Annotated in this window: 50 protein-coding genes and 1 tRNA gene (2 of these 51 cut by a window edge); 22 read left to right on the top strand and 29 right to left on the bottom strand. The window is 71.9% G+C overall.

Going from position 1 to position 56,905, the window contains the following annotated elements; translation table 11 throughout:
* Window positions 1-18, top strand: partial view of a type II toxin-antitoxin system VapC family toxin gene (locus tag AB0F56_RS24535; protein WP_362013297.1) — the final stretch only. Its footprint begins 351 nt before the window's first position; 18 of the gene's 369 nt are visible here — the last part of the coding sequence; its start codon lies beyond the left edge, outside the window; its stop codon occupies window positions 16-18.
* Between the two features lie 84 nt (window positions 19-102).
* On the opposite strand, the gene AB0F56_RS24530 is transcribed toward AB0F56_RS24535, so the two are convergent.
* Together AB0F56_RS24530 and AB0F56_RS24525 are read right to left on the bottom strand one after the other, a co-directional pair.
* Window positions 103-2,676: an FtsX-like permease family protein gene (locus AB0F56_RS24530; protein ID WP_362013296.1), complete on the bottom strand. Its 2,574-nt coding sequence runs from the start codon at window positions 2,674-2,676 to the stop codon at window positions 103-105.
* Window positions 2,673-3,461: an ABC transporter ATP-binding protein gene (locus tag AB0F56_RS24525; RefSeq protein ID WP_362013294.1), complete on the bottom strand. Its 789-nt coding sequence runs from the start codon at window positions 3,459-3,461 to the stop codon at window positions 2,673-2,675. The genes AB0F56_RS24530 and AB0F56_RS24525 overlap by 4 nt, the downstream gene beginning before the upstream one ends.
* 357 nt (window positions 3,462-3,818) lie before the next feature.
* Here AB0F56_RS24525 and AB0F56_RS24520 point away from each other — a divergent pair, with 357 nt between their 5' ends.
* Both AB0F56_RS24520 and AB0F56_RS24515 read left to right on the top strand, forming a co-directional pair.
* The gene (locus tag AB0F56_RS24520) at window positions 3,819-5,363 is read left to right on the top strand and encodes an MFS transporter (RefSeq protein ID WP_362013292.1); all 1,545 of its coding nucleotides are present in this window, start codon (window positions 3,819-3,821) and stop codon (window positions 5,361-5,363) included.
* Window positions 5,364-5,455: 92 nt separating this feature from the next.
* Window positions 5,456-5,791 (top strand): hypothetical protein, encoded by a 336-nt coding sequence (locus AB0F56_RS24515; RefSeq protein WP_362013291.1) that lies wholly within the window; start codon window positions 5,456-5,458, stop codon window positions 5,789-5,791.
* Window positions 5,792-5,865: 74 nt separating this feature from the next.
* On the opposite strand, the gene AB0F56_RS24510 is transcribed toward AB0F56_RS24515, so the two are convergent.
* The 4 genes from AB0F56_RS24510 to AB0F56_RS24495 form a co-directional block, all read right to left on the bottom strand.
* Window positions 5,866-7,230, bottom strand: a complete 1,365-nt coding sequence (locus tag AB0F56_RS24510) for a VCBS repeat-containing protein (protein ID WP_362013290.1) — start codon at window positions 7,228-7,230, stop codon at window positions 5,866-5,868.
* A gap of 117 nt (window positions 7,231-7,347) precedes the next feature.
* Complete coding sequence (locus AB0F56_RS24505) at window positions 7,348-8,304, bottom strand: cellulose-binding protein (protein WP_362013288.1); 957 nt, start codon at window positions 8,302-8,304, stop codon at window positions 7,348-7,350.
* Between the two features lie 136 nt (window positions 8,305-8,440).
* Entirely contained in the window at window positions 8,441-11,116 is a 2,676-nt protein-coding gene (locus tag AB0F56_RS24500) for an SUKH-4 family immunity protein (RefSeq protein WP_362013286.1), read from the bottom strand.
* Window positions 11,117-11,123: 7 nt separating this feature from the next.
* Window positions 11,124-12,152 carry an SMI1/KNR4 family protein gene (locus AB0F56_RS24495; RefSeq protein ID WP_362013284.1) on the bottom strand — a complete coding sequence of 343 codons (1,029 nt, stop codon included), beginning with the start codon at window positions 12,150-12,152 and terminating at the stop codon, window positions 11,124-11,126.
* 287 nt (window positions 12,153-12,439) lie between these two features.
* Between AB0F56_RS24495 and AB0F56_RS24490 the strand changes: the two genes are divergently transcribed.
* Both AB0F56_RS24490 and AB0F56_RS24485 read left to right on the top strand, forming a co-directional pair.
* Window positions 12,440-12,949, top strand: a complete 510-nt coding sequence (locus AB0F56_RS24490; protein WP_362013282.1) for a YwqJ-related putative deaminase — start codon at window positions 12,440-12,442, stop codon at window positions 12,947-12,949.
* Between the two features lie 10 nt (window positions 12,950-12,959).
* Window positions 12,960-13,451, top strand: coding sequence for an SUKH-3 domain-containing protein (locus tag AB0F56_RS24485; protein ID WP_362013280.1), 492 nt, complete (start codon window positions 12,960-12,962; stop codon window positions 13,449-13,451).
* Between the two features lie 32 nt (window positions 13,452-13,483).
* On the opposite strand, the gene AB0F56_RS24480 is transcribed toward AB0F56_RS24485, so the two are convergent.
* On the bottom strand, window positions 13,484-14,809 hold the full coding sequence (locus AB0F56_RS24480) for a histidine kinase (protein WP_362013278.1): 1,326 nt from the start codon (window positions 14,807-14,809) through the stop codon (window positions 13,484-13,486).
* Window positions 14,810-14,963: 154 nt separating this feature from the next.
* On the opposite strand from AB0F56_RS24480, the gene AB0F56_RS24475 reads away from it, so the two are divergent.
* The 8 genes from AB0F56_RS24475 to AB0F56_RS24440 all read left to right on the top strand — a co-directional run bounded on the left by AB0F56_RS24475 (window position 14,964) and on the right by AB0F56_RS24440 (window position 21,424).
* Window positions 14,964-15,836: a hypothetical protein gene (locus AB0F56_RS24475; protein ID WP_362013276.1), complete on the top strand. Its 873-nt coding sequence runs from the start codon at window positions 14,964-14,966 to the stop codon at window positions 15,834-15,836.
* 11 nt (window positions 15,837-15,847) lie between these two features.
* Window positions 15,848-15,921: transfer RNA gene (locus AB0F56_RS24470), tRNA-Gln, on the top strand.
* Window positions 15,922-16,039: 118 nt separating this feature from the next.
* Window positions 16,040-17,485, top strand: a complete 1,446-nt coding sequence (gene glmU / locus AB0F56_RS24465; RefSeq protein WP_362013275.1) for a bifunctional UDP-N-acetylglucosamine diphosphorylase/glucosamine-1-phosphate N-acetyltransferase GlmU — start codon at window positions 16,040-16,042, stop codon at window positions 17,483-17,485.
* Window positions 17,486-17,606: 121 nt separating this feature from the next.
* Window positions 17,607-18,581: a ribose-phosphate diphosphokinase gene (locus AB0F56_RS24460; protein WP_362013274.1), complete on the top strand. Its 975-nt coding sequence runs from the start codon at window positions 17,607-17,609 to the stop codon at window positions 18,579-18,581.
* A gap of 236 nt (window positions 18,582-18,817) precedes the next feature.
* The gene (locus AB0F56_RS24455) at window positions 18,818-19,423 is read left to right on the top strand and encodes a 50S ribosomal protein L25/general stress protein Ctc (RefSeq protein ID WP_362013273.1); all 606 of its coding nucleotides are present in this window, start codon (window positions 18,818-18,820) and stop codon (window positions 19,421-19,423) included.
* Between the two features lie 103 nt (window positions 19,424-19,526).
* Complete coding sequence (gene pth / locus AB0F56_RS24450; protein ID WP_362013272.1) at window positions 19,527-20,123, top strand: aminoacyl-tRNA hydrolase; 597 nt, start codon at window positions 19,527-19,529, stop codon at window positions 20,121-20,123.
* A gap of 39 nt (window positions 20,124-20,162) precedes the next feature.
* Window positions 20,163-20,606 carry a hypothetical protein gene (locus AB0F56_RS24445; RefSeq protein ID WP_362013270.1) on the top strand — a complete coding sequence of 148 codons (444 nt, stop codon included), beginning with the start codon at window positions 20,163-20,165 and terminating at the stop codon, window positions 20,604-20,606.
* A 98-nt stretch (window positions 20,607-20,704) separates the two neighbouring features.
* Window positions 20,705-21,424 (top strand): LPXTG cell wall anchor domain-containing protein, encoded by a 720-nt coding sequence (locus tag AB0F56_RS24440; RefSeq protein WP_362013268.1) that lies wholly within the window; start codon window positions 20,705-20,707, stop codon window positions 21,422-21,424.
* Between the two features lie 78 nt (window positions 21,425-21,502).
* Here AB0F56_RS24440 and ppc read toward each other — a convergent pair whose 3' ends face one another.
* Complete coding sequence (gene ppc / locus AB0F56_RS24435) at window positions 21,503-24,232, bottom strand: phosphoenolpyruvate carboxylase (protein WP_362013266.1); 2,730 nt, start codon at window positions 24,230-24,232, stop codon at window positions 21,503-21,505.
* 224 nt (window positions 24,233-24,456) lie between these two features.
* Here ppc and AB0F56_RS24430 point away from each other — a divergent pair, with 224 nt between their 5' ends.
* The 3 genes from AB0F56_RS24430 to AB0F56_RS24420 all read left to right on the top strand — a co-directional run bounded on the left by AB0F56_RS24430 (window position 24,457) and on the right by AB0F56_RS24420 (window position 28,124).
* Window positions 24,457-25,440 (top strand): fatty acid desaturase, encoded by a 984-nt coding sequence (locus AB0F56_RS24430; RefSeq protein ID WP_362013264.1) that lies wholly within the window; start codon window positions 24,457-24,459, stop codon window positions 25,438-25,440.
* Window positions 25,437-26,132 carry a TetR/AcrR family transcriptional regulator gene (locus AB0F56_RS24425; RefSeq protein WP_362013262.1) on the top strand — a complete coding sequence of 232 codons (696 nt, stop codon included), beginning with the start codon at window positions 25,437-25,439 and terminating at the stop codon, window positions 26,130-26,132. Before AB0F56_RS24430 ends, AB0F56_RS24425 begins: the two co-directional genes overlap by 4 nt.
* Window positions 26,133-26,399: 267 nt before the next feature.
* Entirely contained in the window at window positions 26,400-28,124 is a 1,725-nt protein-coding gene (locus AB0F56_RS24420) for a VCBS repeat-containing protein (RefSeq protein ID WP_362013260.1), read from the top strand.
* A gap of 87 nt (window positions 28,125-28,211) precedes the next feature.
* On the opposite strand, the gene AB0F56_RS24415 is transcribed toward AB0F56_RS24420, so the two are convergent.
* A complete protein-coding gene (locus AB0F56_RS24415) occupies window positions 28,212-29,054 on the bottom strand; it encodes a trans-aconitate 2-methyltransferase (RefSeq protein ID WP_362013259.1) in 843 nt (280 codons plus the stop codon).
* A gap of 131 nt (window positions 29,055-29,185) precedes the next feature.
* On the opposite strand from AB0F56_RS24415, the gene AB0F56_RS24410 reads away from it, so the two are divergent.
* Window positions 29,186-29,683 carry a MarR family transcriptional regulator gene (locus AB0F56_RS24410; RefSeq protein WP_362013257.1) on the top strand — a complete coding sequence of 166 codons (498 nt, stop codon included), beginning with the start codon at window positions 29,186-29,188 and terminating at the stop codon, window positions 29,681-29,683.
* Here AB0F56_RS24410 and AB0F56_RS24405 read toward each other — a convergent pair.
* The 18 genes from AB0F56_RS24405 to rsmI form a co-directional block, all read right to left on the bottom strand.
* Window positions 29,642-30,427, bottom strand: a complete 786-nt coding sequence (locus tag AB0F56_RS24405; RefSeq protein ID WP_362013256.1) for a response regulator transcription factor — start codon at window positions 30,425-30,427, stop codon at window positions 29,642-29,644. The genes AB0F56_RS24410 and AB0F56_RS24405 overlap by 42 nt on opposite strands.
* A gap of 382 nt (window positions 30,428-30,809) precedes the next feature.
* Window positions 30,810-31,955 carry a galactokinase gene (gene galK, locus AB0F56_RS24400; RefSeq protein ID WP_362013254.1) on the bottom strand — a complete coding sequence of 382 codons (1,146 nt, stop codon included), beginning with the start codon at window positions 31,953-31,955 and terminating at the stop codon, window positions 30,810-30,812.
* Window positions 31,952-32,932 (bottom strand): UDP-glucose 4-epimerase GalE, encoded by a 981-nt coding sequence (gene galE, locus AB0F56_RS24395; RefSeq protein WP_362013252.1) that lies wholly within the window; start codon window positions 32,930-32,932, stop codon window positions 31,952-31,954. Before galE ends, galK begins: the two co-directional genes overlap by 4 nt.
* Window positions 32,929-33,972, bottom strand: coding sequence for a galactose-1-phosphate uridylyltransferase (galT, locus tag AB0F56_RS24390; protein WP_362013250.1), 1,044 nt, complete (start codon window positions 33,970-33,972; stop codon window positions 32,929-32,931). Before galT ends, galE begins: the two co-directional genes overlap by 4 nt.
* Before the next feature lie 232 nt (window positions 33,973-34,204).
* On the bottom strand, window positions 34,205-34,894 hold the full coding sequence (locus AB0F56_RS24385; protein ID WP_362013248.1) for a LuxR C-terminal-related transcriptional regulator: 690 nt from the start codon (window positions 34,892-34,894) through the stop codon (window positions 34,205-34,207).
* 190 nt (window positions 34,895-35,084) lie between these two features.
* Window positions 35,085-36,926 (bottom strand): PQQ-binding-like beta-propeller repeat protein, encoded by a 1,842-nt coding sequence (locus AB0F56_RS24380; RefSeq protein WP_362013246.1) that lies wholly within the window; start codon window positions 36,924-36,926, stop codon window positions 35,085-35,087.
* Between the two features lie 150 nt (window positions 36,927-37,076).
* Entirely contained in the window at window positions 37,077-38,954 is a 1,878-nt protein-coding gene (locus tag AB0F56_RS24375) for a PQQ-binding-like beta-propeller repeat protein (RefSeq protein ID WP_362013244.1), read from the bottom strand.
* A gap of 145 nt (window positions 38,955-39,099) precedes the next feature.
* Window positions 39,100-40,911 carry an ABC-F family ATP-binding cassette domain-containing protein gene (locus AB0F56_RS24370; RefSeq protein WP_362013243.1) on the bottom strand — a complete coding sequence of 604 codons (1,812 nt, stop codon included), beginning with the start codon at window positions 40,909-40,911 and terminating at the stop codon, window positions 39,100-39,102.
* 103 nt (window positions 40,912-41,014) lie between these two features.
* On the bottom strand, window positions 41,015-42,757 hold the full coding sequence (locus AB0F56_RS24365; protein ID WP_362013241.1) for a serine/threonine-protein kinase: 1,743 nt from the start codon (window positions 42,755-42,757) through the stop codon (window positions 41,015-41,017).
* 109 nt (window positions 42,758-42,866) lie between these two features.
* Window positions 42,867-44,189: an acyltransferase family protein gene (locus AB0F56_RS24360; RefSeq protein ID WP_362013239.1), complete on the bottom strand. Its 1,323-nt coding sequence runs from the start codon at window positions 44,187-44,189 to the stop codon at window positions 42,867-42,869.
* Window positions 44,190-44,278: 89 nt separating this feature from the next.
* Complete coding sequence (locus AB0F56_RS24355) at window positions 44,279-45,049, bottom strand: hypothetical protein (protein ID WP_362013237.1); 771 nt, start codon at window positions 45,047-45,049, stop codon at window positions 44,279-44,281.
* Between the two features lie 99 nt (window positions 45,050-45,148).
* Window positions 45,149-45,688: a GNAT family protein gene (locus tag AB0F56_RS24350; RefSeq protein WP_362013235.1), complete on the bottom strand. Its 540-nt coding sequence runs from the start codon at window positions 45,686-45,688 to the stop codon at window positions 45,149-45,151.
* A gap of 52 nt (window positions 45,689-45,740) precedes the next feature.
* Window positions 45,741-46,661: a 4-(cytidine 5'-diphospho)-2-C-methyl-D-erythritol kinase gene (locus tag AB0F56_RS24345; protein ID WP_362013233.1), complete on the bottom strand. Its 921-nt coding sequence runs from the start codon at window positions 46,659-46,661 to the stop codon at window positions 45,741-45,743.
* 29 nt (window positions 46,662-46,690) lie between these two features.
* Window positions 46,691-47,563, bottom strand: coding sequence for a 16S rRNA (adenine(1518)-N(6)/adenine(1519)-N(6))-dimethyltransferase RsmA (gene rsmA / locus AB0F56_RS24340; RefSeq protein ID WP_362013232.1), 873 nt, complete (start codon window positions 47,561-47,563; stop codon window positions 46,691-46,693).
* Between the two features lie 16 nt (window positions 47,564-47,579).
* On the bottom strand, window positions 47,580-48,779 hold the full coding sequence (locus AB0F56_RS24335; protein WP_362013311.1) for a ubiquitin-like domain-containing protein: 1,200 nt from the start codon (window positions 48,777-48,779) through the stop codon (window positions 47,580-47,582).
* Between the two features lie 175 nt (window positions 48,780-48,954).
* Complete coding sequence (locus AB0F56_RS24330) at window positions 48,955-49,824, bottom strand: TatD family hydrolase (protein ID WP_362013230.1); 870 nt, start codon at window positions 49,822-49,824, stop codon at window positions 48,955-48,957.
* Between the two features lie 60 nt (window positions 49,825-49,884).
* The gene (locus AB0F56_RS24325) at window positions 49,885-50,361 is read right to left on the bottom strand and encodes a hypothetical protein (protein ID WP_362013228.1); all 477 of its coding nucleotides are present in this window, start codon (window positions 50,359-50,361) and stop codon (window positions 49,885-49,887) included.
* A 170-nt stretch (window positions 50,362-50,531) separates the two neighbouring features.
* The gene (rsmI, locus tag AB0F56_RS24320; protein WP_362013226.1) at window positions 50,532-51,404 is read right to left on the bottom strand and encodes a 16S rRNA (cytidine(1402)-2'-O)-methyltransferase; all 873 of its coding nucleotides are present in this window, start codon (window positions 51,402-51,404) and stop codon (window positions 50,532-50,534) included.
* 52 nt (window positions 51,405-51,456) lie between these two features.
* On the opposite strand from rsmI, the gene AB0F56_RS24315 reads away from it, so the two are divergent.
* Entirely contained in the window at window positions 51,457-53,202 is a 1,746-nt protein-coding gene (locus tag AB0F56_RS24315; protein WP_362013224.1) for a phospholipid carrier-dependent glycosyltransferase, read from the top strand.
* 60 nt (window positions 53,203-53,262) lie between these two features.
* Window positions 53,263-53,733: a hypothetical protein gene (locus AB0F56_RS24310; protein WP_362013222.1), complete on the top strand. Its 471-nt coding sequence runs from the start codon at window positions 53,263-53,265 to the stop codon at window positions 53,731-53,733.
* Window positions 53,734-53,845: 112 nt separating this feature from the next.
* Here the strand turns inward: AB0F56_RS24310 and AB0F56_RS24305 are convergent, their stop codons facing one another.
* Window positions 53,846-54,079 (bottom strand): hypothetical protein, encoded by a 234-nt coding sequence (locus AB0F56_RS24305; protein WP_362013221.1) that lies wholly within the window; start codon window positions 54,077-54,079, stop codon window positions 53,846-53,848.
* Between the two features lie 163 nt (window positions 54,080-54,242).
* Between AB0F56_RS24305 and AB0F56_RS24300 the strand changes: the two genes are divergently transcribed.
* Window positions 54,243-54,728, top strand: a complete 486-nt coding sequence (locus tag AB0F56_RS24300) for a GNAT family N-acetyltransferase (protein ID WP_362013219.1) — start codon at window positions 54,243-54,245, stop codon at window positions 54,726-54,728.
* 21 nt (window positions 54,729-54,749) lie between these two features.
* Here the strand turns inward: AB0F56_RS24300 and AB0F56_RS24295 are convergent, their stop codons facing one another.
* The gene (locus AB0F56_RS24295; RefSeq protein ID WP_362013217.1) at window positions 54,750-55,049 is read right to left on the bottom strand and encodes a heavy metal-binding domain-containing protein; all 300 of its coding nucleotides are present in this window, start codon (window positions 55,047-55,049) and stop codon (window positions 54,750-54,752) included.
* A gap of 121 nt (window positions 55,050-55,170) precedes the next feature.
* On the opposite strand from AB0F56_RS24295, the gene AB0F56_RS24290 reads away from it, so the two are divergent.
* Window positions 55,171-56,805 (top strand): penicillin-binding transpeptidase domain-containing protein, encoded by a 1,635-nt coding sequence (locus AB0F56_RS24290; RefSeq protein WP_362013215.1) that lies wholly within the window; start codon window positions 55,171-55,173, stop codon window positions 56,803-56,805.
* An 89-nt stretch (window positions 56,806-56,894) separates the two neighbouring features.
* Window positions 56,895-56,905 carry the start of a YbaK/EbsC family protein gene (locus AB0F56_RS24285; protein WP_362013213.1) on the top strand. Its footprint extends 478 nt past the window's final position, so only the first 11 of its 489 coding nucleotides appear in the window; the start codon lies at window positions 56,895-56,897; its stop codon lies beyond the right edge, outside the window.

Below are 56,905 nucleotides of genomic sequence, written 5' to 3'. Positions count from 1 at the left end.
CCCGTGCTGGCCGTCTGAGAAGACGCGGACACGCGGACGGCCCCGGCGGGAATCCACCGGGGCCGTCCGTACCCCCGTACCGTCACCTGTCCGCGTGCCGCGCTACTCGCTCGCGATCGCGTTCAGGACGTTCATGCGGCCCGCGCGGAAGGCCGGGACCAGGGCGGCGAAGAGGCCCACGAAGGCCGAGGCGACGAAGACCGTCAGGATCGTCGGCCAGGGGATCTCCAGGACGCCCAGGCCCTCCAGGGCGAGGAGCTGCTGGGCCGAGGTGCCCCAGCCCATGCCGAGGGCCAGGCCGAGCAGGGCGCCGAAGAGCGCGATGACCACCGACTCCAGGCGGATCATGCGGCGCAGCTGCCGGCGCGAGAGGCCGATCGCCCGCATCAGGCCGATCTCCCGGGTCCGCTCCACCACCGAGAGCGCCAGCGTGTTCACCACACCGAGCACCGCGACGATGATCGCGAGCGCCAGCAGGCCGTACACGATGTTGAGCAGCTGGCCGACCTGGTCCTTCAGGTCCTGCTTGTAGTCGGCCTGGTTCTGCACCTTGTACTGCGGATACGCCGCCAGCGTGTCCTTCAGCGCCGCGTACGCCTCCGTCTCCTTGCCGTCCTGCGCCGTCGCGAAGAGGATCATGCTCTGCGGCACGCGCTCGGCCGGCAGGTACTTCTCCGCCGTCGTCAGGTTCGTGTACATCACGCCCTTGTCGACGTTGTTCTCGTCCGACGTGATCGCCGCGACCCGCAGCTTCGCGCGCTCGCCGCCCTTGAAGGCGACGGTCAGCTCGTCACCGACCTTCACGCCGTGCTCGGTCGCGTAGTCGCTGCCCACCGACATCGCGTTCGCGCCGTACGCGGCGGTCAGCTCACCGGCCGTCGTGTCGCGCCGCAGATCCTTCGCGTACGTCGGCTCGGCGGCGACCAGACCCTTCTCGACCGCCTTGCCCTTCGGGTCGGTGATCGTCGCCTCGACCCAGGTGTACTCCGTGACGTGCTCCAGGCCCGGCGTCCTCTCCAGGGCCGCCTGCGCCTGCGGCACGATCGGCTGCCCGTTCGCGGACTGCACGATGAAGTCCGCGCCCACGGAGCGGTCCAGCTCGTCCGTGGCCGAGGCCACCATCGACGAGCCCACCACCGACAGGCACGCCACCAGCGCGAGCCCGATCATCAGCGCGGCCCCGGTCGCTCCCGTACGGCGCGGGTTGCGCAGCGCGTTCCGCTCGGCCATCCGCCCCACCGGGCCGAAGACCCGCAGGACGACGGCGCCGAGCACCCGCACGACCCCGCCGGCGAGCAGCGGCCCGACGACGATGAAGCCGACGAGGGAGAGGACCACCCCGACCCCGAGCCAGAGCGCGCCCGGACCGGCCTCGGCGGCCCGCGTCGACGCCCACAGCGCGGCCGCGCCGCCCAGCGTGAGGAGCAGGCCGAGCCCGCCCCTGACCCGCCCGGCCCGGCCGTCGGCCGGGGTGCCCGCGTCGCGCAGGGCGGCCATCGGGGAGACCTTGCCGGCCCGGCGGGCCGGGATGTACGCGGCGAGGACGGTGACGACCACGCCGAGGACGAGACCGACGGCGGGGGTCGTCCACTTCACCGTCAGGTCCTCGGTGGACAGCTCCATGCCCATCGCGGACATCAGCTCCATCAGGCCGATCGCGACCCCGACGCCCGCCGCGACACCCGTGATCGAGCCGACGACACCGAGGAGCAGCGCCTCGACCAGCACGGAACGGTTGATCTGGCTGCGGCTGGAGCCGATGGCCCGCATCAGGCCGATCTCGCGGGTGCGCTGGGCGACCAGCATGGAGAAGGTGTTGACGATGAGGAAGATGCCGACGAGCAGCGCGATCCCGGCGAAGCCGAGCATCGCGTACTTCATCGGGGTGAGGAAGCCCTCGACGTCCTTGCGGCCCTCGTCGGCGGACTCGGCCTGCGTCAGGAGCTTGTACTCGCTGCCCACCGCGGCGGAGACGTTCTTCTTCACCTGCTCATGGCTGAAGCCGGGCGCGGCCGTCACCTCGATGTTGGTGAACGCGCCGCTCTTGCCGAGGAGGTGGCGCTGCGCGGTGGCGGTGTCGAAGTAGACGACCGTGGCACCGGGGTTGGTGACCTTGAAGTCCGCGATGCCGGAGATGCGGGTGGTGAAGTCACCGGTCACCGCGATCGTGCGGAGCTCGTCGCCGATCTTCAGCTTGTGCTTCTCGGCCGTACCGGCGTCCAGGAGCGCCTCGGTCGGCCCGCGCGGGGCGTGACCGGAGGTGATCTCCATGGAATTCAGTTCCCTGGGACTCCAGTTGACGGCGATCGTCGGGGCGCCGGTGGAGGAGCCGAGGTTGTTGTTCTTCGCGTCGGCGACGGTCACGCTCATCGAGATGACCTTGCCCTCGGCGGACTTGACGCCCTCCGCCGCGGCGACCTTGCCGACGGTCGAGGCCGGCAGCGTCTCGGGGCGTCCTGACTGCGGGATCTCGTCGTCGGTCGCCGCGTTCTTCGGGCTGACGGTCACATCGGCGGCCGTCGCCGAGAAGAGCTTGTCGAACGTGGTGTTCATGGTGTCCGTGAAGACGAGCGTGCCGCTCACGAACGCCACGGAGAGCAGGACGGCGACGGCGGAGAGCGCCATGCGGCCCTTGTGCGCGAGGAAGTTGCGCAGGGAGGTCTTGAGCACGGTCATGACGTACGCCCCCGGGCGTCGAAGTCCTTCATCCGGTCGAGGACGGCCTCGGCGGTGGGCCGGTGCATCTCGTCCACGATCCGGCCGTCCGCGAGGTAGAGGACCCGGTCGGCGTGGCTGGCGGCCACCGGGTCGTGGGTGACCATCACGATGGTCTGGCCCAGCTCGTCCACCGACTGCCGCAGGAAGCCGAGGACTTCGGCCCCGGCACGGGAGTCGAGGTTGCCGGTCGGCTCGTCCCCGAAGATGATCTCGGGGCGCGCGGCGAGGGCGCGGGCCACGGCGACGCGCTGCTGCTGGCCGCCGGAGAGCTGGGTGGGCCGGTGCTTGAGCCGGTCGGCGAGCCCGACGGTGGAGACGACCCGGTCGAGCCAGGCCTGATCCGGCTTCCGCCCGGCGATGTCCATGGGCAGGGTGATGTTCTCGAGCGCGTTGAGCGTCGGCAGCAGGTTGAACGCCTGGAAGATGAAGCCGATCCGGTCGCGGCGCAGTTGGGTGAGCCGCTTGTCCTTCAGACCGGTGATCTCGGTCTCGTCCAGGTGGATCTGGCCGCTGGTGACGGTGTCGAGCCCGGCGAGGCAGTGCATCAGGGTCGACTTGCCGGAGCCGGACGGGCCCATGATCGCGGTGAACCGCCCACGGGCGATGTCCACGTCCACATGGTCGAGGGCGACGACTCGCGTCTCACCGGCACCGTACGCCTTGACGACCTGCCGCGCCCGCGCGGCGACGGCCGTACGCCCTGCGGTGTCCCCGTGGTGGGGGATGGTCACAGCCGAAGTCACGGTATGTCTCCTATGTCTGGACGGGTGCCTGGCGGTCGCCTGGGCTGATGGGGTGAGGGAGGATCCGACTCGCAGTCGACGAGTCCGGACCCGCGTCCGAGTCCGAACCCGCGTCCGGGTTCGCATCCGAGTCTGCGAGAAGCCGGGCGATGAATCACTGGTGCCTGTCGCACTCTTCGCCCTGGGGTTTTCCGTAAGACCAAGGTAAGGACGGCCGCTCCCGTCCTCCTCCTCCGCCGGGACGAACCACCCCTGGCCTCTAGGAGGGAGAGACCCCTAGGGGTTCTCCACCCACGGTTCGAGTGGGAGGCTGTTCCGACGGATTTAGATGTATGACCCATCGGATGGAGGGCCGGGGTGTCACGCACGACCACGCGGCAGACGGCGGCACCGACGACGACCCCGCGCGGGCGCGGCCCGGTCGTCGCGGCGCTGATGCTGGGGATGGCGCTGGCCGCGCTCGACGGCACCGTCGTCTCGACCGCCGTACCGCAGATCGTCGGCGACCTCGGCGGCCTCTCCGTCTTCTCCTGGCTCTTCTCCGGCTACCTGCTCGCCGTCACGGTCACCCTGCCGGTGTACGGAAAGCTCTGCGACACCTTCGGCCGCAAGCCGGTCCTGATCGCCGGAACGATCCTCTTCCTCATCGGCTCCCTCCTGTGCGCGGCCGCCTGGAACATGGGCTCGCTGATCGCCTTCCGGGTCGTCCAGGGCCTCGGCGGCGGCGCGCTCCAGGGCACGATCCAGACGATCGCGGCGGACCTGTACCCGCTGAAGGAGCGCCCGAAGATCCAGGCGAAGCTCTCCTCGGTCTGGGCGACGGCCTCCGTCGCGGGCCCGGCCGCGGGCGGCCTGCTCGCCGGATACGCCGACTGGCGCTGGATCTTCCTGATCAACCTTCCGGTGGGCCTGGTCGCGCTGTGGCTGATCGCCCGCTACCTGGTGGAGCCGGAGCGGGCGGGCACCGGGGCGATGGAGGGCGGCGAGGCCCCCAAGCGCCGGAAGGTGTCCGTCGACTGGGCCGGCGCGCTCGCCATCTTCGCGACCGGCACCCTCCTGCTCACCGCCCTCGTCCAGGGCGGCGTCGCCTGGCCCTGGCTCTCCGCGCCCTCCCTCGGCCTCTTCGCGGGCGCGCTCGCCCTCGCCGGAGTGACCGTCCTCGTCGAGCGCCGCGCCGCCGAACCGATCATCCCCGGCTGGATCTGGCGCCGTCGCACGATCTCCGCCGTCAACCTGGCCCTCGGCGCGCTCGGCCTCCTGATGGTCGCCCCGACCGTCTTCCTGCCCACCTACGCCCAGGCCGTCCTCGGCCTCGGCCCGATAGCCGCCGGCTTCGTCCTCTCCGCGATGACCCTCAGCTGGCCCATCTCGGCCGCCTTCTCCAACCGGGTCTACAACCGCATCGGCTTCCGCCTCACCGCCGTCATCGGCATCACCCTCGCCCTGCTCGTCCTGCTCGCCTTCCCCCTCCTGCCCTTCCCCGGGGAACCCTGGCAGCCGGCCCTGCTGATGTTCCTGCTCGGCGGCGCGCTCGGCCTCTTCCAACTCCCGCTCATCGTCGGGGTCCAGTCGACCGTCCCCTACGAGGAGCGCGGCACGACGACCGCGTCCGTCCTCTTCTGCCGCCAGGTCGGCCAGAGCGTCGGCGCCGCGCTCTTCGGCGCGATCGCCAACGGCGTCCTCGCCTCCCGCCTGGGCGCCGACGCCGACCTGGACAGCCTCGCCTACGCCCTGGACCACGCCGACGACGCCCTGCGCCGCGCGGTCGACGCGGCCGTCGACTACGTCTACCTGGGCGCCGCGGGCGCGGCCGCCCTCGCCCTCCTGGTCCTCCTGACCCTGGCCCCGCGCCGCTTCCCGGTCCTGAAGGAACACAAGGAGCAGGAGGCCGGGCCGGCCTGAGTACGTGCCCGCCCGGAGATGAGCATGGGCGCCCATGCCCGGGCGGCGCCCCGGCCTCGACAATGAGGTCACCCCGTCCGAAGGAACCGGCCATGAACCCCGACACGTACACGACGCCCTACGGCCCCGCCCGCCCGACGCCATCCCCTCGCGGGACCGGCGTCGCCGTGGTGGCGGCCGTGCTGTGGGCGGTCGCCCTCCTGCTGCTCTCGGGTCTGGGGTTCCTGGCGCTGTGGGCGGCGGCGGACACGGGGCCGACCGAGGGGATCCCGCTCCGCTGGGCGCCGATGTGCCTCGCCATCGCGGCCGTACCGTTCGTCCTGCTCCGCACGCCCCCCGTCCGCCGCCTGTCCGTCCCGGCCCGCGCGCTCGTCACCGGTCTCGCGATGTGCTCGATCGCGGTCGGCCTCGTGATCTGGGCGGCCTAGGGCCTGTCGCCGAAGAGCCCTGCCGTCCGGCTCGGACGGCAGGGCTCTCTCGCGTACAAGCGGCGGTTGTACTACTAGAAGACGGTGCCGTACGACGAGTCCTGGGTCAGGCTCACCCGAGCGCCCGGCTCGAAGGGGGCCCGCCAGTCGCCCGTACCCGCGTAGAAGGTCTCGTCACCGTTCCAGGCGAGGAGGTCGGCGCGTCCGTCGCCGTTGGCGTCACCGACGGCGGTGAGCCCGGCGAAGGTACCCCAGCCGGCACCGACCCGGGTCCGGGCGGCGAAGGTGCCGTCGCCCTTGCCGAGGTACAGCCAGAGCACCCCGGCCTTGTCGCGGGCGAGGAGGTCTCCGGCAGGAGCGCCGGCGAGGTCGCCGACGGCAGTGATCTCGTTGTAGATCCCCCAGCCGCCGCCGATCTTCTTGCGGGCGGAGAAGGGGGCGTTGGCGTTCCCGGTACCCGGATAGAGCCACAGAGCACCGGACTTGTCGGAGGCGAGGACGTCGGACCGTCCGTCGCCGGTGACATCGCTGCCGCCGGTGATCCGGTCGTAGATCTGCCAACCGCCGCCGATCGACGTCCGGCCGGCGAGCGGCGCGTTCCGGTCGCCGGTGCCCCGGTACAGCCAGAGCGCGCCGGAGCGGTCGCGGGCGATGCTGTCGGGCTCGGAACCCCCCGCCACGTTTCCGACGGACACGACCCGGTCGTAGATCCCCCAGCCACCGCCGTCCCAGGCCCACTGGTCCTTTTCCTGGACATGCCAGGACTGCGCCCCCGTGGCGAGATCGACGTGGATCTTGGCGGGCCCCCGCGTCTCGCCGATCGAGCAGTCGTAGAGCGCGGAGGCGGTGTCGGTCCATGCCTCATCGGCGGCGGCGCAGTCGACGAGGGGCCCGCCGACCAGCTTGCGGAGCTTCGGCGTGCCGCCGGCGAGCACGGCCTCGTCGAGCGTGGCGGCGTACTGCACCCGGTAGCCGCCCTCGTACTTCCCGAGGAGCAGGGTGTCGTCGGCCAGACCCGAGTAGTCGTAGTCGCCGAGCGCGTCGAGGTCGATCTCCACCGACGTCACGGCGGGTTTCGACACGTCGTGGATCCGGATCACCGAACTGACGGACAGCAGAGCCCGGTTGCCGGTGACGACGAGGTCCGCCCCGCCACCGGCGGCGGCGGCGCCGGGCAGCACGGTCGACGAGCCGTCCGCGTACCGGGTCCAGCGGAACTCGGGCGCGTTGCCGCGGGTCTTCGACAGGAAGCCGCTCGGCCCCGCGCCGACGACGTCCGCGTTGAGGGGGAACGCCACAGTGGTCTGCTGCGGGTCCTCCTTGGTGGCGGCCGGCGCGGCCACGGCCGGGAGTGCGGTGAGCGTGCCGCCGGTGGCGGCGAGGACGACGGTGACAGCGACGGCCGCGAGACGGCGGCCGGATATGCGTACGTGCTTCAAGTACTTCCCTCCCCTAGAGGAAGGAGGCTAACGCGCCCGCTCGCCGCGCCCCCGGCGGCCCGGGGGCCCGGCGGCCCGGGGGATCGCCGGACGGACGGCCGGTCCCTGGCCGCCCTGTCACCGGTCGCCCGTCTCCGTCTCCGTCTCCGTCTCCGGTTCCTGTTCCTTCTCCGGTCCCTGTTCCGGTCCGGGCGCCGACTCCTCCTGTGCGGGGTTACCGCCCACCCTCCCCGTCAGCCCCGCCAGCGAGGCGCGGATGTGTTCCATGTGGGAGTGGATCTCCTCGCGGGCCTCCTCGTGCTCCCGCAGCACGCGCTCCGTGGCGCGTTCGGTGCGTTCGCCGTGCGCCCGTGCCTCGGCGAGGAGTTCGGCCGCGCGGGCCTCCGCGTCCTCCTGCTCGTGCCGGGTCTGTTCCTCCGCCCGCGCGAGGGCGCGTTCGGTCTCCGCGAGCCGGGCCTGCGCAGCTGCGACAAGTTCCTCGTGGTGGGCGTCCAGGCCGGCCGCCCGGGACGACGCCGTGTGCTCGGCCTTCTCCCGTACGACCGCCTGCTCGGCACGCTGGGACTCCAGGAGCGCCGACGCCCGGCGGACCGAGTCCTCGAACGCCTCCCGCGCCCGCGCCCGGCGCTCGCCCGCCTCCTCGCGGGCCGCCGCGCGCAGCGCGTCAGCCTCCGCGCCCGCCGCCCGGAGGGTCGCGCCGGCGGTGTCCTCCGCCTCCGCCCGTACCGCGTCCGCGTACGCCCGGGCCGCCTCCGTCGCCGCGCTCGCCGCCTCCTCGGCCGCCGCCGCGAGGGAGTGCGCCTCGGCCTCCGCGGCCCGTACGAGACGCTCGTCCTCCGCCTCCGCAAGCTCCAGGATCTTCCGCGCCCCCTCGCCCAGCGACTCGTACCGCTGGGGCGCGAGCGCCTCGACCTCCGCCCGCAGCCGGGCCGCCTCCGCCCCCATCTCCTTCGCGAGCACCGTCAGCCGGGCCGCCCGTTCCCACGCCGCGTCGCGATCCCCGGAGAGCGCGGCGAGATGACGGTCGACCTGCTCGGGGCGGTAACCGCGGCCCCGTCCGACGGCGAAGTCCATCCCTGACGCCCCTTCCGTAATGGCTGCAACGGGCTTACTGCCTCAAATGCCAAGGATGCGTCATCAGGCACGACAAAAGGCGCCCGACGTGTCGTTCACGCCGGGCGCCTTTCGTCACATACGGCCTACAGGTGGGCTACAGCAGGCCGTCCCACATCTGCTCCAGGAGCACCGACCACCAGTTCTCCGGCGACGCGAGCGCCGCCGGGTCCAGCATCGCCAACTGCGCCTGGAAATCGACCGTCCAGCGGCCCGCCTGCTCCGGGTTGAGCCCGAACCGCAGCCGCCACATCCGCCCGAGGAGCGCCATGGACCGGGTGAACTCCGGCAGCCCGCTGTTCACGAACTGCGGCGGCACCGGCGCACCGCCCGGACCGGCCTCGACCGGTACGGCGACGATGTGCGCGGTCCCGTACTGGACGCAGATCGCCCGCCCGAAGTCCGAACCGATCACGAGGTACGAGCCCGCGTCCGACGCCGGCTGGATCTGCCGCTGCGCCGCGAGCTCCGCGAGCGTCGGCACCACCGGCTGGGCCGGCTGCGCCCAGAAGAACGGCCCGAAATCGGCCGGAAGCCCCGCCCATACGAGCGTCAGCGCCACGACCTCCGGCACGCCCTGGCGCGACACCGCCCGCTGGTCGAACCGGCAGATGCCGGGCCCGAAGGCGCCCGCCATCTCCTGCGCGATCCCGTCCGGCGGGATCGGCGGCGCCGGCTGCACCTGCGGCAGCGGAGCCCGCACCGGCGCGGGCCGCGCCGGACCGTCGGCGACCTGATGCAACTCGCCCTGGTGGGTGATGAGTTGCCGCATGCCCTGCTGGCGGCCCGCGTGATCCCTGCCGTACGGCGCGATGTTGGTGATCCGCGCCTGCGGCCAGGTCTCCCTGATCATCCGGGCGCAGTAGCCACCCGGCAGCTCACAGGACTCCAACTCCGTGTGCAGCTCAAGCACTTGCTGCGGCGGCACGTTCATCGCGCGCAGCTCGTGCAGGATCTGCCACTCGGGGTGCGGGGTGCCGGGAGCGGACCGCCGGATGATCTGGGCCTCGGAGCCGTCGGGCGCGCGGTAGCGCAGCACGGCCTGGTAGCCGGGGCCGACGGTCGGCTGACCGGGCGGCTGCTGCGGGTACCCGTACGCGGGCGGTGCCGGCGGCGCGCCCTGCACGGACGGCGGCGGTCCCGGCGGAGCCGGCGGCCCACCCGGGCCCGGCTGCGCCAGCATCGTGGCCGCGTGGTGCACCCCACCGGGCGGAGTCCCGGGAGCACCGGGAGCACCGGGGGCGCCAGGGACACCGGGGGGTCCGGGCGGGGCGATCCCGCCGGGACCGGGGTGCGCGAGCATCGTCGCGGCGTGCGCGACTCCGGCACCGTCGGAGCCACCGGGGGCACCGGGCGCACCTGGAGCACCAGGAGCACTGGGCATGCCGGGCATGCCCGGCGGCGCGGGCGGGGGCACCGGCGCACCGGGGCCGCCCTGGCTCGGGTGCGCGAGCATGGTCGCGGCCTGGTGCACCGGCTGCTGCGGCGTGGCCGGCCCGGGAGGAGCGGGTGGACCGGGGGGCGTGGGCGCCCCAGGGGCCCCAGGCGCACCCGGAGCTCCGGGCGGGCCGGGAGGCAGGGGGCCGTCGGGCCCGAGCTGCGACACCAGCTGCGTCCGTACGTAACCACCCGCGGGCGCACCGGGAACGCCCGGCGCCTGCGGCGGCGGAGGGGTGCTCCCCCCGCCCCCGCGCGCACCGCGCGGCGGCACCGCGGCCTTGCTGGTCGCGGCGTCCGCGATGTCCCCTGCGCCCGGCGCACCCGGCGCGGGCGGCGGCGTGGGCGCACCGGGAGCGGGAGCGGGCGTCGACGGACCGGGCGGAACCGGAACACCGGACCCGAGCGAGCCACCCGGCGCACCCGGAACACCGGACCCGAGCGAACCGCCCGGCGCACCCGGAACACCCGGCGCACTCGGCGCACTCGGCGGGAACGGCGTCTCGGCGCCCGGCGGCGGCGGGGCGTGCGGGTCGAGGGCCTGGGCGATCGCCGTCGGCGGGAGCGCGCTGCCGCCCGCCATCAGGGCCGTCGGGGCGTCCGCGCCCACGATCGGCAGTGGCGTGTCGTCGTCGTCCGCGCCCGAGAGCGGCGGCGCGAAGACGGTCGCCGGCAGCGGTACGGAGCCGTCCGCACCGCCCGAACTCGCGTTGGCGTCCGCCCACGGGCTGCTGGCCGCCGGGGCCACAGGCCTCTCGGCGGGCCTCTGAGCGGGCACCTCGGCAGGCGTCTCCGCGGGCACCCCGTCGGAAGCCGTCGGCTCGTAGTCGACCGACCGCCCCTCCGACGCGTCGCGGACCGGCTGCTCGGGCGACGGCGAACCGCCCCCCGTAGCCCCGTCCGTGGCCTCCGGGGTGGACGAACTCCCGCCCGCCTGGGACGCGTTCGGCCCCTTCGGCGGCAGGCCCAGCTTGTCCGCCGCGTCCTGCAGCCACTCGGGCGGGCTCAGCAGGAACGACGTCGCGTTCAGATCGACCCGCTCCGGCGGCGCCGGAGGCGCGCCCGCCTCGTCCTCGACCGCGCCGTACTCCTCCTCGTACCGCCGGATCACCTCACCCACCGGCAGTCCGGGCCACAGCGTCGCCTCGCCGCTGTCCCGGGCGATGACCAGCCGCTGGCGGCCGCCGTCCGAGATGGGACCGCCCTCGCGGTCCTCCGCCCACACGACGAAACCGAGCCCGAACTCCCGTACCCGCACCTCCCGGTGCTGGTACGCCGGCACGTCACCGTTGATCCATTCCTCGGCGCGCTCCTGCGCCTGCGCGAACGTCACCACAGCCAGTTCACTCCCCCACCGGGACCACAGGAACAGCGCGCGCGAAGCCGCCGTCCACCATCAGGTTCGCCACCGTCTCCAGCTCCGGCGGATTGCCCGCGAGACGCTGCAGGAACGCGTCGAAGTCCTCGCCGCACGGCAGCAGCAGGCGCTCCACGCGCTCCGCCACGCTCCACGCGGCGGCGACCTCGCCGGAGTCCCGCGCGTCGTCGTACGCGCAGAACCACACCGTCCCGATCCGGTCGCCCTTCACCTTCAGCGCCAGGATCCCGCCCTGGACGAAACCGACGCCCAGATAGTCCTTGGTCAGATGGTCACGCAGGCACTTGTTGACGTAGACGAGGTCATTGACCCCCGCCTCCTCACGGACCGTGAAGAACGGCTGGTCGATCAGGAGGCCCAACTCCGCGTCCAGCGCCGCGCCGACCGGCGCGCAGCCGCCCGCCGCCTTCAGGAAGGAGCGGTACGCGCCCGGCAGGCGGTACCCCAGGTCCTCCTCCACGCCGAGCAGTTGCTGCTCGGACACCGACACCAGGCCCTTCGGCAGCCCGAAATGGGCGGGCCGGGTCTCCTGGAGCGGACGCGTACCGCGCTTGGCGTGGTCGACGGCGGCCGTCGCCACCCCGCCGTGGTGGCGCAGCAGTGCCTTCACCTCGACGGGGACGAGCTCCATCCGCCGGCTGCCCGCCACGTGGTGCCAGGTCCAGCCGTGCGGGGTCGCCACCGGCGGAATCGTGTCCCACAGCTCATGACCGGTCGCGGCGAGCGCCGCGTTCGCCGACACGAAGTCCGTCAGCCGCAACTCGTCGACTCCGAAGCCCTCGGGCGGATCGGCGATCTCCGCCGCCGCCCTGGCATACGGCGAGAAGTCCGGAAAACCGTGTTCGTCCACCCGCACCCCTCTAGGATGCCGGGAGGCGCGGACCGGGTCCGGGAAGTGCACGACCTGCCCGGCGTAAGCCGCGTTCGGTGGCGCGGCGTTCCCCCGGCCCTGGGGGCCGGGAGGTGCCCCCAGCCCGAGCCGACCTGTCGTCATGGCGGTTGCCCCCTGCGCTGGCTGCTGGCTGATTCCGCACAGCCTATGCGGTGCCACAAGCCCGTGACCCGGCCCGATCCCTCCACCCGTCCGACACCCCTCCGACACCCGTCCCGCACTCTCCCCTTGAACACAGCCCGTGACCAACTGTCACGACCGGATGACGTACCGGCGATAGTTACGACACACCCACGACCGGTTCGAGTACCCCGCTTCCACATGAGGCGTCCCATTTGGCACTCTGTTCCAGCAACTCCGGGGGGATTGCAGGAGGGGAAGAACGCACCATGTACGCAACACCGACGCCCACGCAGGGTGACCCACGCCTCAACTGGAGCAGCACCGAGTCCACTCGCGCCCCGTTACTGCGCTTCCGCCGCGACGGCATCCTCCCCACCGTCGGCGCCGCGCTGTCCGTACGCGGCGAGACCCTCACGTGCACCGCCGGCCGAGCCGACCGGCCGCCCGCTCTGCACCCGCTCGTCCAGGACTTCCTGGACACCCTCACCAGCGGTCAGCGCGAACGCTTCACCGGACGCTGCCCCGAAGCCATCCTGCTCTCCCGCCACCTGACCGCCACCGAGACCGGCCGCTCCAAGCGCGCCCAGCGCAAACCCCTCACCCACAGCGAAGCGCGCCGCTCCCTCAAGCAGGCCAAACTCACCGCGCGCCGCATCCGCGAGGACGGCGACCCGCTGCACGGCAGCTACGCCGCCCCGTGCCGCTCCTGTACGGCGATGCTCGCCCACTTCGGTGTCCGCACCGTCGACCCCACCTCGACTGTCGAGAACGGCTGACCGCACCTTCATGCCCGACCACCTGAGCACCACCCGCTTCCCGGTCAACGTCGACGCCGCGCTCCGCGAGGCGGGATGGCAGCCGGGCCGCTGGGACATAAAGCTCGCCGAACAGTGGGCCGACGCCCTGCGCGCCCACGTCTCGCCGGGCGGTCACCGGCACAGCGTGTTCCCCGCGGCCGTCGAGGCATGGGCGGAGTTCGGCGGCCTCCAGGTCACCGCACCGGGCGCGGGCCGCCAGATCGCCCCGGCCACCCTCCACTTCGACCCCCTGGCCGGTCTCCACCTGGCCCGTACCCTGTCGGACCTCGGGCGGGCCCTCGACACGGAGATCTCCCCGCTGGGAGCGGAGGGCGAGCACCAGGCGGTCCTCGCGATAGACCTGGAGGGCCGGGTCTACTGCCTGGACCACACCGGCGACTGGTTCCTGGGCCGGGACATAGACGCGGCCCTGGCGACCCTGGTCACGGGGACCCAGCCGACGCGCCTGGTGGCGGGCTGAAGCCCGCGCCGAGCCGGGGCCGCGTAGACCGTCTACGCGGCCCGCTCCCCCACCGGCAGCACCGCCGACACCCGGAACCCGCCCGCGTCCGTCGGACCGGACACGAACACGCCGCCGAGCCGCATCACACGCTCCCGCATGCCGACCAGTCCGTTGCCGCCGCTCGGCAGGTGGGCGTCGGCGGCCTCCGCGTCCGAGGGGCCGTTCTCGACCTGCATCGCGACCTCCGCCTCGCGGTGCGCGAGCCGGACCACGACCTTGGCGCCCGCCGCGTGCTTGTGCACGTTCGTGAGCGCCTCCTGGACCACGCGGTACGCGGTCCGCTCGACCTCCGCCGCGTACGCCCGGGCCTCGCCGAGGACCGTCAGCTCCACGACCGCGCCCGCCTGCCGCGACTGCTCGACCAGCTCCTCCAGCGCGTCCAGACACGGCCCGTCCTCCGAGGCCGCCTCGGCCGCGGCGGCGGCCGCCCGCCCGACGGCCGCCAGCGGAACGGCCGACGGCACCCCCGCCACCCCGCCCTCCCGCAGCACGCCCAGCATCTCGCGCAGCTCCGTCAGGGCCTGCCGCCCCATGTCACCGACCAGGGCCGCGTTCTTCACGGCCTTCTGCGGATCCTTCAACGCCACCGCCTGCAGCGCGGCCGCGTGCACGACCATCAACGACACCCGGTGCGCGACCACGTCATGCATCTCGCGCGCGATCCGCGTCCGCTCCTCCTGCCGCGCCCACTGCGCCCGCTGCTCGGCCCGGTCCGCGAGCAGCGACAGCTCCTGCTCCAGGCTGTCCGCACGCTCCCGCAGACTCTCCATGAGCCGGCGCCGCGCCCCTATGTAGAGGCCGAAGAGCACCGGGGGCGCGTTGAGGCCCAGGGTCAGGAAGACGGCGACGACCGGGACGTACCAGCCACTGGCGTCGAAATCCGGCTGACCGGCGGGGGCCTGCGCGACGTCCTCCCGTACGCGCACCACCGTCACGACGAAGACGGCGACCGTCGACATACCGGCGAGCGCGGCAGTGATCCTGCGCGGCACCTCGGAGGCGGCGAGCGTGTACAGCCCGACGATCCCCATCACATAGGCCATCTCAGCGGGTGTCACCGCGATCGAGACCAGGACGGGGACCATCGGCCACCGGCGCCGCACCAGCAGCACCGAGCCGACGATCAGCCCGAACAGCACCCCCACGGGCACCGGCAGCCCCGCCTTGTCGGCGAAGCCGACCCCCTCGACCGCGCACTCCACCGCCGACACGGCGGCAAGCCCGATGTCGAGCACCGCACTGCGCCGTCTCCCCCACCACCACAGACCGCCGGGCGTCATGCCCGTCGCGTCCCGGTGTGCCCCCGTTGTGGTCATGCCCTCCAGCCTACGGGCGGCGGCCAGCCATTTTCCGAAGACTGCCGCGACCGGAAGCGCCGCACGTCAACCGCGTACACACACCAGTCCCTCGAACTACTGAATCGCCCAGGCATTCGACCCGGACGTCCGGATTCCGGACGATGGTGTTCGTATGACATCCATCACGAGCAAGTACGCGGACTTCGACCGCCTGCGCGAACAGGCGACCGCGTTACGCCGCGAGGGCCTCAGCCGTCGCCAGATCCGCGACCGCCTCCACGTCCACAACAACGACATCCTCAACCGCCTCCTGGAGGGCGAGCCTCCCCCGGACTGGACGAAGCGCCCACGCGCGAAGGACGACCTCCGGGCCCGGGCGCGCGAGCTACGCGCGCAGGGCATGACATACGACCAGATCCAGGTCGAGCTGGGCTGCTCGAAGAGTTCGATCTCGCTCTGGGTACGCGACCTCCCGAAGCCGGAGCGGCAACGTACGCGCGAGGAGGCGTCGGCAATCGCCCGCAGGGGGTGGGAGGCGACTCTCCGCGTCCGCGAGGAGGAACGGACCCGGACCAAGCAGGCCGCGGCCGACGAGATCGGCGACCTCTCCGACCGGGAGCTGTTCCTGGTGGGCGTAGCCCTCTACTGGGCTGAGGGAACGAAGGACAAGCCGTACGCCCGCCGCGAGCGGGTCACATTCGTCAACAGCGACCCCGGCATGATCAAGACGTTCAGCGCCTGGCTCGATCTCCTCGACATCGAGCCGGCGCGCCGCAGCTTCTACGTCATGATCCACGAGAGCGCGGACGCCGAGGCGGCGAGGCTGTACTGGGCCGATCTCGTAGGTGTCGATCCGGCATCGTTCGGCAAGACGACACTCAAGCGGCACAACCCGAAGACCCGCAGAAAGAACGTGGGCGACGACTACCACGGCTGCCTCGTGGTGTGCGTCCGCAAGAGCGCCGATCTGTACCGTCGCATCGAGGGGGCCTGGTACGGCATAGTAGGGGCTGCCCGCGTGCCCGATCTCGCTAATCGGACATAGAGGACGAACCATCCCAGGTCGTCTAATGGCAGGACAAATGGTTTTGGTCCATTGAATGAGGGTTCGATTCCTTCCCTGGGAGCCACAGCACACAGAACCTCGGTGCGGGTCCCGACCTCTCGGTCAGGACCCGCACTCATATCCGGCCCTGTACCCCCCGGTATCCTGCGGGTGTCCACCACCCGAAGCCGAAGGGCATTCCCGTGAGCGCCAACCGCCCGGCCGCCGTCGTCGTCCTCGCAGCGGGTGAGGGCACCCGCATGAAGTCGAAGACTCCCAAGGTCCTGCACGAAATCGCCGGACGTTCCCTCGTCGGACACGTCGTGTCCGCCGCGCGCGAGCTGGAGCCCGAGCACCTCGTCGTGGTCGTCGGGCACGCCCGTGAGCAGGTCACCGCGCATCTCGACGCGCACTACGCCGGTACCCGCACCGCCGTCCAGTACGAGCAGAACGGCACCGGTCACGCCGTTCGCATGGGGCTCGAAGAGCTGGGCCAGGCTCCCGACGGGACCGTCGTCGTCGTGTGCGGCGACACCCCGCTGCTCTCCGGGGAGACCCTGACCGCCCTCGCCGGCACCCACGCCGCCGACGGCAACGCCGTCACCGTGCTGACCGCCGAGGTGCCGGACTCCACCGGCTACGGCCGCATCGTCCGGGACGCCTCGGGCGCCGTGACCGCGATCGTCGAGCACAAGGACGCCTCCGAGGAGCAGCGGGCGATCCGGGAGATCAACTCCGGGGTCTTCGCCTTCGACGGCCGGCTGCTCGCCGACGCGCTCGGCAAGGTGCGGACGGACAACAGCCAGGGCGAGGAGTACCTCACCGACGTGCTGTCCATCCTCCGCGAGGCCGGTCACCGGGTGGGCGCGTCCGTCGCGGGCGACCACCGGGAGATCCTCGGGATCAACAACCGGGTGCAGCTGGCCGAGGCCCGCGCGCTGCTCAACCAGCGTCTCCTCGAGCGCGCCATGACCGCCGGTGTGACCGTCGTCGACCCGGCGTCGGTGTTCGTCGACGTCACCGTGACGTTCGAGCGCGACGCCGTGATCCACCCGGGTACGCAGCTCCTCGGCGCCACCCACATCGCCGAGGACGCCGAGGTCGGCCCGAACACGCGCCTGAAGGACACCACGGTCGGCAAGGGCGCCCGTGTGGACAACACGGTCGCCGACTCCGCCGTGATCGGCGAGAGCGCCTCCGTCGGACCGTTCGCGTACCTGCGTCCGGGGACGAACCTGGGCCTGAAGGCCAAGGCCGGTACGTACGTGGAGATGAAGAACGCCACGATCGGCGAGGGAACCAAGGTCCCGCACCTCTCCTACGTGGGCGATGCGACGATCGGTGAGTACACGAACATCGGCGCGGCGAGCGTCTTCGTGAACTACGACGGTGAGGCGAAGCACCACACGACGGTGGGTTCGCACTGCAAGACGGGCTCGGACAACATGTTTGTGGCGCCTGTCACGATCGGGGACGGCGCGTACACCGCCGCCGGGTCCGTGATCACCAAGGATGTGCCGGCCGGTGCACTGGCTGTCGCCCGTGGCCAGCAGCGGAATATCGAGGGTTGGGTTGCCCGGAAGCGGCCCGGCAGCGCCGCGGCGCAGGCCGCTCAGGTGGCCACCGAGGAGCCCGCCGGCGAAAGCTGACCGGAAACAGGTACGTCGAACTCGGCGTACCGTGATACGTGCACATAAATTCGGCTGGCTCGCACACGCGCACGGGAGCGCGGAGATCGCGACCAGAAGACACGTCTGAGGAGACAGTGCTGTGACCGGGATCAAGACGACCGGCGAGAAGAAGCTGATGCTCTTCTCCGGCCGCGCCCACCCCGAGCTGGCCGAGGAGGTCGCGCACCAGCTGGGTGTCGGCCTCGTGCCGACCAAGGCTTTCGACTTCGCGAACGGTGAGATCTACGTTCGCTTCCAGGAGTCGGCTCGTGGCGCGGACTGCTTCCTGATCCAGAGCCACACGGCTCCGATCAATAAGTGGATCATGGAGCAGCTGATCATGCTCGACGCTCTGAAGCGGGCTTCCGCGCGGAGCATCACCGTGATCATCCCGTCGTACGGCTACGCCCGTCAGGACAAGAAGCACCGTGGCCGTGAGCCGATCTCGGCCCGTCTGGTCGCCGATCTGCTGAAGACGGCGGGTGCGGACCGGATCCTCACGGTCGACCTGCACACGGACCAGATCCAGGGCTTCTTCGACGGCCCGGTGGACCACCTGTCGGCGCTCCCGGTCCTCGCGGACTACGTGGGCAGCAAGGTGGACCGTTCGAAGCTGACGATCGTGTCTCCGGACGCGGGTCGTGTGCGGGTGGCGGACCGCTGGTGCGACCGCCTCGACGCGCCGCTGGCGATCGTGCACAAGCGCCGTGACAAGGACGTCGCCAACCAGGTGACGGTCCACGAGGTCGTCGGTGACGTCCGTGGCCGTGTCTGTGTCCTGGTGGACGACATGGTCGACACGGGTGGCACGATCTGCGCCGCCGCCGACGCGCTCTTCGCGCACGGCGCGGAGGACGTCATCGTGACGGCCACGCACGGCATCCTGTCCGGGCCGGCCGCCGACCGTCTGAAGAACTCCAAGGTCAGCGAGTTCGTCTTCACGGACACGCTGCCGGTGCCGAGCTCCCTGGAGCTGGACAAGATCACGGTCCTGTCGATCGCCCCGACGATCGCCGCCGCGGTGCGTGAGGTGTTCGAGGACGGTTCGGTGACGAGCCTCTTCGAGGAGCACTGACAGTTTTCGACGATGGGCCCGCTTCCTGATCAGGAAGCGGGCCCTTCGCGTACGCCCCCGATGATCCAATTGGGCGGCTCGGCCGTGGCCGAGTAGACTGCCGTAGTTGCTCGGCGAGGGAGGCCGTACCCGTGGTGGTACGGCGGTCCGTTATCGACGCGCTCTTCGTAGCAGGCCATCGCCAGTCGTGGCCGGGTGACAGGTCACATTCGTCACCTTTACTACGAGGAGTGCACATGTCCGAGGTGAAGCTCGCCACCGAGACCCGTACCGAGTTCGGCAAGGGTGCGGCGCGCCGCGTCCGCCGCGAGGGCAAGGTCCCCGGCGTTCTCTACGGTCACGGCACCGACCCGGTCCACATCACCCTGCCGGGCCACGAGCTGCTGCTCGCCCTGCGTACCCCGAACGTCCTGCTCTCCCTCGAGCTCGAGGGCAAGAACGAGCTGGCGATCCCGAAGGCCGTGCAGCGCGACCCGCTGAAGGGCTTCCTGGAGCACGTCGACCTGCTCCTCGTGAAGCGCGGCGAGAAGGTCACCGTCGAGGTCCCGATCGAGACCGAGGGTGAGCTGGCCCCCGGCACCTTCCTGGTGGAGCACGTGCTGAACACGCTCTCCGTCGAGGCCGAGGCCACCCACATCCCCGAGTCCGTCACGGTCTCCATCGAGGGCCTGGAGGCCGGCGCCTCCATCCTCGCCAAGGACATCGCGCTGCCGAAGGGCACCTCCCTGGTGACCGACGCCGACGCCGTCGCCATCCAGATCCTGGCCGCGCAGGCCGAGGAGCCGGCCGCCGAGGGTGAGGCCGCCGCCGAGGGCGAGGCCGCCGAGGGCGCCGAGGCCTGAGCCGTAGGCTCTGCTTGACGCGACGGGGTGACGGGCCGTTCGGGCCCGTCACCCCGTTTCTTCTGTTCCCATGCCGGTACGCACACGAGGAGACGAGACCCCCATGACGGACGACGCGAACGCCCCCTGGCTGATCGTCGGCCTCGGCAACCCGGGGCCGGAGTACGCGGCCAACCGCCACAACGTGGGCTTCATGGTGGTGGACCTGCTCGCGGACCGCATCGGCGGCAAGTTCAAGCGGGCGCAGAAGGCGCAGGCGCAGGTCGTGGAGGGCCGGATGGGCCCGCCCGGACCGGCCAACCGCCGGGTGATCCTCGCGAAGCCGATGTCGTACATGAACCTGTCGGGCGGTCCGGTGACGGCGCTGCGCGACTTCTACAAGGTGCCGACGGCGCACGTCGTGGCGGTCCACGACGAGCTGGACATCGACTACGGGGTGCTGCGGCTGAAGATCGGCGGCGGCGACAACGGCCACAACGGTCTGAAGTCGATGACGAAGGCGATGACCGCGGAGTACCACCGGGTGCGGTTCGGCATCGGGCGTCCGCCGGGCCGGATGCAGGTCGCGGACTTCGTCCTGAAGGACTTCTCCTCGACGGAGCGCAAGGAGCTCGACTACTTCGTGGACCGGGCGGCGGACTCCGTCGAGTGCCTGGTGGCGGAGGGTCTGGAGCGCGCGCAGTCGGCGTACAACTCCTGACGGTCGGGCCGTCGCGGTACGACTGTACGATCGCGGGTCATGACGCACGCCCGTAACGCCGCCATGGCCCTGATCGCCCTGCTGCTCCTCGTCGCGGGGGCCTGGTCGTCGTGGGGAACGGCGCAGCACGTCCTGCTCTCCAAGGGCCGTGAGCACGGCACGCTGACGGTGACCGGCTGCAACGAGGAGACGTGCAGCGGCCGTTACGCACCGTCCGGTCCGCCGTCGACGCACACCACCCTGACGATCGACCACTCGGTGGCGGCCGCCAAGGGCCAGACGCTGCCGGTGGTCGTGAAGCCGGGCACGAGCGAGGCGGTCCGCACGGGCTGGGGCGGCGGCCTGCACGCCTGGCTCCCGCTGGGCGGAGCACTGCTCCTGGCGTCCCCGCTGATAGGCGGCGGCCTGCGGCTGACGCGGACGGCGTGGTCGATGGCGGGGGTGGGCGCGGTGCTGCTCGTGGGGACGTTCTTCGCGCTCTGATTGTTACCGGCCAAGGGTGATGAGTGGCCGAAAACAGCCGCTAAGCTGCGCGTCTGCCACCTCCCACGGCATCCCTCATCCCAGATGGACGACTGCACATGCGACGATCCCTCATCATCCCGACCGGCGCCCTGGTCGCCGCCGTGGCGGGCTCCCTGGTGCTGGCCCCGGCGGCTTCGGCCACCGGCAAGCCCAACGGCGACAACGGCACCGTGAAGATCCACGACTCGAAGACCGGCGAGGAGCTCCGTCAGAACGAGCCCAAGGTCTGCACCTTCTACGTCGACGCCTTCGGCTTCGACGCCGGCCAGAAGGTGAACTGGCACATCGAGGCCTGGGCCAACAACGACCAGGACAAGGGCACGACGGTCAAGTCCGGCCTCATCACGCTCGACGCCGACGGCCATGAGCGCACCGAGGACATGACGCTCCCGAACGGCCAGTACAAGCTGTTCTGGAACTTCGAGGGCGAGAACGGCCGCGCCAAGCACAAGGTCTTCAAGACCGACTGCCCGCCCGCCGAGACGGAGACCCCGGGCACCGGCACCCCGAGCACGGGCACCCCGGGCACGGAGACCCCGACCGGCACGCCGACCGGGTCGGCGACCCCCGGCACTCCGGGCGGCACCGAGACGCCGTCCGCCACCGACTCGGCCTCCGCCGGCGCGACGCCGTCCGCCTCCGGCGGCACCGGCACCGGTGACCTCGCGGAGACCGGCTCTTCCGCCCCCGTCGGCATCATCGCCGCCGTCGCCGTCGCCCTCGCGGGCGCCGGTGGCTTCCTGGTGACGCGCCGCCGCAAGGCCCAGCAGCACTGAACCCCGTAGCGACGACAGTGCCCCTGCCGGAATCCGTGGATTCCGCCAGGGGCACTGTCGCATACGGGCCCTGAGGCCTCAGCCGGTGTTGCGCAGGCCCGCCGCGACGCCGTTGACCGTGAGGAGCAGGGCTCGGGCGAGCAGCGGGTCCGGGTCCTCGCCGCGCTCGGCGGCGGCCCGCTGGCGGGCCAGGAGGGCGACCTGGAGGTAGGAGATCGGGTCCAGGTAGGCGTCGCGGATGGCGAAGGTCTGCTGGAGGACCGGGTTGGAGTCCAGGAGCTTCTGGCCGCCCGTGATGCGCAGGACCTCGGCCACGGTCAGGTCGTGCTCGGCCTTGATGGAGTCGAAGACGTGCTTGAGCTCGTCCGGCACCAGCGTGTCCACGTAGTGCTGGGCGATGCGCAGGTCGGTCTTGGCGAGCGTCATCTCCACGTTGGAGAGGAAGTTGCGGAAGAAATGCCAGCGCTCGTGCATCTCCTCCAGGACGCTCTCCAGGCCCGCCTCGCGCAGCGCCTTGAGACCGGAGCCGACGCCGAACCAGCCGGGGACGATCTGCCGGGACTGCGTCCAGCCGAAGACCCACGGGATGGCCCGCAGACCGTCGAGGGAGACACCCGAGCCCGGGCGGCGCGAGGGCCGCGAGCCGAGATGCAGGTCGGCGAGCTGGTCGACGGGGGTCGAGGCGAGGAAGTACGTCGGCAGGTCCGGGTCCTCGACCAGCCTGCGGTACGCGGCGTGCGCGGCCTCGGAGGCGGTGTCCATGGCCGCGTCCCAGCGGGCGAGGGCCTCGTCGGACTGGCGCGGCGCGGTGTGCAGGGCCGAGGCCTGGAGGGTGGCCGCGACCGTCAGCTCCAGGTTCTCCCGCGCCAGGGACGGGATCAGGTACTTGTCGGAGATGACCTCGCCCTGCTCGGTCACCTTGATCTCGCCCTCCAGGGTGCCCCAGGGCTGGGCGAGGATCGCGTCGTGCGAGGGGCCGCCGCCTCGGCCGACGGTGCCGCCGCGGCCGTGGAAGAGGCGGAGGCGTACGCCGTATCGGTGGGCGACGTCGCGCAGGCGGCGCTGGGCGCGGTGGATCTCCCACTGGCTGGTGGTGATGCCGCCGAACTTCGAGGAGTCGGAGTAGCCGAGCATGACCTCCTGCACGTCGCCGCGGAGCGAGACGAGGCGGCGGTACGAGGGGTCGGCCAGCATGTCGTTGAGGATGACGTCGGCGGCCTTGAGCTCGTCGGTGGTCTCCAGGAGCGGCACGATGCCGATCTTGGCCCAGCCGGCGTGCAGGTCGATGAGGCCCGCCTCGCGGGCGAGGACCGTGGCGGCGAAGACGTCGTCGGCGCCCTGGCACATCGAGATGATGTACGACTCGATGACCTCGGGGCCGAAGCGCTCGAACGCCTCCTTGACGGTGCCGAAGACACCGAGCGTCTTCTGTCCGGCGGCGTCCAGCGGCGCGGGCGTCGGGCCGAGCGGGCGGCGGGAGCGGAGCTCCTTGGCGAGCAGCTTCTGCCGGTAGTCGCGGGGCATGTCCGCGTACCGCCAGGACTCCTCGCCGAGCCGGTCGAAGAGCTGGCCGAGTGCGTGGTGGTGGGCGTCGGCGTGCTCGCGGACGTCCATGGTGGCGAGCTGGAGGCCGAACGCGGACAGGGTGCGGATGGTGCGGTCCATCCGGCCGTCGGCGAAGAGGCCGCCGCGGTGCTCGCGCAGCGAGGTCTGGATCAGGGTGAGGTCGTGGACGAGCTCGGCGGTGCCGAGGTAGTCGCGGCCCTCCTGGTGCGGGGTGCCCTTGGCGAGCCGCTCGCGGGTGTTGACGAGCTTCTGCCGGATGCAGGTCGCCTTGAGGCGGTACGGCTCCTCGGCGTTGAGGCGCTTGTAGCGGGGGCTGATCTCCGGCAGGCGCTCCAGGTCGCGCTGGAGGGAGGTGAGGAGCTCCTCGGTGGCGCCGGTGTAGCGGATCGAGTTGGAGAGCAGTCCGCGCAGGTAGTCGACGAGTTCGAGGGCGTCGGTGATGCCGTGCTCGTGCTGGAGGATCAGCACGTCCCAGGTGACCTGCGGGGTCACGTTCGGGTTGCCGTCGCGGTCGCCGCCGATCCAGGTGCCGAAGGTGAGCGGGCGGGTGCCGGCGGGCAGCTCGATGCCGACGCGCTCCAGCTCGGCGGCGAGGTCCTCGAGAACGTCGCCGACGGCGCCGGCGTGCAGCTCGTCGAGGTAGTAGATGGCGTTGCGGGCCTCGTCGGCGGGCTCGGGGCGGACGACCCGGAGCTCGTCGGTCTGCCAGATGAGGTCGATGTTCTCGGCGAGCCGCAGGTCGACACGGCGCCGGTCGGCCTCGATCACCGGGGTCTCCAGGAGGGCGGCGATCCGGCGGAGCTTGTTGAGGACCGAACGGCGGGCGGCCTCGGTGGGGTGCGCGGTGAAGACCGGCCGCACGTTGAGGTTCCGTACCGTCGCACGGACGTGCTCCGGGTCGCCGTCCTTCAGCATGTCGGCGGTGCGCGCGAGCAGGCCGCCCTCGGCGGCACGCTTCTCGCGCATCTCACGGCCTCGGTGCACCTGCTCGGTGACGTTGGCCAGGTGGAAGTAGGTGGAGAAGGCGCGCACCAGCTTGGTGGCGGTCTCCAGGTCGGTCTCGCCCAGCAGCTCGGCGGCCGCCTCGCCGCCCTCGCGGGTGAGCCGGCGGACCTTCTCGACGAGGTCGAGAAGGTCGCGGCCCTCCTGCCGGACGAGCGTCTCGCCGAGCAGGTCGCCCAGTCGGCGGATGTCGGAACGCAGCTCGGCGCTGGCGGTGGGGGTCTGGTCGGCACTGCTCACAGGTGCGGCTCCTTGCAGTGTTCGGGCACATCTGGAGGGGTACTGGAGGCTTGCGGACCGCGCTGTCCGACGCACACAGGATAGGTGTCCATCCCTTGGACACCATCTAGCCCCTCGTGTGCCCTCTTGCCGCGCGCCCCGGCGCTGCCATACTTACGTCGCCGTAGGTTACGGTCCCGTAGGCGCGGCTCCTTTCCCTCACCCTCACCCCCCAGGGGACACCCATGACCTCCAGTCCCGAGGTGCTCGAAACCACCGTCCAGGACCCCTCCGAGACCGACCTGCCCTCCGCCACGCTCGGCGGCGACAGCAAGCGATCGATCGAGCAGATCGCTCTGCTGCTCTTCATCACGGTGCCGTTCGTGGCACTGCTCGCGGCGGTCCCGCTGGCCTGGGGCTGGGGCGTGAGCTGGCTCGACCTGGGCCTGCTGGTGGCGATGTACTACATCGGCTGCCACGGCATCACGATCGGTTTCCACCGGTACTTCACGCACGGCTCGTTCAAGGCGAAGCGGCCGCTGCGGATCGCCCTGGCGGTCATGGGCTCGCTCGCGGTGGAGGGCCCGCTGGTGCGGTGGGTGGCGGACCACCGCAAGCACCACAAGTTCTCCGACGCGGAGGGCGACCCGCACTCGCCGTGGCGGTTCGGCGAGACGGTGCCGGCGCTGATGAAGGGCCTGTGGTGGGCGCACATCGGCTGGATGTTCGACGAGGAGCGCACGCCGCAGGCGAAGTACGCCCCTGATCTGATCAAGGACCCGGCGATCCGCCGGATCTCCCGCGACTTCATCTACTGGACGATGCTGTCCCTGGCCATCCCGCCGCTGGTGGGCGGTCTGGTGACGATGTCCTGGTGGGGCGCGTTCACCGCGTTCTTCTGGGGGTCGCTGGTACGGGTCGCGCTGCTGCACCACGTGACGTGGTCGATCAACTCGATCTGCCACGCGGTCGGCAAGCGCCCCTTCAAGTCCCGTGACCGCTCGGGCAACGTGTGGTGGCTGGCCGTCCTGTCGTGCGGCGAGTCCTGGCACAACCTGCACCACGCGGACCCGACGTCGGCGCGCCACGGCGTGCTGCGCGGGCAGGTCGACTCCAGCGCGCGGCTGATCCGCTGGTTCGAGCAGCTCGGCTGGGCCTCCGACGTGCGGTGGCCGAACGCCTCCCGGATCGAAGCCCGGCGCCGGGGCGAGCCCGTCGACGCGGCATGATGGAGAACGTGGCGATCGACGGCAGTACCAGCGGCACCAGCGGAACCGGAAGCAGCGAGAGCAAGCCCCGGCGTGGCCGCCGGGTGCGGATGACGGGGGCGGAGCGCCGGGAGCAGCTGCTGGACATCGGCCGGACACTCTTCGCCGCGAAGGGCTTCGAGGGCACGTCGGTGGAGGAGATCGCGGCGAAGGCCGGGGTGTCCAAGCCGGTGGTGTACGAGCACTTCGGCGGCAAGGAGGGGCTGTACGCGGTCGTGGTCGACCGGGAGATGCGGCAGCTGCTCGACATGGTGACGGGGGCGCTGACGGCGGGGCATCCGCGCGAGCTCCTGGAGCAGGCGGCGTTCGCGCTCCTCGACTACATCGAGCGGTACACGGACGGCTTCCGGATCCTGGTCCGCGACTCGCCGGTGGCGCAGTCGACGGGCACGTTCGCGTCGCTGATCAGCGACATCGCGACGCAGGTGGAGGACATTCTGGGCCTGGAGTTCAAGGCCCGCGGCTTCGACCCGAAGCTGGCACCGCTGTACGCGCAGGCGCTGGTGGGGAGCGTGGCGCTGACGGGGCAGTGGTGGCTGGACGTCCGCAAGCCGAAGAAGGCGGAGGTCGCGGCGCACCTGGTGAACCTGGCGTGGCACGGCCTGGACGGCCTGGAGCAGAAGCCCCGATTGATAGGGCATCGCAAGAACTGACGGGTACGACGGGGCCGGGGCGTCAGGGCCAGGCCCTGACGGGCAACGGCGGGAGGCCGGCGGGCGTCCCGGGCGCCACCCGGCTCGCCGTGGGCCCGCCCCTCCCCGCACGGATTCCCGTTCCTCGGGTGTCACCGATGGGAGGTATGCTCCCGAGCACATCCGGGGGGGTGTTTCGCCCTTCGTCGCGCCAGTCTGTTCGCGCGGAGGCGCCGCGGACCCCCACCCCCGGTCCGCCGATTTTTCTAGATCCCTGGGGGGGATCTCTTGCGTCTCGCTTTCTCCAAGCGCGCGCGCCGTGTCGCGACCTGCACCGCGCTCGCCCTCTCCGCCGGCATGCTGCTGGCGCCGCCCGCCTCCGCCGACGAGCGGCCCGGGCCCTCCGTGAAGGAGCCCAAGCGCTCCTTCACCCAGCCCGCGAAGCCCGACCTGTCGAAGCTCGACGCGGGCAACGCGCGCCTCGGCCGCCAGGCGACGACCGCGGGCGTCTCGCCGGTCCGCTTCGACACGGACGGCGACGGCAAGAGCGAGCTGATCTACCGCGCCTGGGACGGCGGCACCTACGTGACGCCGTCGACCGCCGAGGGCGGCGAGTTCTTCAGCAGCGACGGCAACGCCGCGCCCGCGAACGACATGATCCCGATCGGCGACCAGGACGCCAACGGCAAGCCCGAGGTCCTCGTCGTCTCCCCGTACGGCACGCTGCGCCTGTACTCGACCGATACGGCGACCTCCGGCACGTACCGCTGGCAGGGCGGCGGCTGGACCATCTACAACAAGGTCTTCTCGCCCGGTGACGTCAACGGCGACGGCCGCGCGGACCTGATCGGCCGCCAGCACAACGGCGAGCTGTACCTCTACCTCGCCTCCGGCAACCTCTCCGCGCCGTTCGGCCCCCGCGCCAAGATGGGCACCGGCTGGAACATCTACGACCAGGTCGTGGGTGTCGGTGACAACGACGGTGACGGCAAGGGCGACGTCATCGGCCGCTCCTACGACGGCAAGCTGTGGTTCTACGGCTCCACCGGCTCCACCACCGCGCCGTTCAAGGGGCGCATCGAGGTCGGCTCCGGCTGGAACATCTACAACCAGCTCATCGGCATGGACGACCTGAACGGCGACGGCGCCGCCGAGCTGTTCGCGCGCGACCTGAGCGGCGCGCTCTGGGTGTACCCGGGTCTCGGCAACGGGCGCATGGGCGACCGCGCGCAGACCGCCGGCACCGGCGCGTTCGACAACGTCGACCAGTTCGGCGGCAGCGGCGCCATCCCGGCCTTCGGCAAGCGGGCCCTGATCGGCAAGGACAAGGCCGGCCTGATCTGGTGGTACGGCGGGCTGAACACCGGTCTCCTCAGCGCGCGCGAGCAGGTCGGGAACGAGGGTGGCTGGGGTCCGGCGAACCTGGCCTTCGCCTCCTCGCTCAACGACTCCGGCGCGGCCACGCTGCTGCAGATCTACGACAACCACCTGTACGACAACTTCATCGAGCACGACTTCGGCTCCGGCTGGAACATCTACAACCTGCTGGTCGGCCCCGGCGACCTGAGCGGTGACGGCAAGGGCGACCTGCTGGCCCGTGACAAGTCGGGTGTCCTGTACCTGTACAAGGGCAGCGGCACGGGTGACCACCTGGCCACCCGGATCAAGATCGGTGCGGGCTGGAACGCGTTCAACCAGATCGTCGGCGCGGGTGACTACTCGGGCGACGGCCGGGCGGACATCGTGACCCGTGACAGTGCCGGCAATCTGTTCCTGTACCGGGGCACCGGCTCCGCCACCGCGCCGTTCATGGCGAAGGCGAAGATCGGCTCCGGCTGGAACACGTACACCAAGCTCGTGGCCCCCGGTGACCTCACCGGCGACGGCAAGGCCGACCTGCTGGGCATCAACGCGGCGGGCGAGCTGTGGCGCTACTCGCCGTCCGGCGCGGCCTCCTTCGGCCCCCGGGTCAAGATCGGCACCGGCTGGCAGATCTACACCAGCGTGTACTAAACAGCAGAGAAGACGCCCCGCACCGGGTCTCCGGTGCGGGGCGTCTTCGTGTGTCCGGCCGTGCTAACCGTGGTAACCGTCCCCCTGTCACGCCGGCTTCGTCGCCAGGGCGAAGATCCGGCGGAACGGGAAGACCGTTCCGTGCGGCCCCGGCGGGTAGGCGGCGCGCAGGAGGTCGCGGTACTGGGTGAGGAAGGCGTCCGTCGCCTCCTTGTCGCCCTCCAGAGCGGTCAGGACGGGGCGCAGGGCCGTGCCCTTGACCCAGTCGAGGACGGGGTCCTCGCCGGTGAGGAGCTGGGAGTAGGTGGTCTCCCAGACCTCGGTCGCGCAGCCGAGTTCGGTGAGGCGCAGGAGGTAGTCGGCGGGTTCGAGGATGTGGACGAAGCGGCGGCCCTCTCCGTCGAGCCGGGATCGCCACTGGGGCATGTCGCAGAGTTCACCGAGCAGGGCGTGGCTGGGCGCGGTGAAGTTGCCGGGGACCTGGAAGGCGAACGTTCCGCCGGGCTTGAGGGCGTCGACCCACGGAGCGAAGGACTCCGGGTGGTTGGGGACCCATTGCAGCGCGGCGTTGGAGACGATCAGGTCGTAGGGCTCGTCGGGCGTCCAGTGCGCCGCGTCGGCGGGGCGGAAGTCGAGCCAGCCGCCCCCGGCCGTGGTGCCCGCCCAGTCCTTCTCCGCCCGTTCCAGCATGTCCGGGGAGAGGTCGAAACCGGTGATGTGGGCGTCGGGCCAGCGGTCGGCGAGCAGGACGGTCACATTGCCGGGGCCGCAGCCGAGGTCGGCGATCCGGGCGGGTGTGGCGACAGTGGGAAGTCGCGGTATTCGGGAGAGCAGGTCGAGAAACGGACGTGTGCGGTGGCCGGAATGCCGCAGGTACTGCTGGGGATCCCAGGTTGGCGCGGTGGACGCGGAGGATGGTGCGGAATACATGTTCGAGCCCCCTTGCTGGAACGAGCTGCCGAAGCGGAACTAGGTCCCGGCCCCGTCCTTCCCCATAGTCCATCCGAATATATCTTGACGTCAAGAGACTTTATGTCAACAGACCCTCTACACTGATCGTCATGGAGGACGAGGTCGACCGGTTGGTCGCTGCATGGCGCCGCGAGCGCCCGGACCTCGACGTGGAACCGCTCGAGGTGCTCAGCCGCGTCTCGCGGCTCGCCCGGCACCTGGACCGCGCCCGTCGGCTCGCCTTCTCCGAGCACCAGCTGGAGCCCTGGGAGTTCGACGTCCTCACCTCGCTGCGCCGCGCGGGGGCCCCGTACCAGCTCTCCCCCGGCCAGCTCCTCACGCAGACGCTGGTCACCTCGGGCACCATGACCAACCGCATCGACCGGCTCACCAAGAAGGGCCTGGTCGAGCGGCTCCCCGACCCCAGCGACCGGCGCGGGGTCCTCGTCCGGCTCACCCCCGAGGGCCGCGACCGGGCCGACCAGGCGCTCGCCGGGCTGCTCGCCCAGGAGCGGGCCATCCTGGCCCAGCTCTCCCGCGGCGAGCGCGGCGAACTGGCGGCGCTGCTACGCCAGCTGACCGCCCCGTTCGACAACATCCCCGGCTAGGTCGGCGGACAGCTCGGCGGGCCCGACCCCGGCCCGGCGGGCCAGCGCGACGGCGGCGAGCGTGGAGTGCACGCCCAGCTTCCCGAGCACGTTCTGCATGTGCGTACGGACGGTGTGCGGGGAGAGGAACAGCCGCTCGGCGACCGCCTTGCGGCCCAGGCCCGCCACCATGCAGCGCAGCACCTCGCGCTCGCGCGGGGTCAGCGACTCCACCAGCTGCTCGCTCTCGGTGCGGTGCTTGCGGGCCGCCGTCAGCTCCCGCAGGACGCCGGTGAGCAGGGCGGGCGGCAGATGCGTCTCGTCGCGCAGGACGCCCCGGATCACGGCCAGGAGCCGCTGGAGCGAGCAGTCCTTGGCCACCCAGCCCGACGCCCCGGCCTGCAGCGCGAGCGCCGCCCGGTGCGGGTCGTCCTTCTCGGCGAGCACGACCGTACGGACGGCGGGCTGGACCGAACGGACCCCGGCGACCAGGGAGATGCCGTCGACGACCCCGTCGCCGCCGTCCGGTACGGCCTGGGCGACCGGCAGCGCGCCGGTCGGGCCCGCGACCGCGCCCAGGTCGGCGTCGACCAGCATCACGTCGTACCGGCGCGACTCCGCGACCGAGCGGTCGAGACAGCGCAGCGCGGCAGGGCCGCTGCCCGCGGCGGAGACGTCGACGTCGGGCTCCGCCGCGAGCGCGGCGGCCAGCGACTCGGCGAAGATGCGGTGATCGTCCACCACCAGGACCCGGATGCGAGCCACGGACACCCCCAAGTGTCGAGGAGCGGAACCGGCGCGGGTACGGCGCCGGGGACGGGGGTCCGTCGATCGCACGGCCGCCGCCGTGCAGTGACTGCTACCCCGTCCCGGGCGCCGTACCCGACTGGCTCTTACCCCCTGATGCACGCCGGCCCCCACCGGCGCTGTGCTCAGAGTACGGGTGGGGGGCGGCAGGGGAAGGCAATTGGGAGAACTGACCGAACACGGTCGGTACGGGTGCGATCCCCGCGTACGCACGCGACAGAAGACGACAGTCCCGAAGGCGGTCCGGCAGGTGGTCCGGCCGGAGGTCCTTCAGATGGTCCGGCCGGCGGTCCGGCGGATGGTCCGGGCGGCGGTCCGGCGGATGGTCCGGCCGGCGGTCTCACTCCCGGCGGGCGCCCGCCGACGGGACCGCCGGGAAGATCCCCGGCGCGGCGAACCCCGCCCCGGCGAAGGCCTTCTCGACCGCCGCCGCCACGGACTCCGCCCGTTCCTCGGGCACAAGAACGACCGCCGAGCCGCCGAAACCGCCGCCCGTCATCCGCGCGCCCAGCGCTCCGGCCGCGTTCGCCGCCTCGACCACGAGGTCCAACTCGGGGCAGGAGACCCGCAGATCGTCCCGGAGGGAAGCGTGGCCCTCGGTGAGGACGGGGCCGACGGCCGCCGCGTCCCCGGCGTCGAGGAGGGCGATCGTCCGCTCGACCCGGTGATTGTCCGAAACGACGTGCCGGACATAGCGACGAACCGATTCCTCGCTCAAACGCGCGAGGGAATCGGGCAGTTGCACGTACGGGACTTCGCGCAGCGCGCGCACACCGAGCGCCCGCGCACCCGCCTCGCACCCGGCGCGCCGCTCCGCGTACGCGCCGTCCCCGAGGGCGTGCTTCACCCGGGTGTCCACGACGAGGAGCCGCAGCCCCTGCGCGGCCAGGTCGAAGGGGACCTGGCGGTACGAGAGGTCACGGGTGTCCAGGAAGAGCGCGTGGCCCTCGATGGCGCACGCGGACGCCATCTGGTCCATCACCCCACAGGGGACGCCGACGAAGGCGTTCTCCGCGCGCTGGGCGAGGACGGCCAGTTCGGGGCGGGAGAGCCCGAGGCCGAAGAGGTCGTTCAGGGCGAGCGCGGTGACGACCTCCAGGGCGGCGGAGGACGACAGGCCCGCCCCGGTCGGCACGGTGGAGGCGAGGTGGACGTCCGCCCCGGTGACCGGGTGCCCGGCCTCGCGCAGCGCCCAGACGACGCCGGCGGGGTAGGCGGCCCAGCCGGCGTCGGCGGCGGTACGCGGGTCGAGCGCGGCCACGTCGAGCCGGACGACACCGCCCTCGACGTCGGCCGAGTGGACCCGCAGCACCCCGTCGGCGCGCCGGGAGACCGCGGCGACGGCGGTGTGCGGCAGGGCCAGCGGCATCACGAAGCCGTCGTTGAAGTCGGTGTACTCGCCGATCAGGTTGACCCGCCCGGGGGCGGCCCAGACACCCTCAGGCGCCGCCCCGTACAGCGCCTCGAACTCGCCCGCCACGCTCATCCGCGCCCCAACTCCCGCTCTCTCGCGAACGCCCAGGCGTCCCGCACGATGTCCGCCAGGTCCGGGCGGGACGGAATCCAGCCGAGCCGCTCGCGCGCGGCCTCCGCCGAGGCGACGAGCACCGCCGGGTCGCCGGGGCGGCGCGCGGCCATGACCTCGGGGACCGGGTGCCCGGTCACCTTGCGGACGGTCTCGACGACCTCGCGCACGGAGAAGCCGTTGCCGTTGCCGAGGTTGCAGATCAGGTGCTCGCCCCCGGTCATGGCGTCGAGGGCCAGGAGGTGGGCCTCGGCGAGGTCGGCGACGTGGATGTAGTCGCGGACGCAGGTGCCGTCCGGGGTCGGGTAGTCGTCGCCGTACACGTTGATCGCCTCGCGGCGGCCCAGGGCGACGTCGAGGACGAGCGGGACGAGGTGCGACTCGGGGTCGTGGCGCTCCCCGCACGTCCCGTACGCGCCCGCCACGTTGAAGTACCGCAGCGAGACCGCGGCGAGGCCGTGGGCGGCGCACTCGCCGCCGATCATGTGGTCGACGGCCAGCTTGGACGCCCCGTAGGGGCTGGTCGGGGCGGTCGGCGCGGCCTCGGTGATGGGGACGGACTTCGGCTCCCCGTAGGTGGCGGCCGTGGAGGAGAAGACGAGCTTGCGGACGCCCGCCGTGCGCATCGCGGCGAGCAGCGCCATCGTGCCGCCGACGTTGTTCTCCCAGTACTTCTCGGGCTTGGCGACCGACTCGCCGACCTGGGAGAAGGCGGCGAAGTGCAGGACGCCGTCGTAGGAGCCGTCGAGCCACTTCGCGGCGTCCTGGATGCGGCCCTCGACGAACCGGGCGCCGGCCGGGACGCCTTCGGCGAAGCCGGTGGAGAGGTCGTCGAGGACGGTCACCTCGTGGCCCGCCTCGACCAGGTGGCGTGCGACCGTGCTCCCCACGTAGCCCGCGCCGCCGGTCACCAGGTACTTGGCTGTCGCAGCCGTCATGCCGTTGCCACCTCTCGGAGTCGTGCGGCCGCCGTCTCCGGCGGTACGTCGTTCATGAACGCGCCCATGCCGGACTCGGTGCCTGCGAGGTACTTCAGTCTGCCGGGTGCCCGCCTGACGGTGAAAAGCTCCAGGTGCAGCCCGAACTCCGCGCGGTCCGCGTCGTCGACCGGCGCCTGGTGCCAGGCGGCGATGTACGGCGTGGGCGGCTCGCCGGGTCCGAAGATCCGGTCGAAGCGCCTCAAGAGTTCCAGATACGTCTGTGGGAAGGCTGTGCGGGCCGCCTCGTCGAGCGCCGGCAGGTCGGGCACCCGGCGGGTGGGGTGCAGGTGCACCTCGTACGGCCAGTGCGCGGCGTACGGGACGAAGGCGATCCAGTTCTCGTTCTCCAGGACCACGCGCACCCCGTCGGCCCGCTCGTGGGCGACGACGTCGTCGAAGAGGTTCCGTCCCGTACGGGTCCGGTGCTCGGCGGCCCGGCGCCGCATCAGCTCCGTACGGGGGGTCACGTACGGGAAGGCGTAGATCTGGCCGTGCGGGTGGCCGAGGGTGACGCCGATCTCGGCGCCCCGGTTCTCGAAGCAGTAGACCTGCCGCACGCCGGGGAGCGCGGCGAGTTCGGCGGTCCGGTCGGTCCAGGCCTCCAGGACGAGCGCGGCCCGCTCGGGGGTGAGGTCGGCGAAGGATGCCTCGTGGTCGGAGGTGAAGCAGACGACCTCGCACCGGCCGTTCTTCCCGGAGAGCGAGGGGAACCGGTTCTCGAAGACGGCGACCTCGTACTCCGGGGCCGGGATCTCGGTGGGTCGTCCGGCGCGGGAGGGGCAGAGCGGGCAGGCGTCGGCCGGCGGGTGGTAGGTCCGGCCCTGCCGGTGCGAGGCGACGGCGACGGAGTCCCCGAGGAGCGCGTCGTACCGGATCTCGGAGGCGGAGGAGACGGGGTCGAGCGGCCGGGTGTCGACGGCGTCGCGGACGGCGTCGTCCCGCGCGTCGTAGTAGATGAGCTCGCGGCCGTCGGCGAGGGTGGTGACGGTCTTCTTCACGGCGATGTCCTCAGCGCGGTGTCCACAACGGGGAACCAAACAGAACCACGCACAAGGAACCACAATCGAACATCGTCAGTCAACGCCGAGCGACCCCCGTCGGAGACGAGGGGCGACCGTTTCGCACCGATGTCCGGGCCGAGCTCCACCCTTACGGGTGTCCTCCCCTACAGGTGTTCGACTCCCCCCTTGCGGGTGTTCGGCCCCTCCCTTACGGGTGTTCGCTGCGCCCTTACGGGTGTTCGGTCCGCGCCCCCGGCACCGGCGCCCGGTCGAGCAGCCCGGTCCGCGCCGCCAGGGCCGCCGCCTCCAGGCGCGAGCCCACCCCCAGCTTCATCAGCACCCGCTGCACGTGCGTGCGCGCCGTGCTCGGCGCGATCCTCATGCCCGCCGCGATCAGCCGGGTGTCCTCGCCCTCCGCGACCCTGACCAGGACCTCCACCTCACGCGGCGTCAGCATCCGCAGCAGCCGCTGCCCCTCGTCGTCGGGCTGCGCCGACGGGTTGAGCAGCTCCGTGAAGGCCCCCTGGAGGAGCTGCGGCGCCACCGCCGCCTCCCCCGCCCGCGCCTTGATCAGCGCCCGCTCCACGCCCTCGATGCGCTCGTCGTGCCGTACGTAGCCCGACGCGCCGGCCGCGAAGGCCGCCGCGATCCCGCGCGGCGACGGCACCGGGCCGAGCACGACCACGGCCACCTGCGGCCGCTCGCGCTTGATCCGGACGATCGGGTCGAAGGTCCCCGGCTCGGCCGGGGCCGCCGTGCCGAGCAGGCACACCTCGGGCGCCCGGCTCACCACGAGATCCGCCGCGCCCGCCACCGGGGCGGCCGCCGCGAGCACCCGGTGCCCACGCAGTTTCAGTGCCGAGGCGAGCGCCTCGGCGAGCAGTCTGTGGTCGTCGACCACCATGAGCCGCACGCCCATCGAGCAACCCCTTAGTTCCCCCCTGAGGCCGTCCCCCGGCCCCAGCCACTCCGATGACCCGGCAAACTACACGTTCGTCCCCCCGGACTTCGAATACTTCGCCCGTCGGGGCCCCACGCAAACAGCCCGGCGCGCCGAGTGAATCGACGCGCCGGGCTGTGCGGTTGTGAGCCGGGGCTCAGTCGGTGGATCAGTTGGTGGAGAACCCGAGCGCCAGGTACTCCTTGTAGGAGCTCGTGCCGCTCGGCTTGCTGATCATGACGTCCGAGATGAACATCCGGCCGTTGGCGTAGAGGATCTCGGCGTAGTCGCCGGAGAAGGTGCCCTCCGCGTCGCGGACCGTCTTGTCGGACGGGTTCTCCATGAGCACGGTCGGCTTCATCGTGCCGCCGTCGATGGAGACGATCTGCCCGCCCATGTCGTACGGCGGCATCTTGTACGCGAGGAGGTTGCCGCCGTCCATGCGCAGCGGGACCATCGTCCACCGGTCGCCGGCGTCCGCCTTCTGGACGATCTGCTTGCCCGTGGTCAGGTCGAAGGCGAGGATCTCGTTGGTCTCGTCGCCGTACTCACCGGTGGAGCCCTCGCGCTCCTCGGTCGGCAGGTAGAGCCTGCCGTTGCCGACGACGACCTTGGTGCAGGTCTCGACCTCGGTGGAACGGCACTTGGCCGCGAACCGCTCGGCGTCCGCCGCGATCTTGACCTTCAGCTTGCCGGTCTTCTCGTCGATCGAGAAGAAGTCCGAGATGCCGCTGCCGTCGCCGGCGGTGTCACCGACGTCGGCCGCGACCACGAGCGGCTTGGTGGAGACGATCGCCGCGTACTCGACACCCGTGGGCATCTTGTACTGGGAGATCGGGGCGCCCGAGATCGGGTTCAGGTTCTGGATGACGACGTACTGGCTGTTGTACGAGCCGCACTTGCGCGCCGCGACCAGGCCCTCGCCGCCGCCGTAGCCCATGTCGTAGCAGCTCTCGGCATTGGCCTTGGGCTTCCAGCGCGGGTTGCCGTTCGCCAGGTCGAAGGCGGCGCCGCCGTCGGTGCCGCCGGCCGCGACGGTCGTCCCGCTGAGGGTGACCTCGCTGAACCTGGCCTTGTCGTCACCCGCGTTGCCGCCGGTGACGGAGGTGGACCACACCAGCTTGCCCGCGTTCAGGTCGACGACGCCGACCTCGGTGCACGGCTGGTAGAACTTCGGCCCGACCCGCTTGGTCGCCTCGAAGAGGATCGCGGTCTTGTTGTCGGCGGTGGTGTGCCGCGACGTGCCGCAGACCTGACCCGGCAGGGCCAGGGTCCAGAGCGGGGTGCCCTTGTCGAGGTCGCGGCCGACGATCGAGTTGACGTCCGTCTTCACGAACGCCTTGTCGGTGATCCAGGAACCGCTGACGTCCGTGGTGTCGTCGACCTTGGGCTGCGGCAGCTGGAACTTCAGCGAGGACTTGGTGTTAGCGGGCACCTTCTCCTTGCCGTTGCCGCCGAGACCGCCGCTCGCACCGTCCTTGTTCCCGCCGGTGGTCGCGCCGGTCGTGCCGCCCGCGTTGTCGTCCTTCTCGCCGCCACCGGAGTTGGCGTACCAGACCCCGCCGCCGACGATGAGGACGACGGCGACCACGGCGGCGATGACGATCTGCATCTGCGTGGACAGCTTCTTGCCGCCGCCCGCGCCGGCCGCCACGACCGTGGACGGCTGCGGCTGCTGCGGGTAGCCGTAGGGCTGCTGCGGCTGCTGCGGATACCCGTACGGCTGCTGCTGCTGCGGGTACCCGTACTGCGGCTGGCCCTGCGGCTGCGTCGGCGGCTGCTGGGGGTAGCCGTACGGCTGCTGCGGCGGCTGGGCCGGCGGCTGCTGCGGATACCCGTAAGGGGCCTGGTTCGGGGGCTGGTTCGGCGGCGGCGTGGGCGCGCCGAAACCACCCGGCGGGGGGTCCTGGGGCGCGCCGAAACCACCGGGCGGCGGGTCCTGCGGTGCGCCGAAGCCGCCGGGCGGCGGGCCCGGGGGCTGGTTGGGCGGAGGCGGAGGGGGCTGCGTCATGGTGTGGGTACCTCGGAAGTCATGGGGGCGGCGGCCGGCGAGACGTCGGCCGTGCCGACGGCGAGAAGCGCCGCCACGAACGCCGTCCGAACGGCGGTCGTGGGGCGCTTGCCCGGCTGCTGCGGTGGGGTCATCGGTGACGGACCGGCGTCACTTGCTGAAGGACATCATGGTCTTGGTCTCCTTCTCCTCCGCGTCGTTCTGCGCGCTGACGCGGCCGGCCGCCACGATGAAGTGGCCGCCGGAGTAGAGGTAGGCCGGGCTGTAGTAGTCGTCCTCGATCTCGGCCGTCGACAGCGGGTGCTGCTGCAGGATCTTCGGCGAGCCACCGGTCGGCGCGATGGTCGCGACGGCGCCGCCCTTGTCGTACAGCGCCTTCATGTAGACCACGACCTCCGAACCCTCCATGCGCAGCGGGGTGATCGTGCGCTCGGCGGGGGCGGCGGCGCGCCACTTCTGCTTGCCGGTGTTCAGGTCGAAGGCGACGACGGCGTTGGCCTGGCGGTACTCGGAGTCCGTCGCCATGTAGAAGGTGTTGGCGTCGGCGGTCACGCCGTTGCAGCCCTGGAGGTTGCGGCCGAAGACGACGAACGCGCCGCCGCCGCAGTCGGGGGCGTACTTGTCGGTGCCGCCCTGGATCTGCGAACGGAGCTTGCCGTCGGCGGTGACGGCGAAGACCGTCCACTTCTTCTCGTCGCGCTGCTGGGCGGAGACGACCAGCGGGTCCACCGAGTAGACCTTGTCGACCTCCCAGGTCGGCTTGAGCTTGAAGGTCCACTTCGGCTTGCCGGTCAGCGGGTCGATCTCGCTGACCTGCTCCTGCGGCTTGTTGACGTCGCCGGTGCGGCAGGCCGCGGCGGCGATCAGCTTGGAGCCGCCCGCGAAGGCGTACGGCTGGCACTGGCCCTCGGCCGGCTTGCCGAAGAGCTGCTTGCCGTCGGCGAGCGCGAAGCCCCAGGAGTGGTTCATGCCGGCCGCGGTCACCGTGGTGCCGCTGATGGCGAGCGTGATGTCGGAGAACGAGCTGAAGCCGGTGCCCTTGTCGAGCGACTTCTTCCAGCCGGCCTTGCCCGTCTTCAGGTTGATCTGCTGAAGGACGTTGCAGTCGGCGCGGTCGCCCGCCTTGTCGTTGATGGCGATGACGAGGCTGCCGTCGGCCGCGGGCTCGGGGGCCGCGGCGCAGACCTCGAAGGGCACGTCCAGGTTCCACTTCGGGGCGCCGTCGGCGAGACCGAAGCCGCTGATGCCCTTGTACATCGCCTTGGCGACGACGTCGCCGGAGACCCACGGGCCGAACACGTCGGCGCCGTTGCGGGGCAGGTCGACGTTGTTCTTCAGCAGCCAGTCGATCTTCGCCTCGCCCTGCTGGCGACCGGCGTTGAGGTCGTCCTCGCCGTTGCGGGCGCCACCGTCGCCGGTGCCGTCGCCCTGGTCGACGGACTCGGACGGCTTCGGAGCGCCGCTGGTCGCCGTCGGCTTGGCGACCGGCTTCTCCTCGCCGTCCCCGCTCAGCGCGAACCAGGTGCCGCCGCCGATGACGAGCGCGGCGGCCACGGCCGCGCCGATGATGACACCCGGCTTGCCCTTGAACGGGTTCTTGCCGCCGGGCGCGGGCGCCATGGGCTGCGTCGGGTAGCCGCCGTAGGCGTTCGGCTGCTGGCCGTACGGGTTGGGCTGCTGACCGTACGGACCCGGCTGCTGGCCGTACGGGCCGGGCTGCTGCGGGTACCCGTAACCGGGCTGCGTGGGCGGCTGCTGTCCCCCTGGGCCTTGCGGCCCGGGAGGTGCCCCCAGCGGGTAGCCGTAACCGGGCTGCGGGGCCTGGTCGTACGGGCCGGGCGCGGCGGGCGGCGGCGTCTGCGGGGCCTGGGGCGCCTGCGGCGGGACCGGCGGTGCCTGCGGCGGCATCGGAGGTACCGGCGGCGTGCCCTGAGGCGCGTTCGGCGCCGGGTTCTGCGGCGTGTTCTGAGCCGGGTCCGGGTTCGGTGCGCCGAAGCCCGGCGGCTGGTTGCTGGGCGGCTGGGTCATCAGCGCGTTCCCCCTTGATGTGAGCGGGTTTTCTTTCTACCACTCACCGGATGACGCAAAAGCGACCGGTCCACCCCTTGTTCCCAAGGGAGGACCGGCCCGTGATGCCCTCGTTACGCGTTTCGCACGGCTTCTCTACGCGTCCTCACGCGTCCTCCGCCAATTCCAGCCACCGCATCTCCAACTCCTCGCGCTCCCCCGAGAGTTCCCGGAGCTCCGCGTCGATCTTCGCGACCAGCTCGAAATCGGTCGCGTTCTCGGCGATGCGGGCGTGCAGCTTCGCCTCCTTCTCGGAGACCTTGTCCAGCTGCCGCTCGACCTTCTGCAACTCCTTCTTCGCGGCGCGCGCGTCGGCCGCCGAGACGCCCGGCTTCGCCTGCGCGGCCGCGGCGGCCGGGGCGGCGGACGGGACCGACGCCTCGATCATCTTCAGGCGCCGCTCCAGGTACTCGTCGATGCCGCGCGGCAGCATCCGCAGCGTCTGGTCGCCGAGCAGCGCGAACGTGCGGTCGGTGGTCCGCTCGATGAAGAACCGGTCGTGGGAGATGACGACCATGGAGCCCGGCCAGCCGTCGAGGAGGTCCTCCAGCTGGGTCAGGGTCTCGATGTCCAGGTCGTTGGTGGGCTCGTCGAGGAAGAGGACGTTCGGCTCGTCCATCAGCAGGCGCAGCAGCTGGAGCCGGCGGCGCTCGCCACCGGAGAGGTCGCCGACCGGCGTCCACTGCTTCTCCTTCGAGAAGCCGAACTGCTCGCAGAGCTGACCGGCGGACATCTCCCGGCCCTTGCCGAGGTCGACCCGGTCGCGGATCTGCTGGACGGCCTCCAGGACCCGCAGCGTGGCGGGGAGTTCGGTGACGTCCTGGGAGAGGTACGCGAGCCGTACGGTCTTGCCGACGACGACCTTCCCGTCGGCGGGCTGCGTCTCGCCCTGGGTGACGGCGGCGTCCGCGAGCGCCCGCAGGAGGGAGGTCTTGCCGGCGCCGTTGACGCCGACCAGGCCGATGCGGTCGCCGGGGCCGAGCTGCCAGGTGAGGTGCTTGAGCAGCGTCTTGGGGCCGGCGGTGACGGTGACGTTCTCCAGGTCGAAGACCGTCTTGCCGAGCCGGGCGTTGGCGAACTTCATCAGCTCGGAGGTGTCGCGCGGCGGCGGCACGTCGGCGATGAGCTCGTTGGCGGCCTCGATGCGGTAGCGGGGCTTGGAGGTGCGGGCGGGGGCGCCGCGCCGCAGCCAGGCGAGCTCCTTGCGCATCAGGTTCTGCCGCTTGGTCTCCTCCGTCGCCGCCCTGCGCTCGCGCTCGGCGCGGGCGAAGACGTAGTCGGAGTAGCCGCCCTCGTACTCGTGGACGTCACCGCGCTGGACGTCCCACATGCGGGTGCAGACCTGGTCGAGGAACCAGCGGTCGTGGGTGACGCAGACGAGCGCGGAACGGCGCGTCTGGAGGTGCTTGGCGAGCCAGGCGATGCCCTCGACGTCGAGGTGGTTGGTGGGCTCGTCCAGGATGAGCAGGTCCTGGTCCTCGATGAGGAGCTTGGCCAGCGCGATCCGGCGGCGCTCGCCACCGGAGAGCGGGCCGATGATCGTGTCGAGGCCCTTCTCGAAGCCGGGCAGGTCGAGCCCGCCGAAGAGCCCGGTGAGCACGTCGCGGATCTTCGCGCTGCCGGCCCACTCGTGGTCGGCCATGACGCCGATGACCTCGTGCCGGATGGTGGCGGCCGGGTCGAGCGAGTCGTGCTGCGTGAGCACCCCGAGCCGCAGCCCGCCGCTGTGCGTGACGCGGCCGGTGTCGGCCTCCTCCAGCTTGGCGAGCATCCGGATGAGGGTGGTCTTGCCGTCTCCGTTGCGGCCCACGACCCCGATCCGGTCGCCCTCGGACACGCCGAGCGAGACACCGTCGAGCAGGGCACGTGTGCCGTACACCTTGCTGACAGCCTCGACATTGACCAGGTTGACGGCCACTTTGACTCCTGAAGCGGGGAATGGATCGAGGTCCAAGGGTAGACGCCGGGCCGAGGCGACGGCGTCCGGCGTTCCTCCCGCCCGCAGGAGGCACTGGGCGTGCCTAGCAACGGTTGAGGTTGCCGCTTCCTCCGGTGGTCTTGTCGGCGAAGACCCAGCCCTCGGTCTCGGTGTTCTGGATACGGGCCCAGATCCACTTGTTGCCGTGGGCGTTGGTGACGTAGCAGTGGTAGTAGATCTTCGCGCCGTCCTTGACCGGGGACGTCCAGCCGCAGTCCGCGTACGGCCCGGTGTAGAGGTGGGAGTTCTGCGACAGGTAGCCGAAGCCGTCGCTGCGGTTGGCGTGGGTCCAGCCGGTGCACGCCGTCGAGACCGGGGTGGGCTTCGTCGCCGTGGCGGTGGGCGTGGGCTTCCCGGACGTGGACGGCTTCGCGGAGGGGCTCGCGGACGGCTTGTCGCCGGGCTTCTGCGTGGGAGTCGGCTCGGTGGGGGTGGCGGACCGGGTCTCGCCGGGGTCCATGGACGTCAGGTCCCCCGGGGAGGTCGGCTGATCGTCGCCCGCGCCGCCGCCGGTACCGGACAGGTCGCCGTCGGCCGGCGCGTTCGCCGCGGGCGGCGCCGCCTGCGAGCCGCCGCCGCCCGGCTCGTCGCCGGTGTTCATGAGCGCGTAGGCGACGCCGCCGCCCACGAGGACGGTGGCGACCGCGGCCGCGAGGACGGTACGGGTACGACGGCGCCGGGCGCGCACGACCTCGGTGCGGCTCTCGGAGCGGCCCGCGGGCGGGGCGGGCTGCGGGGCGCCGGGGATGGGGGCGGCGGCCGGGTGCGGGTACTGCTGCGGGCCCGGGTGCGGGTGCGGGGCAGGCTGCGCGTACGGCTGCTGGAACGGTTCGGCGGCGGGACCGAAGGCACCGGGCGGGGCCTGTACGGGAGCGGGAGCCGGGGTCTGTAGGGGTACGGGCCCGGGCGCGAGGTTCGTCGTCACGTCCGGCGTCGCGCCCGCGGCGACCGCCTCCAGCATTTCGCGGGCCCGAGCGGCGTCGGGCCGCTGCCGCGGGTCCTTGGCCATGAGCGCCCGCAGCACGGGGGCGAGCGGCCCGGCGCGCAGGGGCTCCGGCAGGGGCTCGCCGACGATCGCCGCGAGCGTGGACCAGACCGAGGTGCGGCGGAAGGCGGAGGCGCCCTCCACGGCCGCGTACAGCGTCATGCCGAGCGCCCAGATGTCCGAGGCGGCCCCCGGCTCCTGGCCCTGCGCGCGCTCGGGCGGGAGGTAGTCGAGGGAGCCGACGATCTGGCCGCTCTGGGTCAGCTTGGCGAGGGCCTCGTCGCCGGAGGTGTCCATGCTGGCGATGCCGAAGTCGGTGAGCACGACACGGCCTCCCTGCTCCAGGAGCACGTTCCCCGGCTTGACGTCCCGGTGCAGGACCCCGGCCCGGTGAGCCGCGTCGAGCGCGTCCATCAGCCGGGCGCCGATCGCGGCGGCCTCGCGCGGGTCCAGCGGGCCGCGCTCGGTGAGGACGTCGTCCAGGGAGGGCCCGTCGACCAGCTCCATGACGATGACGGGCAGCCCGCGCTCCTCGATCACGTCGTGGACGGTGACCACACCGCTGTGCCGGATCCGGGCGGCGGCCTGCGCCTCCCGCTCCATCCGGACCCGGAGGTCGGCCAGTTCGGCGGGCGAGGCGTCGGTGAAGGCCCGCAGGACCTTGACCGCGACCTCGCGGTTCAGCACCTGGTCCACCGCCCGGGCGACCACGCCCATGCCACCGCGCCCGATCGTCGCGGTCACGCGGTACCGCCCGCCGAGAACCTCGCCGACCAGCTCCGCGCCGTTCGCCCCCGTCACCCGCACCCGCCCCGATCAGATCGTCGTACCGCTCACAGCAAGGCCACCAGCGTAGGCGCAGCCGACCGGACCCCCGTCAACGGCCGGGACTTCCTCACCTGACCCTCACTCAGGCAGGACGTGACCCCCGCCCCACCCGCTCCACGAGCAGCCAGCCGACGAGGGCCATCGCGACCGCCGCCGGGGCGGTGATCCGGAGGGCGACCAGGGTGGCCGAGCGGCCCTCCAGGAGCCCGCCGAAGCCGACCATCGACAAGCCGAGGATGCCGAAGAGGGCCAGGGTGATGCCGAGGGCGGCGACGGGACCGCCGCCGTTCGGGCTCGTGGGCGCGGCCCGTCGGGCGGGCGGGCGCTCGAAGCGGCGGAAGGCGGCGACCAGCAGGCCCGTGAGGACGGCCGCGGCGGCGATCCGGAGCGGGACCTGCGCCCACCAGGCGCCGGTCGCGGGCGCGGGCAGCGTGACGTCGAGGGCGAGGAGGGCGCCGTACACGCCGAGCATGGCGGTCAGGTGCCACAGGAAGGCGGTCATGGCGATCCCGTTGGCGACGACGACCTTGTGCCAGACCCCGGCGCGGGCGACGAACCGGGCGCCCGGGCCCTTCAGCAGCTCGACCGCGCCGACCAGCCAGAGGCCGTGCGCGAGGAGCGCCAGGGTCGGCGGGGCCATGTTGGAGACCTTCTCGCCGGGCATCCCGACCATGGAGAGCGGGTACGGGCCGAGGGCGACGAGCCCGGCGGCGGCGAGCAGCCCGGCGCCGGCGAGGACGCCGGGGAGCCGGATCATGCCGTCGGCGCGCAGGAAGCCGAGCTGGTGGATCGCCAGCCAGACGAAGGCGAAGTTCAGGAACTCGACGAAGGGCACGTCGAACGCGAAGCGGAGCACGTCCACGGCGACCGCCCCGCCCACGAGCGCGCCGAAGGCGCCCCATCCCCACCGCTCGTGCAGCTTCACGAGCGGCGGCGTGAACGCGACCATCGCGAGGTAGATCCCGATGAACCACAGCGGCTGCGTGACGAGCCGCAGCGCGACCCCGGTCAGCCCGCCGTCGGCCCCGAGGAGCTGTATCACCAGCGCGGCGGCGCCCCACACCCCGACGAACACCATGGTCGGCCGCAGCAGCCGCTGGAGCCGGGCGCGCAGGAAGCTCGCGTACGCGGGGCGGGAGCGGTAGGCCAGGGCGTGCGAGAAGCCGCCGACGAAGAAGAAGACCGGCATGACCTGGAGCGCCCAGGTGACGACCTGGAGTTCGGGCACGACGGCGAGCAGATTGCCGACCGACCCGTCGGAGGTCACCGCCGCCATCAGCCAGTGCCCGAGGACGACGACCGCGAGCGAGGCGACCCGCAGCAGATCGACGTACCGGTCACGCGTCGCGGGCGTGGCGGCGGCGAGCTCCCGCGCGCTGACGCCCCTGACTCCGTTGTTTCCCATACGCGTACGGTCGCGCGCCCACCCCACGGCCCGTCAGGGCGCGGATACTCAACCGGCCTCTGAGTACGTGCGGCGCGAAACCCCGCGCCTCACAGGAAGGCGCCGAGGACCATCCGCAGGAGCAGGAGGGAGTGGATGATCACCCCGGTCATGAGGGCCGCGCTGGTGAATCTGCGGAGCAGCTGGACCGCCAGGACGACGGACGTCGCCAGGCCGGCCGCCATGACGAGGAGCAGCAACATGTAGAGCACGCCGACGATGCCCCCCATGCTGCCGTCGGCCGTCGAGACCAGGACGCTCAGGACCACGTACGTGACGATCGCCTGCGGCAGGCCGAGCAGCAGGATGACCCACATCCGGCGCGCGTAGGCGGGGGGCAGCGGGGGCCGGAAGCGCGGGCCCTGCGTCCCGGTCCGCGGCTGCGCCGTCCCGGCGGAGGGTGACAAGGGCGGCTTCGGAGGCACCGGCGGGACGCCTGGCGGTACGGGGCCGGGCGGTACGGCGCCAGGCGGTACGGGGCCGGGCGGTACGGGGCCGGGCGGTACGGGACTGGACGGTACGCCGCCATGCGGTACCCCGTCCGCGTTGTTCCCGCCCGCGCCGACCACGTCCGTCAGCAGCGCGGCGAAGGCGGTGTCCCGGGCGATCTCGTCCGCCAGGACCTCCGCGGCGATCGAGGCGGCCGCTTCACCGGGCTCGTGCCGCAGCCGTTCCAGCGCCGCCTCGCCCAGCTTGCCGCGGCTGAGCCGGTCCTCGACGAGCACCCGGACCTTCGCCTGCCGCTCGGCCCCCTCCTGGGTGGCGGGCCTGCCCTCCGTCAGCAACCGGATCGCCGCACGCGCCAGTTCCCTACCGTGCATCCCAGCCTCCCCCAGCCGATCATCACCGAGGCCGAGCCTATCCGGATCAACTCCCTTAACCCATGGGTTCGTTGGAAGCCGAGGGACGGAGCCGCCGCCCTAGCCGGCGTTCGGCTTCCACTCCTCGGCGAGGAGCCCGAGCAGCACCTCGTCGAGGAACTCGCCCATCACCCACGCCGAGGAGCGCAGGACGCCCTCGCGGACGAAGCCGTTGCGCTCGGCTGAGCGGAGCATGGCCGCGTTGTCCGCGAGCGTCTCGATGCCCAGCCGCTGCAGCCCGCGCACGACGAAGCCGTAGTGGCAGAGCACCGCGACCACGTCGGTGCCGTAGCCCTTCCCACGGGCGGCCGGCAGCAGGCCGAGGCCGATGTGCGCGGAGCGGTTGTGGGTGTCGATGCCCCACAGCGTCGCGGTGCCGACGAGCGTGCCGCCCTCCAGCTCGACGACGGAGAACGGGACGTGCCCCTGCTCCTTGTCGTCCACCACGAGCCGCGGATCCTTCGAGCCGGGCGTGATCGGCCGCCACGGGCCGCTCTCGGCCCGCGAGCCGTTGACCGCGTCGTCGTAGAGCTCGGTCCGCAGGATCGGGATGTCTTCCTCGTGCCGGGCCCTGAGCCCGATCTTGGTTCCCCTCAGCATGCGAGCTTCCTATCCGACCGGGTTCACCGACCGCAATCGGATTAAGGGCCGGTCAGAGGAGCACGGCTCCGGGGGCCGGGGACGTCGCCACGCGCGCGGTGCGGCAGGTGCCGGAGGCGATCAGGGCGTCGGCGACCGCGCGGGCCGCGTCCTCGTCCTTCACCAGGAACGCGGTCGTCGGCCCGGAGCCCGAGACCAGGGCGGCCAGGGCGCCGGCCGCCGTACCCGCCTCCAGGGTGGCCGTCAGGGACGGGCGCAGGGAGACGGCCGCCGGCTGGAGGTCGTTCGCCAGGGCGCCGGCCAGGGCGGTCGCGTCGCCGGTGCGCAGGGCGTCCAGGAGCGCGGGCGACGCGGCCGGTTCGGGGACGGTGACGCCCTCGTTGAGGCGGTCGAACTCGCCGTACACCGCCGGTGTCGAAAGCCCGCCGTCGGCGACGGCGAAGACCCAGTGGAAGCCGCCGCCCACCGGGAGCTCGGTCAGCCGCTCACCGCGGCCGACGCCGAGCGCCGCCCCGCCGACGAGGCTGAACGGCACGTCGCTGCCGAGCTCCGCGCAGATCTCCAGAAGTTCGGCGCGGGAGCTGTTCAGGCCCCAGAGCGCGTCGCACGCGAGCAGCGCGCCCGCACCGTCCGCGCTGCCGCCCGCCATGCCGCCGGCGACCGGGATGTCCTTGGCGATGTGGAGGTGCACGTCCGGGGAGATCCCGTGCCGGGCGGCGAGCAGCTCGGCGGCGCGCGCGGCCAGGTTGGTGCGGTCCAGGGGGACCTTGTCCGCGTCGGGACCCTCGCAGGTGATCGTCAGCTCGGCGGCGGGCGTCGCCGTCACCTCGTCGTGGAGGGAGACGGCGAGAAAGACGTTCGCCAGGTCGTGAAACCCGTCGGCCCGCGCCCCACCGACGGCCAGCTGCACGTTGACCTTGGCGGGCACCCGCACGGTGACACGGGGCGCACCCGGCTCCGTACCAGCGCCCACGGCCATCCCCGTCCCCGTACCCGTCCCGCTCACGCCTTCGCCTCCGCGATCCTCGCGAACTCCTCCACCGTCAGCGACTCGCCGCGCGCCTGCGGCGAGACGCCGGCCTTCACCAGGGCCTCCTCCGCCGCGGCGGGCGAGCCCGCCCAGCCGGCGAGGGCGGCGCGGAGGGTCTTGCGGCGCTGCGCGAAGGCCGCGTCGACGACCGCGAAGACCTCGCGCTTGGAGGCGGTCGTCGCGACCGGCTCCGTGCGGCGGACCAGCGAGACCAGGCCCGAGTCGACGTTCGGGGCGGGCCAGAAGACGTTGCGGCCGATCGAGCCGGCCCGCTTCACGTCGGCGTACCAGTTCGCCTTCACCGACGGCACGCCGTACACCTTGTTGCCCGGCTTGGCCGCCAGCCGGTCCGCGACCTCCGCCTGGACCATGACGAGCGTCCGCTCGATGGTCGGGAAGCGGTCGAGCATGTGCAGCAGGACGGGCACGGCCACGTTGTACGGGAGGTTCGCGACCAGGGCCGTGGGCGGCGGGCCCGGCAGCTCCTGGACGTCCATGGCGTCGGAGTGGACCAGGGCGAACCGGTCCTTCTTCTCCGGCAGCCGCGCCGCGATCGTCGACGGCAGCGCGCCCGCCAGGATGTCGTCGATCTCGACGGCCGTCACCCGGTCCGCCGCTTCGAGCAGCGCCAGGGTCAGCGAGCCGAGCCCGGGGCCCACCTCCACGACCACGTCGTCGGGGCGCACCTCGGCCGTGCGGACGATCCGCCGGACCGTGTTGGCGTCGATGACGAAGTTCTGCCCCTTCTGCTTCGTGGGGCGCACGCCAAGGGCTGCTGCCAGTTCACGGATGTCGGCGGGGCCGAGGAGGGCGTCGGGGCCTTCGGGGCCGGTGGTGGTGCTCACCGGTACAGCCTACGGCTCACCGGTGGAGGCGTCGGCCGCAGTGGGGCCAGGGGCTCGCGCCCCGCTGCACGTACAGCTTCTTCGCCCGGAACGTCTGCTCGGAGGCGGGCGCGTTCTGGGCGACGCCGCTGCCGCCGAGCGAGCGCCAGGTGCCGGGGTCGAACTGGTAGAGCCCGCCGTACGTCCCCGAGGGGTCGACCGCGTTCGGCCGGCCGCCGGACTCGCAGGCGGCGAGCGCGCCCCAGTCGAGCCCGTCCGCGCCCGCGACGGAGGTGGGCAGCGGCCGGGTGCCGACCTTCACCTTCTGGGTGACGGGCTCGCGGACGATCTCCTCGCCGGTCTTCCTCGGCTTCTGCCGGACGCCGTTGACGGTCCGGAGGCTGTACGTGACACGGCGCACGCCCTGGACACCCTGCCGTTCGACGACCTCCGTGCCCGCGAAGAGCTCGGGGTCGCGGGTCCGCTCGACGGCGTACGGGATCGGCTCCTCGCGGATCTCCTGGGTGCCGGTGATCCGCATGACGGTGATCGTCTGGCCGTCGCGCGGGAAGGAGCCGGGCGGCACGGAGGTGGTGTCCTGGCCGGAGAGGGTGATCCCGGCCTCCTCGACGGCCTCGCGGACGGTGGCGGCGTTGGTGCGCAGGGTCCGCTCGCGGCCGTCGGCGAGGAGGGTGACGGTCCGTTCCGTCCGGACGTCGAGAGTGAGGCCCCGGCGGGAGATGGGCGCGGAGCGGGAGACGGAGAGGTAGGCGCCCTCGGCCCGTACCCCGAGCTGGCGCAGCGCGCCGTCGACGGTCCTGGCGGTCGTCCACACCTGGCGGCGCCGGCCGTCGAGGGTGAGGGCGACCGGCCGGCCGTAGCGGACGACGACCTCGTCGCCGCTGGCCAGGTCGGCGCCGGGGGCCGGGGCGACGATGTCGTGGGAGCCGACGGCGAGCCCCTCGTCGGCGAGCAGCTCCTCGACGTCGTCGGCGAAGGTGTGCAGGGTCCGCGGGACGCCGTCGACGGAGAGCCGGATCGCCTTGTCGTTGGCGACGAAGGCGCTGGTGCCGCCGGCCAGGAAGGCGACGACCAGGGCCTGCGGGACGATGCGCCGCAGGCTCTCGGCAGGGCCCGACCTGGCCTTGCGGCGGCGGGCCGCGCGCCGGGCCTCGACGCGCGAGCCCGGGGCCTGGGCCTGGCCCTGGGGCGGGAGGAGGACCGCCGCCTGCGTCAGCTGGTCGTGGACGGACACGGGCGCCGGCGTCGGCGCCGGCTCCGAACGCCGCGGGGAGCGGTGACTGCCCTGGGAAGTGCTCACGAGGCCGGGACCCTAGCCCCGGCGGCGATCACTCTCCAAAACGACCCGGCTACTGCACGTAACCGTTACGCAAGGGTGATCTCGGGAGGCCTCAGTAGTCGAAGGCGCGGGCCGTGTTCACCCCGATCGCCTCGCACAGCTCCTCCTCCGAGATCCCGCGCACGGCGGCCATCGCGCGGACGGTCACCGGGATGAGGTACGGCGCGTTCGGCCGCCCCCGGTACGGGGCGGGGGTCAGGAACGGGGCGTCCGTCTCGACCAGGACGAGGTCGAGCGGGGCGACGGCGAGGGCGTCGCGCAGCGGCTGGGCGTTCTTGAAGGTCATGTTGCCGGCGAAGGACATGTAGTAGCCCTTGGCGGCGCAGATCGCGGCCATCTCGGCGTCGCCGGAGTAGCAGTGGAAGACGGTCCGCTCCGGCGCGCCCTCCTCGTCCAGGACCCGCAGGACGTCGGCATGGGCGTCGCGGTCGTGGATGACGAGCGCCTTGCCGTGGCGCTTGGCGATCTCGATGTGGGCGCGGAAGGAGCGTTCCTGGGCGGCCATGCCCTCGGGTCCCGTACGGAAGCGGTCCAGGCCGGTCTCGCCGACGGCGCGGACGTACGGCAGGGCGGCGAGCCGGTCGATCTCGGCGAGCGCGTCGTCCAGGGCCGCGTCCCCGCCCGCGTCGCGGGCGCCCTGCCGGGACCAGCCGTCGGGGTCGCCGAGGACGATCCGGGGCGCCTCGTTGGGGTGCAGGGCGACGGCGGCGTGCACGTGCTCGTGGGCGGCGGCGGTCTCGGCGGCCCACTGGGAGCCCTTGATGTCGCAGCCGACCTGGACGACGGTCGTGACGCCGACGGCGGCGGCCTTGGTGAGGGCCTCCTCGACGGTGCCGGACTGCATGTCCAGGTGCGTGTGGGAATCCGCCACCGGGAGGGGGAGCGGCTCGGGCAGCGGCGGCGGGGCGTCCTTCGAACTCATGGCCCCGATCGTACGAGGGCCATGAGTTCACCCGCGCGAAGGCCCGGTAGGGCTCGGTGCTCAGTGCTTGCGCTGGAAGGGCCGCAGCAGGTCCGACAGGCGCCAGCCCCGGGACTCCTCCTCCGTGACGTGCACGGGCCCGGGGACGTCACCCGTCGGGGCGGCCGGGCCCTCCTCGCGCTCCAGGTCCTGCCCGATCGGCCCCGCCATGCCGATCGGTCCAGCCGGGGTCGCGGGCCTGCGCGCCGTACCGGAGACGTTCCGGTGATGGGACTGCTCCCACGAGTTCAGGACCGAGGAAACCTGCCCCGCGCGCATGATGCGGACGACATGTCCGCTGCAGTTCATGCAGGTCGGACTGGACAGCGGTGAGGGAACCCGCTCACCACCGGCCTTGTAGACGATGAATTCCTGGCCGGCGGCGTCGACGTGGTGCTCGATGTCGTACGCCTGCTCCCAGCCGTACCCGCAACGCATGCAGGCGAAGGCGTACGCCTCGTGGGCGACGGGTATGCCGGTGCCGGTGATCTCACTCATGCCAGCTCCTCTCCACTGATCAGTGGACGCCTTTTCGGGCCGGAGCGCATCAGCGCCGGTCGAACAATGGAAGGGTCTTTTGCCTTCCCTTGCTCTCAGGCCTTCAAGGAGCCTGCCGCGCGGGTTTCGCTTTGCTTTTCACGATAGCTCTTTACCGATTCGAGGGCTCCTCAAGGCTTTACCGCTTTCGCGTCGGCGTTCTTAGCGGCGACGACGGCGTCGAAGACCTCGCGCTTGGGCAGGCCCGCGTCGGCGGCGACCGCCGCGATGGCCTCCTTGCGCCGCTCCCCCGCCTCCTCGCGCACCCGCACCCTGCGCACCAGCTCCTCGGCGTCCAGCTCGGCGGGGGCGGCCTCCGGGGCGCCCTCGACGACGACGGTGATCTCGCCCCGTACGCCGTCCTTGGCCCATTCGGCGAGCTCGCCGAGGCCGCCGCGCTTGACCTCCTCGTACGTCTTGGTCAGCTCGCGGCAGACGGCGGCGCGGCGCTCGGCGCCGAAGACCTCGGCCATCGCGGCGAGGGTGTCGTCGAGCCGGTGCGGGGCCTCGAAGTAGACGAGGGTGCGGCGCTCGTCGGCGACCTCGCGGAGCCGGCCGAGGCGCTCGCCGGCCTTGCGGGGCAGGAAGCCCTCGAAGCAGAAGCGGTCCACGGGCAGCCCGGAGAGGGCGAGCGCGGTCAGCACGGCGGAGGGGCCGGGGACGGCGGTGACCTTGATGTCCTGCTCGACGGCGGCGGCGACGAGCCGGTAGCCGGGGTCGGAGACCGAGGGCATGCCGGCGTCGGTGACGAGGAGCACGCGGGCGCCGCCGACGAGGGCTTCGACCAGTTCGGGCGTACGGGCGGACTCGTTGCCCTCGAAGTAGGAGACGACCCGGCCGGAGGTGTGCACGCCGAGGGCCCTGGTCAGGCCGCGCAGCCGCCGGGTGTCCTCGGCCGCGACGATGTCGGCGCTCTCCAGCTCGGTCGCGAGCCGCGGCGGCGCGTCCGCGATGTCCCCGATGGGCGTTCCTGCGAGTACCAGCGTTCCTGTCACAAGGGTCATCCTCGCAGCCCGGACGGAGGACTCGCACAGAAGCGTTCCCTACGATGGCGCGGTGACCAGTACCGCACCGGAGACCCTGCAGGGTCAGCGCGCCGTGGAAGAGCCCCCGTCGTGGCAGCAGCGTCTGCGGCGCTTCGGCTACACGCCCCCACCGAAGAGCGTCGCGGGCCCGGGCCTCCGGGAGCGTCTCGTACCGCCGTACACGCGCCCCTCGCCGCGGATGTGGTCGCTGCTCGGGCTTTCGGCGGGCGCCGGGGAGCGGGTGTGGCGGCTGGCCGGCTGGGGCGGTCCGCTGCTCGTGGCGCTGGTCGCGGGCGTGCTGCGGTTCTGGAACCTGGGCAAGCCGCACGCGGTGATATTCGACGAGACGTATTACGCGAAGGACTCCTGGGCGCTGATCAACCAGGGGTACGAGGGTGCGTGGCCGAAGGACATCGACAAGTCGATCCTGAACGACCCGGACTCGGTCCTGATCCCGACGGACCCGGGCTATGTCGTCCATCCGCCGATGGGCAAATGGGTCATCGGTCTGGGCGAGAAGCTCATCGGCTTCGAGCCGTTCGGCTGGCGCTTCATGGTGGCGCTGCTGGGCACGCTGTCGGTGCTCATGCTCTGCCGGATCGGCAGACGCCTGTTCCGCTCCACGTTCCTGGGCTGCCTGGCGGGCCTGCTGCTGGCGGTGGACGGCCTGCACTTCGTGATGAGCCGTACGGCGCTGCTCGACCAGGTCCTGATGTTCTTCGTGCTCGCGTCGTTCGCGTGCCTGGTCCTGGACAGGGACTGGGCGAGGCGGCGGCTCGCGGCGGCGCTCCCGGTGGACGAGGAGGGGGTGCTGCGGCCTGACGCGGACGTGGCGGAGACACTGCGTCTCGGCTGGCGGCCGTGGCGGCTCGCGGCGGGGGTGTCGCTGGGGCTCGCGGCGGCGACGAAGTGGAACGGCCTGTACGTGATGGTCGCCTTCGGGCTCCTCACGGTCCTGTGGGACGTGGGCGGCCGGCGCACGGCGGGCGCGGTGCGCCCGTACCTCGCGGTGATCAAGCGCGACCTGGTACCGGCGTTCGTCTCTGTCGTACCGGTCGCAATCGTCACGTACCTGGTGACGTGGACGGGCTGGATCGTCACGGACAAGGGCTACTTCCGCAATTGGGCGGCGGAACAGGACAAGGTGAACGGCGGCGGCTTCTGGTCCGCCGTCCTCCCGGACTGGCTGCGGAGCCTGTGGCACTACGAGAGCGAGGTCTACACGTTCCACGTGGGCCTGAACTCGCCGCACACGTACGAGTCGAACCCGTGGAGCTGGATCGTCCTGGGCCGCCCGGTCTCGTACTTCTACGAGTCCCCGGCCCCCGGCACGGCGGGCTGCCCGTCGACCGCGACGGAGAAGTGCGCCCAGGAGGTCCTGGCCCTCGGCACGCCCCTCCTGTGGTGGGCGGCCTGCTTCGCGATCCTGTACGTCCTGTGGCGCTGGTTCTTCCGCCGCGACTGGCGCGCGGGCGCGATCGCCTGCGGCATCGCGGCGGGCTGGCTCCCGTGGTTCCTCTACCAGGAACGCACGATCTTCCTCTTCTACGCGGTGGTCTTCGTCCCGTTCCTGTGCCTGGCGGTCACGATGATGCTCGGCGCGATGATCGGCCCAGCAGGCTCCTCGGAACGCCGCCGCACCTTCGGCGCGGTGGGGGCGGGAGTCCTGGTCCTGCTCATCGTCTGGAACTTCATCTACTTCTGGCCGATCTACACGGGCACGTCGATCCCGATGGACCAGTGGCGGAATCGGATGTGGCTGGACACGTGGGTCTAGCGGGACCCGCAGGTCGGGCCGTCACCATCCGATGTCACAGGCCTCGCCTACGGTGCGCCCATGAGCGTTCCCGAGGTCATCCCGATCGGTCACGAGCCTGACTACCGCACAAGCACCATCGGCCGGTGGCAGGGCGGCCAGTTCTTCGCGTCGGTCACCTCGACCCTTCCCGAGGGCCCGCTTGGCGACGACTGGCAGTCCCAGAAGCGTTGGTGCGCGGTGCTCCATCGGTTCGACGGCGCCGGCCGGCACCTGGACTCGCGCATCCAGTTCACCGGCACAACGGCGGACGGCGAAAGGAAAGTGATCGCCGCCGCGCTCCAGCTACTGGACGCGTGGCTGGACGCTCTTCCGGAGCGGGCGTACGAGGACATCGCGATCGCCCCCTTTGCCGTCCGGTTCGAGGGAGCCCTGTTCGGCCTGGTCCTGGAGGGACGCGAGGAGGGCGGGGAAGAGGACAGCGTGTGGGCCGAGTTCTATCCCGACGGCCTGGGCTTCAGCCCGCCCTGGGACGGCCAGTACGACACCTGAGCCCGAGCCGACGAGAGGTCGCCGACCACCGGCGGACCGCTGCTCGCGCCTGACCGGCCGACGGACCGGCCGACGGACCGTCACGCCGATCATCGCCGGGCGGATCGTCGTCTCAGCTCGCTTCGGGTGCCTCCAGGCGATCCGGCATCGCCTTCGTGGTTGCGCCGCGCCGGATCAGCTTGCGTGTCTCGACGCAGCACTCCCTGACTCCGCAGACGCCCAGCACGATGTACGGCACGAGCCAAGGCAGCGACCGCTCTTCGGCGGCCCCGAAGCAGAACGCGAGCAGACCCACCAGGAGCGGCGCACCGGCCTTACGGAGCCACAGCTTGATCCGGTCCCGCATGTCCGCCCCCTCGACCTCACCACCCGGCAGCGGGCATGAGCATACGAGGTGGGCGGAACGGTCGCTCGCGGCGGTCCACGTGCGGCGCGGCTCGCAGGGCGCGCCCGCAGGGAAGCCGCTTACGATCTCCCGGAGATCGCTGCAGGACACAAAGCGGGGGAACATGATCGAGTACGGGTTCACGGACCGGGACGGGCGGGCGATACGTCTGGCCGAGGTGACGGACGACAACTGGCGGGCCGTTGCCGACGTCGCGCCCCAGGACGACCAGCGTCGGTTCGTCGCGGCCCTGGCCGCCCGGTACTTGCTGCTCTCCTGGCGGGGCGGGGAGTGGAACTCGCTGGCCGTGACGGCCGATGACGTGGTCGTCGGTCATGTGATGTGGGCGTACGACGACGGTGACGGCAGCCACTGGATCGGCGGGATGGTCGTCGACGCCTCCGAGCAGGGCAAGGGCGTGGGGCGTGGAGCGGTTCGCGCCTTGGTGCGGTGGCTGTCCGAGCTTCCCGACTTCCGAGAAGTCCGCCTCTCCTACCACCCCGACAACATCCCGGCCGCGCACCTCTACGAGTCGATCGGCTTCACCCTCACCGGGGAGAAGGAGGACGACGAGGTCGTCGCCGTGATGAGTGCGGGCCGGGCGGCCTGAGTTCGAGAAAGGGGCCTTCGTTCACTCGGGCTGCGCCCATTGGACGGCGGTGCCGTAGGCGACGTACGTGGCGATGAGGCCGGCGACCGGGATGATCGACACACCGAGCACCCCGTCCGCGCCGATCTTGTGGGCCTCCGTCTGCATGCTCGTCACCGCTTGCGTCGGGGTGTCCTGCGCGTATCCGGCGACGACGCCGAGCGCGGTGTGCGGATGCGGCGGTGCGGGCAGGGTCACGCTGTAGAAGCCGAGGGTGGCCTCGCGGGCGGCCCACTCCCGCTCGTTGCGCTCCTGCTGTTCCTTCTTCTGCTTGCGGTCCATCGCGCCATCCTCCCCCGTCCCGAACGCATGCTCGATGGCCACCCGTGACAAACGCTTGCCACGGGTGCTTGACTGGGGAACTTCTGAGACTGCTGGGGCTTCTGGGGAGGGGACCGCAGAGATGCGCAGTGGGGTGAAGGTCGCGATCGTCGGCGGAGTGTTCGTCGTCGTGGCGGGCGGGGTCGCCTACGGGGGATACAACCTCTGGCAGGGCGTCAACGGGGGTTCCGGTGGGGGCGTTTCCACCAAGTCGGAGGAGAAGCGGACCGGGCCCGTCACCGCGGACGAGGTGAACACCGCCGCCAAGGAGTTCCTCGCCGCGTGGGCCGCGGGCGAGCCCGAGAAGGCCGGGCAGCTGACCAACAACCCCGTCGACGCCGGGCCCGTCGTGGCCGACTTCGGCGTGGGCGCGAAGGTCTCCAAGGCCGAGATCGTCCCGGGCACGCCCGTCGGCCCGAACGTGCCGTTCACGGTGAAGGCGACCGTCACGTACGAGGGCCAGTCCAAGCCCTGGACGTACACCTCCGAACTGACCGTCGTACGCGGGACCTCCACCGGTCGGGCGCTCGTCGACTGGAAGCCGGCCGTCATCCACCCGAAGCTGACCGCGAACGCGACCCTGCACACCGGCCCCGCCAAGACCGGCGCGATCATGGCCGTCGACCGCAAGGGCGTCGAGCTGACGGCGGAGAAGTACCCCTCCCTCGGGCCGATCCTGGATCAGCTGCGCGAGAAGTACGCGGCGAAGGCCGGCGGGCAGCCGGGGGTCGAAACCTGGATCGAATCCGGCACGGACGGCGTCCCGAACACCACCCTCATCACCCATGTGAAGGGCAGGCCCGGCCGCCTGGAGACCACGATCGACGCGCAGGCGCAGGCGGCCGCCGAGAAGGCCGTGAAGCAGTACGGGGAGGCCTCGGTGGTCGCGGTCAAGCCGTCCACCGGCGAGATCCGCGCCGTCGCCAACGCCCCCTCGGCCGGCTTCAACGCGGCCTTCCAGGGCAAGCAGGCCCCCGGCTCGACGTGGAAGATCGTCACGGCGGCGATGCTCCTGGAGAAGGGGCTCGTGACCTCGAACGGCCCCGCGGAGTGTCCGCCGACCGTCCGCTACTACACCCGTACCTTCCACAACCTCGACAACTTCGCGCTCGGCACCGTCCCGTTCAAGCGGAGCTTCGCCAAGTCCTGCAACACCGCCTTCATCAAGCTGATCAACGAGGTCGACGACGACTCCGCGCTCTCCAAGGAGGCCCGGGACGTCTTCGGGATCGGCCTCGACTGGAAGACCGGCATCGTCTCCTCCGACGGCTCCGTCCCCGAGGAGACGCAGGGCGCGGCGGCGGAGCAGTACATCGGGCAGGGCACGGTCCAGATGAACGCCCTCAACATCGCCTCCGTCACCGCCACCGCGAAGTACGGCACCTTCAAGCAGCCGTTCCTGGTGTCGCAGGAGCTGGACGGGCGGCCGTTCGCCAAGGCCGCGCGCTCCCTCTCGCCCTCCGTCTCGAGCCAGCTGCGCGCCATGATGCGGGCCGCGGCGACCGGCGAGGGCACGGCCGCGGGGGCGATGGCCTCGGTCGGCGGGGCGGAGAAGGGCGCGAAGACCGGCTCGGCGGAGGTCGACGGCCAGGCCACCTCCAACAGCTGGTTCACCGGCTACTCCGACGACCTCTCGGCGGCGGCCGTCGTCCAGTCGGGCGGGCATGGTGGGGACGCGGCCGGGAAGGTCGTGGCGAGCGTGTTGCGGGCGGGGTGAGGGTCGGGGTCCCCGTCGGGGACCCCCCACCCATCTCACTCGGCGAATGCAGTCGCGTGGCCCGTACACCGAACGCTAGCGTGCGGGCCATGAGCTCACC

The sequence above is a fragment of the Streptomyces sp. NPDC026092 genome, assembly GCF_040638605.1.
Taxonomy (GTDB): domain Bacteria; phylum Actinomycetota; class Actinomycetes; order Streptomycetales; family Streptomycetaceae; genus Streptomyces.
Note: the sequence above shows the minus strand (reverse complement) of the source record. Positions and strands in the feature narration are given on the sequence as shown.

Excerpts from the sequence above, each read along its gene's own strand:
- AB0F56_RS24530 (WP_362013296.1), bottom strand. The coding sequence starts at position 2,676 with ATGACCGTGCTCAAGACCTCCCTGCGCAACTTCCTCGCGCACAAGGGC.
- AB0F56_RS24515 (WP_362013291.1), top strand. The coding sequence starts at position 5,456 with ATGAACCCCGACACGTACACGACGCCCTACGGCCCCGCCCGCCCGACG.
- AB0F56_RS24505 (WP_362013288.1), bottom strand. The coding sequence starts at position 8,304 with ATGGACTTCGCCGTCGGACGGGGCCGCGGTTACCGCCCCGAGCAGGTC.
- AB0F56_RS24495 (WP_362013284.1), bottom strand. The coding sequence starts at position 12,152 with ATGACGACAGGTCGGCTCGGGCTGGGGGCACCTCCCGGCCCCCAGGGC.
- AB0F56_RS24490 (WP_362013282.1), top strand. The coding sequence starts at position 12,440 with ATGTACGCAACACCGACGCCCACGCAGGGTGACCCACGCCTCAACTGG.
- AB0F56_RS24485 (WP_362013280.1), top strand. The coding sequence starts at position 12,960 with ATGCCCGACCACCTGAGCACCACCCGCTTCCCGGTCAACGTCGACGCC.
- AB0F56_RS24480 (WP_362013278.1), bottom strand. The coding sequence starts at position 14,809 with ATGACCACAACGGGGGCACACCGGGACGCGACGGGCATGACGCCCGGC.
- AB0F56_RS24475 (WP_362013276.1), top strand. The coding sequence starts at position 14,964 with ATGACATCCATCACGAGCAAGTACGCGGACTTCGACCGCCTGCGCGAA.
- AB0F56_RS24455 (WP_362013273.1), top strand. The coding sequence starts at position 18,818 with ATGTCCGAGGTGAAGCTCGCCACCGAGACCCGTACCGAGTTCGGCAAG.
- pth (WP_362013272.1), top strand. The coding sequence starts at position 19,527 with ATGACGGACGACGCGAACGCCCCCTGGCTGATCGTCGGCCTCGGCAAC.
- AB0F56_RS24445 (WP_362013270.1), top strand. The coding sequence starts at position 20,163 with ATGACGCACGCCCGTAACGCCGCCATGGCCCTGATCGCCCTGCTGCTC.
- AB0F56_RS24440 (WP_362013268.1), top strand. The coding sequence starts at position 20,705 with ATGCGACGATCCCTCATCATCCCGACCGGCGCCCTGGTCGCCGCCGTG.
- AB0F56_RS24430 (WP_362013264.1), top strand. The coding sequence starts at position 24,457 with ATGACCTCCAGTCCCGAGGTGCTCGAAACCACCGTCCAGGACCCCTCC.
- AB0F56_RS24425 (WP_362013262.1), top strand. The coding sequence starts at position 25,437 with ATGATGGAGAACGTGGCGATCGACGGCAGTACCAGCGGCACCAGCGGA.
- AB0F56_RS24415 (WP_362013259.1), bottom strand. The coding sequence starts at position 29,054 with ATGTATTCCGCACCATCCTCCGCGTCCACCGCGCCAACCTGGGATCCC.
- AB0F56_RS24410 (WP_362013257.1), top strand. The coding sequence starts at position 29,186 with ATGGAGGACGAGGTCGACCGGTTGGTCGCTGCATGGCGCCGCGAGCGC.
- galK (WP_362013254.1), bottom strand. The coding sequence starts at position 31,955 with ATGAGCGTGGCGGGCGAGTTCGAGGCGCTGTACGGGGCGGCGCCTGAG.
- galE (WP_362013252.1), bottom strand. The coding sequence starts at position 32,932 with ATGACGGCTGCGACAGCCAAGTACCTGGTGACCGGCGGCGCGGGCTAC.
- AB0F56_RS24385 (WP_362013248.1), bottom strand. The coding sequence starts at position 34,894 with ATGGGCGTGCGGCTCATGGTGGTCGACGACCACAGACTGCTCGCCGAG.
- AB0F56_RS24380 (WP_362013246.1), bottom strand. The coding sequence starts at position 36,926 with ATGACGCAGCCCCCTCCGCCTCCGCCCAACCAGCCCCCGGGCCCGCCG.
- AB0F56_RS24375 (WP_362013244.1), bottom strand. The coding sequence starts at position 38,954 with ATGACCCAGCCGCCCAGCAACCAGCCGCCGGGCTTCGGCGCACCGAAC.
- AB0F56_RS24360 (WP_362013239.1), bottom strand. The coding sequence starts at position 44,189 with ATGGGAAACAACGGAGTCAGGGGCGTCAGCGCGCGGGAGCTCGCCGCC.
- AB0F56_RS24355 (WP_362013237.1), bottom strand. The coding sequence starts at position 45,049 with ATGCACGGTAGGGAACTGGCGCGTGCGGCGATCCGGTTGCTGACGGAG.
- AB0F56_RS24350 (WP_362013235.1), bottom strand. The coding sequence starts at position 45,688 with ATGCTGAGGGGAACCAAGATCGGGCTCAGGGCCCGGCACGAGGAAGAC.
- AB0F56_RS24330 (WP_362013230.1), bottom strand. The coding sequence starts at position 49,824 with ATGAGTTCGAAGGACGCCCCGCCGCCGCTGCCCGAGCCGCTCCCCCTC.
- AB0F56_RS24325 (WP_362013228.1), bottom strand. The coding sequence starts at position 50,361 with ATGAGTGAGATCACCGGCACCGGCATACCCGTCGCCCACGAGGCGTAC.
- rsmI (WP_362013226.1), bottom strand. The coding sequence starts at position 51,404 with ATGACCCTTGTGACAGGAACGCTGGTACTCGCAGGAACGCCCATCGGG.
- AB0F56_RS24310 (WP_362013222.1), top strand. The coding sequence starts at position 53,263 with ATGAGCGTTCCCGAGGTCATCCCGATCGGTCACGAGCCTGACTACCGC.
- AB0F56_RS24305 (WP_362013221.1), bottom strand. The coding sequence starts at position 54,079 with ATGCGGGACCGGATCAAGCTGTGGCTCCGTAAGGCCGGTGCGCCGCTC.
- AB0F56_RS24300 (WP_362013219.1), top strand. The coding sequence starts at position 54,243 with ATGATCGAGTACGGGTTCACGGACCGGGACGGGCGGGCGATACGTCTG.
- AB0F56_RS24295 (WP_362013217.1), bottom strand. The coding sequence starts at position 55,049 with ATGGACCGCAAGCAGAAGAAGGAACAGCAGGAGCGCAACGAGCGGGAG.
- AB0F56_RS24290 (WP_362013215.1), top strand. The coding sequence starts at position 55,171 with ATGCGCAGTGGGGTGAAGGTCGCGATCGTCGGCGGAGTGTTCGTCGTC.